The sequence below is a fragment of the Streptomyces sp. EDA2-14 genome, from assembly GCF_054963755.1.
In genome coordinates, this window is the sequence record NZ_JBUEGE010000007.1 from 223,196 (window position 1) to 278,334 (window position 55,139).

At 71.4% G+C, this 55,139-nt stretch carries 54 protein-coding genes (2 of these 54 running past the window's edge); 31 read left to right on the forward strand and 23 right to left on the reverse strand.

Annotated elements, in window-relative coordinates; translation table 11 throughout:
* The 4 genes from ACY34M_RS20325 to ACY34M_RS20340 form a co-directional block, all read left to right on the forward strand.
* A protein-coding gene (locus ACY34M_RS20325; protein ID WP_462722253.1) for a DgaE family pyridoxal phosphate-dependent ammonia lyase crosses the window boundary here: on the forward strand, nucleotides 1-990 show its 3' portion. The gene continues 111 nt to the left of window position 1, outside the view; the window shows 990 of its 1,101 coding nt (coding positions 112-1,101); the start codon falls outside the window, past its left edge; it ends in the stop codon at nucleotides 988-990.
* On the forward strand, nucleotides 987-1,250 hold the full coding sequence (locus ACY34M_RS20330) for an HPr family phosphocarrier protein (RefSeq protein ID WP_356382578.1): 264 nt from the start codon (nucleotides 987-989) through the stop codon (nucleotides 1,248-1,250). Before ACY34M_RS20325 ends, ACY34M_RS20330 begins: the two co-directional genes overlap by 4 nt.
* 29 nt (nucleotides 1,251-1,279) lie before the next feature.
* Nucleotides 1,280-1,876 (forward strand): bifunctional 4-hydroxy-2-oxoglutarate aldolase/2-dehydro-3-deoxy-phosphogluconate aldolase, encoded by a 597-nt coding sequence (locus ACY34M_RS20335; protein WP_462722252.1) that lies wholly within the window; start codon nucleotides 1,280-1,282, stop codon nucleotides 1,874-1,876.
* 94 nt (nucleotides 1,877-1,970) lie between these two features.
* Nucleotides 1,971-3,368 carry an FG-GAP-like repeat-containing protein gene (locus ACY34M_RS20340; protein ID WP_462722251.1) on the forward strand — a complete coding sequence of 466 codons (1,398 nt, stop codon included), beginning with the start codon at nucleotides 1,971-1,973 and terminating at the stop codon, nucleotides 3,366-3,368.
* Here the strand turns inward: ACY34M_RS20340 and ACY34M_RS20345 are convergent.
* Nucleotides 3,365-3,781 (reverse strand): 5-carboxymethyl-2-hydroxymuconate Delta-isomerase, encoded by a 417-nt coding sequence (locus ACY34M_RS20345; RefSeq protein WP_462722250.1) that lies wholly within the window; start codon nucleotides 3,779-3,781, stop codon nucleotides 3,365-3,367. The genes ACY34M_RS20340 and ACY34M_RS20345 overlap by 4 nt on opposite strands.
* Before the next feature lie 151 nt (nucleotides 3,782-3,932).
* Entirely contained in the window at nucleotides 3,933-5,297 is a 1,365-nt protein-coding gene (locus ACY34M_RS20350) for an FAD-dependent oxidoreductase (protein WP_462722249.1), read from the reverse strand.
* A gap of 249 nt (nucleotides 5,298-5,546) precedes the next feature.
* Between ACY34M_RS20350 and msrA the strand changes: the two genes are divergently transcribed.
* The 4 genes from msrA to ACY34M_RS20370 all read left to right on the forward strand — a co-directional run bounded on the left by msrA (nucleotide 5,547) and on the right by ACY34M_RS20370 (nucleotide 8,704).
* The gene (msrA, locus tag ACY34M_RS20355) at nucleotides 5,547-6,056 is read left to right on the forward strand and encodes a peptide-methionine (S)-S-oxide reductase MsrA (protein WP_462722248.1); all 510 of its coding nucleotides are present in this window, start codon (nucleotides 5,547-5,549) and stop codon (nucleotides 6,054-6,056) included.
* Between the two features lie 135 nt (nucleotides 6,057-6,191).
* Nucleotides 6,192-6,656: a MarR family transcriptional regulator gene (locus tag ACY34M_RS20360; RefSeq protein ID WP_462722247.1), complete on the forward strand. Its 465-nt coding sequence runs from the start codon at nucleotides 6,192-6,194 to the stop codon at nucleotides 6,654-6,656.
* 59 nt (nucleotides 6,657-6,715) lie between these two features.
* Nucleotides 6,716-8,443: an MFS transporter gene (locus ACY34M_RS20365; protein ID WP_462722246.1), complete on the forward strand. Its 1,728-nt coding sequence runs from the start codon at nucleotides 6,716-6,718 to the stop codon at nucleotides 8,441-8,443.
* A gap of 78 nt (nucleotides 8,444-8,521) precedes the next feature.
* A complete protein-coding gene (locus tag ACY34M_RS20370; protein ID WP_462722245.1) occupies nucleotides 8,522-8,704 on the forward strand; it encodes a hypothetical protein in 183 nt (60 codons plus the stop codon).
* Nucleotides 8,705-8,712: 8 nt separating this feature from the next.
* On the opposite strand, the gene ACY34M_RS20375 is transcribed toward ACY34M_RS20370, so the two are convergent.
* Nucleotides 8,713-9,879 (reverse strand): MalY/PatB family protein, encoded by a 1,167-nt coding sequence (locus ACY34M_RS20375; RefSeq protein WP_462722244.1) that lies wholly within the window; start codon nucleotides 9,877-9,879, stop codon nucleotides 8,713-8,715.
* Nucleotides 9,880-9,882: 3 nt separating this feature from the next.
* Complete coding sequence (gene malX, locus ACY34M_RS20380; protein WP_462722243.1) at nucleotides 9,883-11,490, reverse strand: maltose/glucose-specific PTS transporter subunit IIBC; 1,608 nt, start codon at nucleotides 11,488-11,490, stop codon at nucleotides 9,883-9,885.
* A 179-nt stretch (nucleotides 11,491-11,669) separates the two neighbouring features.
* Here malX and ACY34M_RS20385 point away from each other — a divergent pair, with 179 nt between their 5' ends.
* From ACY34M_RS20385 to ACY34M_RS20395, 3 genes are all read left to right on the forward strand, one after another.
* Nucleotides 11,670-12,893 carry a styrene monooxygenase/indole monooxygenase family protein gene (locus tag ACY34M_RS20385; protein ID WP_462722242.1) on the forward strand — a complete coding sequence of 408 codons (1,224 nt, stop codon included), beginning with the start codon at nucleotides 11,670-11,672 and terminating at the stop codon, nucleotides 12,891-12,893.
* Between the two features lie 91 nt (nucleotides 12,894-12,984).
* Nucleotides 12,985-13,578 (forward strand): TetR/AcrR family transcriptional regulator, encoded by a 594-nt coding sequence (locus tag ACY34M_RS20390; RefSeq protein ID WP_462722241.1) that lies wholly within the window; start codon nucleotides 12,985-12,987, stop codon nucleotides 13,576-13,578.
* 26 nt (nucleotides 13,579-13,604) lie between these two features.
* Nucleotides 13,605-14,843: an NADH:flavin oxidoreductase gene (locus ACY34M_RS20395; protein WP_462722240.1), complete on the forward strand. Its 1,239-nt coding sequence runs from the start codon at nucleotides 13,605-13,607 to the stop codon at nucleotides 14,841-14,843.
* A 59-nt stretch (nucleotides 14,844-14,902) separates the two neighbouring features.
* On the opposite strand, the gene ACY34M_RS20400 is transcribed toward ACY34M_RS20395, so the two are convergent.
* The 3 genes from ACY34M_RS20400 to ACY34M_RS20410 form a co-directional block, all read right to left on the reverse strand.
* Nucleotides 14,903-15,556: a dihydrofolate reductase family protein gene (locus ACY34M_RS20400; protein ID WP_462722239.1), complete on the reverse strand. Its 654-nt coding sequence runs from the start codon at nucleotides 15,554-15,556 to the stop codon at nucleotides 14,903-14,905.
* 78 nt (nucleotides 15,557-15,634) lie between these two features.
* Nucleotides 15,635-16,351, reverse strand: a complete 717-nt coding sequence (locus ACY34M_RS20405) for a hypothetical protein (RefSeq protein WP_462722238.1) — start codon at nucleotides 16,349-16,351, stop codon at nucleotides 15,635-15,637.
* Between the two features lie 149 nt (nucleotides 16,352-16,500).
* Entirely contained in the window at nucleotides 16,501-17,295 is a 795-nt protein-coding gene (locus ACY34M_RS20410) for an SAM-dependent methyltransferase (protein ID WP_462722237.1), read from the reverse strand.
* Between the two features lie 262 nt (nucleotides 17,296-17,557).
* Here ACY34M_RS20410 and ACY34M_RS20415 point away from each other — a divergent pair, with 262 nt between their 5' ends.
* Both ACY34M_RS20415 and ACY34M_RS20420 read left to right on the forward strand, forming a co-directional pair.
* A complete protein-coding gene (locus ACY34M_RS20415) occupies nucleotides 17,558-18,283 on the forward strand; it encodes a GntR family transcriptional regulator (protein ID WP_462722236.1) in 726 nt (241 codons plus the stop codon).
* Nucleotides 18,284-18,329: 46 nt separating this feature from the next.
* A complete protein-coding gene (locus tag ACY34M_RS20420) occupies nucleotides 18,330-19,091 on the forward strand; it encodes a sulfite exporter TauE/SafE family protein (protein ID WP_462722235.1) in 762 nt (253 codons plus the stop codon).
* 39 nt (nucleotides 19,092-19,130) lie between these two features.
* On the opposite strand, the gene yicI is transcribed toward ACY34M_RS20420, so the two are convergent.
* Nucleotides 19,131-21,353, reverse strand: coding sequence for an alpha-xylosidase (gene yicI / locus ACY34M_RS20425; RefSeq protein WP_462722353.1), 2,223 nt, complete (start codon nucleotides 21,351-21,353; stop codon nucleotides 19,131-19,133).
* A gap of 348 nt (nucleotides 21,354-21,701) precedes the next feature.
* On the opposite strand from yicI, the gene ACY34M_RS20430 reads away from it, so the two are divergent.
* From ACY34M_RS20430 to ACY34M_RS20445, 4 genes are read left to right on the forward strand one after another with little or no spacing between them, the layout of a single operon-like run.
* Nucleotides 21,702-22,967, forward strand: a complete 1,266-nt coding sequence (locus tag ACY34M_RS20430; protein ID WP_462722234.1) for an ABC transporter substrate-binding protein — start codon at nucleotides 21,702-21,704, stop codon at nucleotides 22,965-22,967.
* 16 nt (nucleotides 22,968-22,983) lie between these two features.
* Complete coding sequence (locus tag ACY34M_RS20435; RefSeq protein WP_462722233.1) at nucleotides 22,984-23,934, forward strand: carbohydrate ABC transporter permease; 951 nt, start codon at nucleotides 22,984-22,986, stop codon at nucleotides 23,932-23,934.
* 5 nt (nucleotides 23,935-23,939) lie between these two features.
* Entirely contained in the window at nucleotides 23,940-24,767 is an 828-nt protein-coding gene (locus tag ACY34M_RS20440) for a carbohydrate ABC transporter permease (RefSeq protein ID WP_462722232.1), read from the forward strand.
* Between the two features lie 8 nt (nucleotides 24,768-24,775).
* Nucleotides 24,776-26,173 (forward strand): GH1 family beta-glucosidase, encoded by a 1,398-nt coding sequence (locus ACY34M_RS20445; RefSeq protein WP_462722231.1) that lies wholly within the window; start codon nucleotides 24,776-24,778, stop codon nucleotides 26,171-26,173.
* A 53-nt stretch (nucleotides 26,174-26,226) separates the two neighbouring features.
* On the opposite strand, the gene ACY34M_RS20450 is transcribed toward ACY34M_RS20445, so the two are convergent.
* Nucleotides 26,227-27,747, reverse strand: a complete 1,521-nt coding sequence (locus tag ACY34M_RS20450; RefSeq protein WP_462722230.1) for a glycoside hydrolase family 18 protein — start codon at nucleotides 27,745-27,747, stop codon at nucleotides 26,227-26,229.
* Nucleotides 27,748-28,020: 273 nt separating this feature from the next.
* On the opposite strand from ACY34M_RS20450, the gene ACY34M_RS20455 reads away from it, so the two are divergent.
* Complete coding sequence (locus ACY34M_RS20455) at nucleotides 28,021-28,797, forward strand: GNAT family N-acetyltransferase (RefSeq protein ID WP_462722352.1); 777 nt, start codon at nucleotides 28,021-28,023, stop codon at nucleotides 28,795-28,797.
* A gap of 19 nt (nucleotides 28,798-28,816) precedes the next feature.
* On the opposite strand, the gene ACY34M_RS20460 is transcribed toward ACY34M_RS20455, so the two are convergent.
* Nucleotides 28,817-29,734, reverse strand: a complete 918-nt coding sequence (locus tag ACY34M_RS20460; RefSeq protein ID WP_462722229.1) for a helix-turn-helix domain-containing protein — start codon at nucleotides 29,732-29,734, stop codon at nucleotides 28,817-28,819.
* 100 nt (nucleotides 29,735-29,834) lie between these two features.
* Between ACY34M_RS20460 and ACY34M_RS20465 the strand changes: the two genes are divergently transcribed.
* Nucleotides 29,835-30,680 carry a phytanoyl-CoA dioxygenase family protein gene (locus tag ACY34M_RS20465; protein ID WP_462722228.1) on the forward strand — a complete coding sequence of 282 codons (846 nt, stop codon included), beginning with the start codon at nucleotides 29,835-29,837 and terminating at the stop codon, nucleotides 30,678-30,680.
* A 14-nt stretch (nucleotides 30,681-30,694) separates the two neighbouring features.
* Here the strand turns inward: ACY34M_RS20465 and ACY34M_RS20470 are convergent, their stop codons facing one another.
* From ACY34M_RS20470 to cynR, 3 genes are all read right to left on the reverse strand, one after another.
* Entirely contained in the window at nucleotides 30,695-31,015 is a 321-nt protein-coding gene (locus ACY34M_RS20470; RefSeq protein ID WP_462722227.1) for a hypothetical protein, read from the reverse strand.
* Between the two features lie 176 nt (nucleotides 31,016-31,191).
* Nucleotides 31,192-31,269, reverse strand: coding sequence for a 50S ribosomal protein bL37 (locus tag ACY34M_RS20475; protein WP_370443954.1), 78 nt, complete (start codon nucleotides 31,267-31,269; stop codon nucleotides 31,192-31,194).
* Nucleotides 31,270-31,356: 87 nt separating this feature from the next.
* The gene (gene cynR, locus ACY34M_RS20480) at nucleotides 31,357-32,298 is read right to left on the reverse strand and encodes a transcriptional regulator CynR (protein WP_462722226.1); all 942 of its coding nucleotides are present in this window, start codon (nucleotides 32,296-32,298) and stop codon (nucleotides 31,357-31,359) included.
* A gap of 150 nt (nucleotides 32,299-32,448) precedes the next feature.
* Here cynR and ACY34M_RS20485 point away from each other — a divergent pair, with 150 nt between their 5' ends.
* The 4 genes from ACY34M_RS20485 (at nucleotide 32,449) to ACY34M_RS20500 (ending at nucleotide 36,539) form a co-directional block, all read left to right on the forward strand.
* Entirely contained in the window at nucleotides 32,449-32,958 is a 510-nt protein-coding gene (locus tag ACY34M_RS20485) for a nucleoside deaminase (protein ID WP_462722225.1), read from the forward strand.
* A gap of 67 nt (nucleotides 32,959-33,025) precedes the next feature.
* Complete coding sequence (locus ACY34M_RS20490) at nucleotides 33,026-34,465, forward strand: MFS transporter (protein ID WP_462722224.1); 1,440 nt, start codon at nucleotides 33,026-33,028, stop codon at nucleotides 34,463-34,465.
* Nucleotides 34,466-34,565: 100 nt separating this feature from the next.
* Nucleotides 34,566-35,411: a PP2C family protein-serine/threonine phosphatase gene (locus ACY34M_RS20495; RefSeq protein WP_462722223.1), complete on the forward strand. Its 846-nt coding sequence runs from the start codon at nucleotides 34,566-34,568 to the stop codon at nucleotides 35,409-35,411.
* A 120-nt stretch (nucleotides 35,412-35,531) separates the two neighbouring features.
* The gene (locus tag ACY34M_RS20500) at nucleotides 35,532-36,539 is read left to right on the forward strand and encodes an MASE1 domain-containing protein (RefSeq protein WP_462722222.1); all 1,008 of its coding nucleotides are present in this window, start codon (nucleotides 35,532-35,534) and stop codon (nucleotides 36,537-36,539) included.
* On the opposite strand, the gene ACY34M_RS20505 is transcribed toward ACY34M_RS20500, so the two are convergent.
* From ACY34M_RS20505 to ACY34M_RS20520, 4 genes are all read right to left on the reverse strand, one after another.
* Complete coding sequence (locus tag ACY34M_RS20505) at nucleotides 36,520-37,278, reverse strand: class I SAM-dependent methyltransferase (RefSeq protein ID WP_462722221.1); 759 nt, start codon at nucleotides 37,276-37,278, stop codon at nucleotides 36,520-36,522. The genes ACY34M_RS20500 and ACY34M_RS20505 overlap by 20 nt on opposite strands.
* Nucleotides 37,279-37,416: 138 nt before the next feature.
* Nucleotides 37,417-37,866 (reverse strand): Fur family transcriptional regulator, encoded by a 450-nt coding sequence (locus tag ACY34M_RS20510; protein WP_462722220.1) that lies wholly within the window; start codon nucleotides 37,864-37,866, stop codon nucleotides 37,417-37,419.
* Nucleotides 37,866-38,072 carry a DUF2180 family protein gene (locus tag ACY34M_RS20515; protein ID WP_462722219.1) on the reverse strand — a complete coding sequence of 69 codons (207 nt, stop codon included), beginning with the start codon at nucleotides 38,070-38,072 and terminating at the stop codon, nucleotides 37,866-37,868. Before ACY34M_RS20515 ends, ACY34M_RS20510 begins: the two co-directional genes overlap by 1 nt.
* A gap of 136 nt (nucleotides 38,073-38,208) precedes the next feature.
* Complete coding sequence (locus tag ACY34M_RS20520; protein WP_462722218.1) at nucleotides 38,209-39,537, reverse strand: family 43 glycosylhydrolase; 1,329 nt, start codon at nucleotides 39,535-39,537, stop codon at nucleotides 38,209-38,211.
* A gap of 328 nt (nucleotides 39,538-39,865) precedes the next feature.
* On the opposite strand from ACY34M_RS20520, the gene ACY34M_RS20525 reads away from it, so the two are divergent.
* The 5 genes from ACY34M_RS20525 to ACY34M_RS20545 all read left to right on the forward strand — a co-directional run bounded on the left by ACY34M_RS20525 (nucleotide 39,866) and on the right by ACY34M_RS20545 (nucleotide 44,646).
* Complete coding sequence (locus tag ACY34M_RS20525) at nucleotides 39,866-41,113, forward strand: ROK family transcriptional regulator (RefSeq protein WP_462722351.1); 1,248 nt, start codon at nucleotides 39,866-39,868, stop codon at nucleotides 41,111-41,113.
* Between the two features lie 19 nt (nucleotides 41,114-41,132).
* Nucleotides 41,133-41,945: an ABC transporter permease gene (locus ACY34M_RS20530; protein WP_462722217.1), complete on the forward strand. Its 813-nt coding sequence runs from the start codon at nucleotides 41,133-41,135 to the stop codon at nucleotides 41,943-41,945.
* Complete coding sequence (locus ACY34M_RS20535) at nucleotides 41,942-42,751, forward strand: ABC transporter ATP-binding protein (RefSeq protein ID WP_462722216.1); 810 nt, start codon at nucleotides 41,942-41,944, stop codon at nucleotides 42,749-42,751. The genes ACY34M_RS20530 and ACY34M_RS20535 overlap by 4 nt, the downstream gene beginning before the upstream one ends.
* A gap of 73 nt (nucleotides 42,752-42,824) precedes the next feature.
* The gene (locus ACY34M_RS20540) at nucleotides 42,825-43,811 is read left to right on the forward strand and encodes an aliphatic sulfonate ABC transporter substrate-binding protein (RefSeq protein WP_462722215.1); all 987 of its coding nucleotides are present in this window, start codon (nucleotides 42,825-42,827) and stop codon (nucleotides 43,809-43,811) included.
* Nucleotides 43,812-43,833: 22 nt separating this feature from the next.
* On the forward strand, nucleotides 43,834-44,646 hold the full coding sequence (locus ACY34M_RS20545; protein WP_462722214.1) for an MOSC domain-containing protein: 813 nt from the start codon (nucleotides 43,834-43,836) through the stop codon (nucleotides 44,644-44,646).
* A gap of 25 nt (nucleotides 44,647-44,671) precedes the next feature.
* Here ACY34M_RS20545 and ACY34M_RS20550 read toward each other — a convergent pair whose 3' ends face one another.
* Nucleotides 44,672-45,649, reverse strand: coding sequence for a LacI family DNA-binding transcriptional regulator (locus tag ACY34M_RS20550; RefSeq protein WP_462722213.1), 978 nt, complete (start codon nucleotides 45,647-45,649; stop codon nucleotides 44,672-44,674).
* 239 nt (nucleotides 45,650-45,888) lie between these two features.
* On the opposite strand from ACY34M_RS20550, the gene ACY34M_RS20555 reads away from it, so the two are divergent.
* The 3 genes from ACY34M_RS20555 (at nucleotide 45,889) to ACY34M_RS20565 (ending at nucleotide 49,615) form a co-directional block, all read left to right on the forward strand.
* Nucleotides 45,889-47,262 carry an NCS2 family permease gene (locus ACY34M_RS20555; protein ID WP_462722212.1) on the forward strand — a complete coding sequence of 458 codons (1,374 nt, stop codon included), beginning with the start codon at nucleotides 45,889-45,891 and terminating at the stop codon, nucleotides 47,260-47,262.
* A gap of 74 nt (nucleotides 47,263-47,336) precedes the next feature.
* Nucleotides 47,337-49,058: an adenine deaminase C-terminal domain-containing protein gene (locus ACY34M_RS20560; protein WP_462722211.1), complete on the forward strand. Its 1,722-nt coding sequence runs from the start codon at nucleotides 47,337-47,339 to the stop codon at nucleotides 49,056-49,058.
* Nucleotides 49,059-49,303: 245 nt separating this feature from the next.
* A complete protein-coding gene (locus ACY34M_RS20565) occupies nucleotides 49,304-49,615 on the forward strand; it encodes a WhiB family transcriptional regulator (protein ID WP_462722210.1) in 312 nt (103 codons plus the stop codon).
* Nucleotides 49,616-49,624: 9 nt separating this feature from the next.
* Here the strand turns inward: ACY34M_RS20565 and ACY34M_RS20570 are convergent, their stop codons facing one another.
* The 5 genes from ACY34M_RS20570 to ACY34M_RS20590 all read right to left on the reverse strand — a co-directional run.
* On the reverse strand, nucleotides 49,625-50,980 hold the full coding sequence (locus ACY34M_RS20570; protein ID WP_462722209.1) for a DUF3100 domain-containing protein: 1,356 nt from the start codon (nucleotides 50,978-50,980) through the stop codon (nucleotides 49,625-49,627).
* A 4-nt stretch (nucleotides 50,981-50,984) separates the two neighbouring features.
* Nucleotides 50,985-52,202, reverse strand: a complete 1,218-nt coding sequence (locus ACY34M_RS20575; protein WP_462722208.1) for a M20 family metallopeptidase — start codon at nucleotides 52,200-52,202, stop codon at nucleotides 50,985-50,987.
* Between the two features lie 10 nt (nucleotides 52,203-52,212).
* Nucleotides 52,213-53,772 (reverse strand): aldehyde dehydrogenase family protein, encoded by a 1,560-nt coding sequence (locus tag ACY34M_RS20580; protein WP_462722207.1) that lies wholly within the window; start codon nucleotides 53,770-53,772, stop codon nucleotides 52,213-52,215.
* 13 nt (nucleotides 53,773-53,785) lie between these two features.
* Nucleotides 53,786-54,655, reverse strand: coding sequence for an NAD(P)-dependent oxidoreductase (locus tag ACY34M_RS20585; RefSeq protein ID WP_462722206.1), 870 nt, complete (start codon nucleotides 54,653-54,655; stop codon nucleotides 53,786-53,788).
* A 66-nt stretch (nucleotides 54,656-54,721) separates the two neighbouring features.
* On the reverse strand, nucleotides 54,722-55,139 hold the 3' end of the coding sequence (locus ACY34M_RS20590; RefSeq protein ID WP_462722205.1) for a MurR/RpiR family transcriptional regulator. 458 nt of this gene lie beyond the right edge of the window; the window shows 418 of its 876 coding nt (coding positions 459-876); the start codon falls outside the window, past its right edge; it ends in the stop codon at nucleotides 54,722-54,724.

The following is a 55,139-nucleotide window of genomic DNA, read 5'->3' on the forward strand; positions in this document are numbered from 1 at the left end:
GAGGCCGCCCGGCATCACGTCGTCATGGACGACCTGATGGCCGCCGTCGGCCGCGAGATCGGCCGCGCCACCGGCACCGAGGACGGCTGCCCCACGACGGGCGCCGCATCCGGCGTCGCCATCGCGGTCGCCGCCGTGATCGCGGGCACCGACCTGTCCCGCATCGAAGCCCTGCCCGACGCGGGCGACGCGCCCTGCGAGGTGATCCTGCCGCGCGGCCACTCCGTCCACTTCGGGGCGCCCGTACGGCAGATGGTCGCGCTCGGCGGCGGCCGGCCCGTCGAGGTCGGCTCCGCGAACAAGGTGGCCGCCGACCACCTCGCGGGCGCGATCGGCCCCCGCACCGCGGCCCTCCTGTACGTCCAGTCCCACCACGCCGTGCAGAAGGGCATGGTCTCGCTGGAGGAGACCGTCGAGGTGGCCCGCGCCCACGACCTGCCGGTGATCGTCGACGCCGCGGCCGAGGGCGAACTGCGCCGCTGGCCGGCCCTCGGCGCCGACCTCGTCGTCTACAGCGGCGGCAAGGCCGTCGGCGGACCCACCTCCGGCATGATCTGCGGCAGCGCCGCGCACATGGCCGCGTGCCGGGCCCAGTACGGCGGCATCGCCCGCCCGATGAAGGTCGGCAAGGAAACCCTCTTCGGTCTGGTCCAGGCACTGCGCGAGTACGGCAGCGCCCAGAGCGGCGGCCACCGGCCCCGCATGGAGAAGCTCGCCGCCCGCCTCGCCCACCTGCCGGGCCTCACCACCCGCGTCGTCAGCGACGAGGCGGGCCGCGACATCCACCGCACCGAACTCACCGTCGACCCCGGGGCCGCGGGCCGCGACGCCACCCGCCTCGCCGCCGAACTCGCCGCCGACGGTGTGTACCTGAGGGACCACCACGCCGTCACGGGACGCCTCGCGATCGACCCCCGCCCCATGAACCCCGACGAAGAGGAACAGCTGGTGGACCGGCTGACCGCACTGCTGGACGGAGCCAACCGATGACCGTCGTCGAACGCCGCCTCGTGGTCACCGAGGAAGCGGGCCTGCACGCCCGCCCCGCCACCGCCTTCGCCCAGATCGCCGCCCGCGCCGCGGCCGATGTCACCGTCGCACGGGACGACGGCCACGAGGTCCCCGCCCGCAGCGTCCTGTCGCTCATGACGCTCAACATCCGCTGCGGCGACGCCATCGTGCTGCGCGCCCGCGGCGCCGACGCCGAGTCGACCCTGGACGCCCTCGCCGAGATCGCGGCCCCGGCATGACAGCCGCACACACCCGACCGGAGCCCACCATGCACGCCGATGTCATCGACGCGCTGCGCACCGCGCGCGCCACCCCGACCGTGCGCGAGGCCGACGCGGACGCCGCCGACGCGATGGCCCGCACCCTCGTCCAATGCGGCCTCACGGCCTTCGAGTTCACCGCCACCACGCCCGGCTGGGAGGGCCTGGTGGGCGCGTGGTCGAAGGAGTTCCCGGAGGTGACACTCGGCCTCGGCACCGTCACCTCGTCCGACATCGCCGAACGCGCGCTGGCGGCCGGGGCGGACTTCCTGGTGAGCCCGTTCCAGGTGCCGGAGGTACGCCCCGTGGCGGACGCCGCCGGGCGGCTCCTGGTCGAGGGCGGCCTCACCCCGAGTGAACTGCGGGTCGCGGCGGACCGGGGCGTCGCCAAGCTGTTCCCCGCGCACGTCGGGGGCATCGGCTACCTGAAGTCGGTGCTGTCCGTGCTGCCGGGCGCCCGGATCATGGCGACAGGCGGGGTGAGCGTGGACGACGCCGACACATGGCTCGCCGCGGGCGCCTTCACGGTGAGCATCGGCAGCGACCTCACACGGGGCGACGTACCGGCCAACGTGGCGCGGCTGAAGGAACGCATCGCGCACTGACGGACGCGCAGAAGTGCGACGCCGATGTCGCATGGGCGTAACAGAGCGATCTCCGCACTGGATACCGGGCGAGTACATCCGTTCTAGTGGCCCCATGACACACGAGCCGGACACGCCGTCCCGAGGCGGACCGCGGTGGCGACGGGGCATCTGCCTGCTCGCCACCGCGCTGCTCCTGGGCACCGCCACGGGCGCCCGTCACCAGGAGGGCTACCTGCCGGTCCCGGACAGCGCCTGCGAGGCGTCGCCGGCGACCGCGAAGCACTCGGGCAGGCCCGCCCCCGACGTCGACGGCGACGGCCACCCGGACCTGGCGCTCGGTGTACCGGCGAGCAACGGGGACGTCTACCAGACCGGCCGGATCGCCCTCCTGCACGGTTCGCCGCAGGGCCCGCGGGCAGACCGCCGCACGGTGTTCACGCCCACGGACCTCGACCTGCCCGAACACGACGCGATGACCGACGGCGAGTCACCGCCGGTCCTCGCCGACCTGGACGGCGACGGCCACCTCGACCTCGTGGCGGGCGGCAGCGCCCATGTGCAGTGGGGCGGACCGCACGGCCCGAAACCTGAGCGGGCGCCCGCGCGCATCGCGCTGCCACACAGGGACAAGAGTCGTCCGGTGGAGATCAGCAAGGGCAACTACAGCTACCTGGACACCCCGGTGGCAGGCGACTTCGACGGCGACGGCCACACCGACCTGGCCACCTACCGCACCGGCCTGCACAAGCGTCACCTCGTGGTCCTGAACGGCCCGTTCACCCGCAGCGGCAAGCCCGCGCGGATCAGCGACCGCACCGACCCGTACACCGACGCCCACGACGCCGTGGTCGGCCTGCGGCTTCTCGCGGCGGACCTGACCGGGGACCGGATCACCGATCTGCTGATCTACAAGCCGGGAGAGGCCAGGCACCTTCGGCTGCTGGCCGGCGGGGCCGGCACCGCGAACGGCCTCGCCGCGCGTCCCGAGGCGCTGCCGAGCGGCGAGAACGTGGCCGTCGGCGACTTCGACGGCGACGGCCGGCCCGACATCGCGCTGGGGGACAGCGGCGTCCCGATGGACGACGAGTTCGCGCCCCGCGACCGCAAGGGCAAGGTGACGGTCCGTTACGGCAAGGCCCCCGAGGCCCCGGTCGTCTTCGACGGCGGGGTCCGCAAGGGCGGCTTCGGCATCGACCTGATGGCCGCCGACGTCAACGGCGACGGCTGCGACGACCTCGCCGTGCGCAGCGACGACGACCGGGTGGGCGGGCACGACCGCGTCGACGTACTGCGCGGCGGATCGGCGGGCCTCGGCACCCGGCCGTGGCACCGCTTGCCGGGGGCGGGCCGCCTGAAGACCGCCGCCGACATCGACGGCGACGGGCGCGACGAACTGGTTCTTGCGCAGGGCCACGCCTGGCGGGTGGTCGACGGCTCGGGCAGACGGCTGGAGTCGTTCGATGTCAGGAAGGCGGCACAGCGCCCGGCGGAGCCGCCACACGAGCCCTAGGCGGCCGGCCTGCACCCGTTCCGCTCGGGGCGGGTGCCGGTCCTGGCGCTGAACTCGCGGCGGGTCGGATAGAGGCTGTACGCCGCGAGGGGACGCACCTCGACCGAGCACACCACGTCGTCGCCCGCGTCCGCGCCGACGTGCTCCAGGAGCAGCGCCAGGATCCGCTGCGACAGGCGCGTCATGGTCCGCTCGCTGCGCCCCGGAAGCAGCGCCACCTCCACGTGCACGACCGGCACGTCGTCGTGCTCGCTGCCGACGACGTACGTCTCGGTGGCGGCGCGGAAAAACGTCTTGCAGGTGCCGCGCGAACCGGACCCCTCCACGACGAGGGCGTGCAGCTCCTTGGCGAGGGCGGCCCTGTCGAGGGTGTCGGTGAGTCGGGGCGAGTAGTCGACGGTGATCTGAGGCACGGCGCCTCCGCGGCGGACAAGGTGGGTGGGCTTTACATCTATCCGTGCACCACTTTAGCCCGTCACCTGTGGTGCCTCGAACGCGCGGGTACGGGTGAGGGCCCGGCCGAACGCGGCCGGGCCCTCACCCGTCAGGTCGTGCGTCAGCGGGTCACGCCTCGCTGGCGTCCAGCATTTCCGCACGCTCCACGATCTTCACGCGCTCGCGGCCGTGCGGCTCTCCGAGCGCCTTCTCGGCGGCGTCCAGCTTGTACCAGCCGTCCCAGGTCGTGTACCGGATGCCGCGCTCGCCGAGGAACTCGTCGACGGCCTCCGGAGTGGGGGAGACCGGCGTCTGCAGGCGGCCCTCCGAGTGGTCGGCGAGCAGGTTCGCGATCGCCTCGTTGGCGTCGCCCTTGGTGTGCCCGATGAGGCCCACGGGACCGCGCCGGATCCAGCCGGTCACGTACGTCGACTGCAGGTGCTCGCCGTTCTCCTGGATGACGCGGCCGCCCTCGTCCGGGACGGTGCCGGACTTGATGTCCCAGGGGAGCTTGGGCAGTTCGTCGGAGAGGTAGCCCACCGCGCGGTAGACGGCGCCGAGGTCCCAGTCCGTGAAGTTTCCGGTGCCCTTGACGTTGCCGGTGCCGTCCAGTTCGGTGCGCTCGGTGCGCAGACCGACGACGCGGCCGTCCTCACCGAGGATCTCGGTCGGCGACTCGAAGAAGTGCAGGAACAGCTTGTGCGGGCGGTCGCCCTCGTCGCGGATCGCCCAGTTCTCCAGCGTCTTGGCGACCATGTCGGTCTGCTTCTCGCTGCGGCGGGCGGCGATGGAGCCCTCGTCGTAGTCGATGTCCTCGGGATTGACGATGACCTCGATGGACGGCGAGTGGTCCAGCTCGCGCAGCTCCATGGGGCTGAACTTCGCCTGCGCGGGGCCACGACGGCCGAAGACGTGGACCTCCAGGGCCTTGTTCGCCTTCAGGCCCTCGTAGACGTTGGCCGGGATCTCCGTGGGCAGCAGCTCGTCCGCGGTCTTCGCGAGCACGCGCGCGACGTCGAGCGCGACGTTGCCGACGCCGAGGACGGCGACCTTCTCGGCCTCCAGCGGCCAGGTGCGCGGGACGTCGGGGTGGCCGTCGTACCAGGAGACGAAGTCCGCGGCGCCGTAGGAGCCCTCGAGCTCGATGCCGGGGATGTCGAGCGCCCGGTCGGCCGTGGCACCCGTGGAGAAGACGATCGCGTCGTAGAAGGCACGCAGGTCGTCGAGGTCGATGTCCCGCGGGTAGTCGACGTTGCCGAACAGGCGGATCTGCGGCTTGTCGAGCACCTGGTGCAGGGCCTTCACGATGCCCTTGATGCGCGGGTGGTCCGGCGCGACGCCGTAGCGGATCAGGCCGAACGGGGCCGGCATGCGCTCGAAGAGGTCGATGGACACCCCCGGCTCGGAGGCCGCTTCGGACTTGAGCAGGGCGTCGGCGGCGTAGATGCCGGCGGGGCCGGCTCCGACGATGGCGACCCTCAGGGGGCGAGGCATGTTTCAGGTTCCCTTCGAGTGGTTCCCATGGTCCGTGCGTGCTGGTCGGGCCACGAGTGCTTGTAGGGAAGCCTAAAGTAAGGCAAGCCTTAGAAAGTAGGCGGGTCCGGTCTATGGGCACATAAGCTTGCCTTATGGGGTCCGATAGCTTCGCTTGAGGGTATCGGCTTAAGCTGGAAGATCTGCGGGTCGCCGTCTGTTGGACTGGTTGGATCTGTTCGTCGTGTCAGGTAGTGCAGGGAGTGGCGTATGTCGGAGTCGACCGAGAGGGCAGTGCTGGCGGGGGGCTGCTTCTGGGGAATGCAGGACCTGATCCGCAAGCGGCCCGGCGTGGAGTCCACGCGCGTGGGGTACTCCGGCGGTGACACGCCGAACGCCACGTACCGCAACCACGGCGACCACGCCGAGGCCATCGAGATCGTCTATGACCCCTCCGTGGTCACCTACCGCGATCTGCTCGAGTTCTTCTTCCAGGTCCACGACCCGACGACGAAGGACCGTCAGGGCAACGACCTGGGCCGCAGCTACCGGTCCGCGATCTACTACACGGACGAGGCGCAGCGCCGGGTCGCTCTCGACACCATCGCGGACGTCGACGCGAGCGGTCTGTGGCCCGGCAAGGTCGTGACCGAGGTGGAGCCGGTCGGCGACTTCTGGGAGGCCGAGCCGGAGCACCAGGACTACCTGGAGCGCTACCCGGACGGGTACACCTGCCACTTCCCGCGGCCGAACTGGAAGCTGCCGAAGCGGGCCGCCTGATCGTCCGGATCGCGGGCGTCGCTCCCTGAGGGGGAGCGGCGCCCGTTTTCCTTGTCCGGGGCTTGGCATGTTCGCTGCGAAAAAGAAGCCTCGCGGCATCTTGTTTCTGCGTACACGTAAATGCATGATGCCTACATGCATAAGCGGGTTATGGACCTCGGCGACGGCTCCGCCGCTGCCGAGGAGGAGAGCCTCATCGCCTCCGTGGAGCTGCTGGTCCGCCACGTGCGCAGGAGCGCCGTCACCGGTGGCCTGAGCACCGCGGCGTCCGCCGCCCTCGCCCGGCTCGGCCGCGAAGGGCCGCAGCGCCTTACCGACCTGGCGCGTGCGGAAGCCGTCTCCCAGCCGAACATGACGCAGCTGGTGACCCGCATGGAACGCGCGGGCCTCGTCCGGCGCACCGCCGACACCAGCGACGGCCGGGGCGTCCTCGTCGACGTCACCGACCACGGCATGGACGTCTTCCGGCAGCGCAGGCGCGAACGGGAGCTGGCCCTCCAGGAACTGGTGGGAGAGCTGACGGAGGCCGAGCAGGCCGCCGTGCGCCTCGCCCTGCCCGCCCTCGCGCACGCGATCCAGGAGCAGCACCGGCGCCCCTGACCGCGTCGTGCACACCCGCGTCGTCCCACTCGTCCACACGTCGCGAAAGAGAAGCACACATGAGTGCACCCACCGCGAAGACCGCGAGCCCCTTCAAGCAGCCCAAGGCCGTCTGGGCCGTCGCGTTCGCCTGCGTCATCTCCTTCATGGGCATCGGTCTCGTGGACCCGATCCTGCCCGCCCTCGCCGAGAGCCTGCACGCCACGCCCAGCCAGGTGTCCCTGCTGTTCAGCAGCTATCTCATCGTGACCGCGGTCGCGATGCTCGTCGTCGGCTGGTTCTCCAGCCGCTTCGGCGCCAAACGCACCCTCGTCATAGGCCTGAGCGTCATCGTCGTGTTCTCGGCGCTCGCCGGCGCCACCGGCTCCATCAACGGCATCGTCGGCTTCCGGGCCGGCTGGGGCCTCGGCAACGCCCTGTTCATCGCCACCTCCCTGGCCGTCATCGTCGCCTCCGCGAGCGGCGGATTCGCCGGCGCGATCATCCTCTACGAGACCGCGCTCGGCCTCGGCATCGCCGTCGGGCCGCTGCTCGGCGGCGAGTTGGGGGCGATCAGCTGGCGCGGACCGTTCTTCGGCGTCGCCGTCCTGATGGCCATTGCGCTCGTCGCCACCATCGCCTTCGTCCCCGACCTGCCACGCCCCAAGAAGATCACCTCACCGCTCGCCCCGCTCAAGGCGCTGCGCCACCGCGGCCTGCTCACCATGGGCATCATGGCGCTGCTCTACAACTGGGGCTTCTTCACGATGCTCGGGTACGCCCCGTACCCGATGGAGCTCGACGCCCACGAACTCGGCCTCGTCTTCACCGGCTGGGGCCTGCTTGTCGCCCTGTTCAGCGTGTTCTTCGCGCCGCGCCTCCAGGCGCGCTACGGCACCGCGGCCGTCCTGTACGCGAACCTGTTCTGCCTCGGCGTCGTCATGGCCGTCATCGCCGCCGGGGTCTCGACGCCGACCGTGGTGATCGTCGCGGTCATCGTCAGCGGCGCCTTCATCGGCATCAACAACACGCTCACCACGCAGGCCGTCATGCTGGTCTCCCCGGTGGAGCGGCCCGTCGCCTCGTCCGCGTACGGCTTCCTGCGGTTCATCGGCGGCGGCCTCGCCCCGTACGTCGCGGGCAAGCTCGCCGACGCCATGGACCTGAGCGTGCCCTTCTACCTCGCAGCACTCACCTTCCTGCTCGCCATCCCGGTCCTCGCCAGCGGACACCGGCTGCTGCGCCGGGCCGAGGCCAACCTGGGCGAGGGTGAGCCGGTGCAGCCTTCGCTGACGCCCGTGGGAGCCGCGTCCCGCAGCGCCGATCCGCGCGTCGTCGTCGCCGTCGGCGACCACGACCGGGCGCCCGCCATCGTCGACGCCGCGGCGCGTCTCGCCCGTGACACCGGCAGCCCGCTGGAGGTCGTGCACGTCCAGCAGACCGCCGTGGTCGACGATCAGGCCGCCGACACCGAGGGGCTGGCGCAGGCCCGCGCCGCCGTCACCGCCCACCTCGACCGGCTGGCAGGACAGGGCGTGGCCGCCACCGGGCAGGTGCTGAGCAGCGTCGGCGACCACGCCGCCGCGGGGCGTGTGCTGGCCCGGCACGCGGCGGACGTCGGCGCCCGCGTCGTGGCCGTCGGGCACTCGCCGCGCGGGCCGCTGACGCAGTTCGCCGACGGGAGCTTCACCACGGCGCTCACCCACGCCTGCGCGTGCACGGTCGTCCTCGTCGGCACCGGCGCGGACGCGGCGCCGCGCCCGCTCACCGCGGCGGCGCTCGCCGAACTGCGCGGCGCCGGGACCTGACCCGCCCGTACGCCGCACGTTTGATCCGGGCTGATTCGGTTAGGCGCAAGATCAGTCAAAACGGGGAGGTGCACCGCGATGTTCGGTGGCATGAACGGGCAGTGGGTGCGCACGCGCACGGACGAAGACACCAAGGCGTTCATCAAGGAGAAGAAGCTCGACCAGGAACGCTCGATGGAGACGGGGACAGGCACCGCGATCCTGACCACAATCGTGGTGCTGTTCCTCGTCGGCTGGGTCGTGTACGCACTCGTGCGCTGACCGCCGCCTCAGCCGACGGCGCGCACTCCGTCGATCAGGGCCGTGACCCCGCGCTCCACCTTGGAGCGCGGGCAGCCCACGTTCAGCCGCACATGCCCGGCCGCTCCGTACGCCGTGCCCGGCATGATCGCCACCCGCTGCCGCTCGACCAGCTCGCGCTGGAGCGCGTCCTCGTCGACGCCGAGGGGCCGCAGATCGATCCAGGCGAGATAGCCCGCCTCGGGCGGCGTCCAGCCCAGCTCGGGGAACTCCTGCGCCAGGCGCTCCGCCACGTACGACAGATTCCCGCGCAGGTATGTGCCGAGCGCGTCCAGCCAGGCACCGCCCTCCCGGTAGGCCGCGATGTGGCCGACCAGCGACAGCACCGCGGGGGACGAGAGGCCGTCGGCCTCCTTGAGCTGCCGCAGGTAGGCGTCGCGTGACCCCGGATCCCCGACGATTCCGTAACTGCCGGTCAGCGCCGGGATGTTGAAGGACTTCGACGCGGACGTGACCACCGCCCACCGCGCGCCCGGGCCGCCGTGCAGCGCCCACGGCCGGTGGACGGACGGCGGGTGCGCGAGGTCCGAGTGGATCTCGTCGCTGATGACCGCGACGTCGTGACGCGCGCACAGCCCGGCCATGCGGTCGAGTTCATCGGCGGTCCACACATGGCCGGTGGGGTTGTGCGGGGAGCACAGCAGCAGCACCGACGTGTCCGGCAGCGACAGCAGCCGCTCCAGCTCGGCCCAGTCGTCCAACGCGCAGGTGAGCAGCCGCCGTTCGTGCGCGGCGACCGTCTTGGGGAAGGCGTCGTAGGCCGGGGTGTGCGTCACGACGCCGTCGCCGGGGCGCGACCACAGCCGCAGTAGCTGCCCGACCTGGTAGATGACGGACGGGCCGTAGACGATCGCGTCCGGATCCACGGGGGTGCCGTGCCGGGTGTCGTACCAGTCGACGATCGCGGACAGGAAGTCGTCGTGGCGCCAGCGGGAGTAGCCGAGCACGCCGTGGTCGAGCCGGCCGCGCAGCGCCGCCAGCACCTCGGGCGCCGTCTCGAAGTCCATGTCGGAGATCGTGAACGGCAGCAGGTCCGGCACGCCGAAGCGGTCCTCGACGTAGTCCCACTGCGTGCACCAGGTGCCGTGCCGGTCGACGACGGTGTCGAAGTCGTAGGCGGGGGAGGGGTCTCGCACGGCTCAGCCCACCGGGACCATCGTCGCGATGGCGTCCTTCACGGACTGCACCTGCGGGCCTATGACGACCTGGACGGTGTGCGCGTCGAGCTTTACGACACCGACGGCGCCCAGCTTCTTCAGACGCGGCTCGTCCACCCGCTCCGCGTCCTCGACCGTCAGGCGCAGGCGCGTGATGCAGTTGTCGAGCGACGTGATGTTGTCCGCGCCGCCGATCGCGTCGAGGATCGCCACGGCGTCGTACTTCCCGGCGACCAGCTCACGCGGCTTCCCGTCCTCGTCCGTCGCCTTCCCGGACTCCTCGTCCTCGGTTTCCTCGGCGGTCTCCTCCTCCCGCCCCGGCGTCTTGAGGTCGAAGCGCTTGATGGCCCAGCGGAACAGGAAGTAGTACACGGCGAACCACACCGCGGCGATCACCGGCACCAGATACCACTTGGTGGTGGTGCCCTGGAGGACACCGAAGACGAGCCAGTCGATGACATTGCCGTCCGTGTTGCCGATGAACACCCCGAGGACGGCGGCGGCGAGGAAGCCGAGACCGACGAGGACGGCGTGCAGGAAGTACAGCCACGGCGCGATGAACAGGAACAGGAACTCCAGCGGCTCCGTGATGCCGCCGACGACACAGGCCACGACACCGGAGACCAGGAGCGCCTTGATCTCGGGGCGCATGCTCCTGCGGGCGCAGTGGTACATGGCGAGCGCGGCGCCCGGCAGACCGCCGAGGTACGCCGCCATCTTGCCCTGCGAGAGGAAGTGCGTGGCGTCGGTGACGGCGCCCGTGGGCGGCTTGGAGCAGTTGAGCTGGGCGTAGAACATGTTCAGCGCGCCGGAGACCTGGTCCCCGCACACCGCGCCCGCACCGCCGACGTCGGTGAAGCGGAACATGGCGACGAGGATATGGTGCAGGCCCACCGGGCGCAGCAGCACCTCGCCCATGCCGAAGAAGAACGGCCCGAAGACACCCGCGTGCCCGATCGCCCGGCCCAGATCGGTGATCCAGCCGTTGAACGTCGGCCACACCAGCGGAATCAGCAGACCGAGCACGCTCAGCGTGAGCGCCGAGACGATCGGCACGAAGCGCAGGCCACCGAAGAAGGCCAGCGCATCGGGCATCCGCTGCGTACGGAACCGCTGGTGAAGCAGGCTGACAACGATGCCAACGGCGACCGCTCCGAGGAGTCCCGTATCGATGGACTGGATGCCGATGACATCGGCGATGCCGTAGTGGGCGATCGCCTTCGAGTCGTCGAAGTCCACGCCCTTGGCCGTGAGGTAGAAGTTCACCGCCAGGTTCATCGCCGCGTAGCCGACGAAACCGGAGAAGGCGGCGACGCCCTTGTCCTCGCGGGCGAGACCGAGCGGGATGGCCATCGCGAACATCACGGGCAGGAACTGGAAGGCGACCTGACCGGTGTTGGCCATCCACGTGAAGACCAGATGGAAGCCCTGGCCCTGCAGGAAGGTCAGATTGCCGGTGACGGCGTCGCTGGAGAGCGAGGAGCCGATGCCCAGCATGATGCCGCAGAAGGCGAGCAGGGCCACGGGCAGCATGAACGTCTTGCCGAGGCTCTGGAGGAACTCCCAGAGCGCGGCCTTGGTCTTCTTCATGGGGGGTGTGTCGTCTTTCGGACCTGAGGGGGGAGTCGGCTGAACCGGATGAGATCACAGCAGGTCGCGCCGTGTCCATGGGGCTTGTCGCATGCGTGCCCCCGGCCTCGGGTAGGTGCCCCTGCGCCGGAACGGTTGTAGCTGTCACCGAGTCGAACTCGTCGTGGGGGAGAGCGCGCATGCCGGACATCGGGATCGTGGGAACCGGAGTGGCGGGCCTGCACCTGGGCCTGCTGTTACGCGAACAGGGCGTCGACGTCACCCTCTACACCGACCGGCCGCCCGAGACCGCCGCGTCGGGTCGGCTTCCGGCCACCGTCGCCCACCACGCGCCGACCCTGCTGCGCGAGGCCGCGCTCGGCGTGCAGCGCTGGCCGGGGGACGAGTACGGCTACGGCTGCCACCACCACTACGTGGGCGGGCCCACGCCGCTGATCTTCCGCGGTGACTTCGCCGCACCCTCGCGGGCCGTCGACCACCGGCTCTACCTGCCCGCGCTCGCCGCCGACTTCCAGGAGCGGGGCGGCGAGGTGACGGTGCGGCAGGTGCTGCCCGCCGACCTGGAGCACGTCGCGGCCCGCCACGACCTGCTGGTCGTGGCATCGGGACGGGGCCCGCTGGCGGAGCTCTTCCCCGCGGTGGCCGACCCCGCCACCGTGGACGCGCCCCGCCGCCTGCTGTGCGCGGGCCTCTACCACGGAGTGGCGCCGACCGAACCCAAGGGCGTCACGCTGTCGATCGCGCCCGGCCGCGGCGAGGTCATCGAGATCCCGCTCTACTCCGCCGCGGGCCACGTCACCGCGCTGCTCTTCGAATGCGTACCGGGCGGCGGGGCCGACGGACTGTGCGCGGCGGACGCCGAGGAGGACACCAGGCGCTTCCTGCGCGCGACGCTCGACGAACTCGCGCGCCACCACCCGACGATCTTCGAGCGCATCATCCCCGCCGACTTCGGCCTGACCGGCCCCCTCGACGTGGTGCGGACCGCGATCGTGCCGACCGTGCGCGCCGACTTCACACCGCTGCCCGGAGGGCGCTGCGCGCTGGCCCTCGGGGACGCGCACACCACCGTCGACCCGATCGTCGGCCAGGGCGCCAACTCGGCCTCGCACTCCGCGCAGGTCGTCGCCGACGCCATCGCCGAGGACCTGGCCTTCGACGAACTGTTCTGCCGGCGCGTCGCCCGGCGCCGGGCCGACGTCGTCCTCGGAGCCGCCCGCTGGTCCGAACTCATGACCCGACCGCCCGCCGAGCACATCCTGCACCTGCTCGGCGCGATGAGCACGCACAAGAGCGCCGCCGACGAGTTCACCGACAACTTCGGCTACCCGGACCGGCAGTGGCGCGCCGTGGCGACCCCGGAGCGCACCAGGGCGTTCCTGCGGCGACACGGCGCCGCGTAGCGGACCGGACCGACGCACCGGCCGGTGACGGGAGTTCACCGGTTTTCCATCACTGATTGAAAAGTGTGCCGCGCCGTGCTGTCCTGTGCCCATGCCCACCGACACCACGCGGGCGGCACTGCTCGACGCCGCGGAACGGCTCTTCCTCGCCAAGGGGTACGAGCAGGTGTCGGTCCGCGCGGTCAACGCGGCGGCGGGCAGGAACCCGGCCGCCGTGCACTACCACTTCGGCACCAAGGAAGACCTGGTCGCGGCGTTGCTGCAGAGCAGACTCGGACCGCTGTGGGCCGCGCCGCTCGCGGACGTGGAACGACGGGCGGCCGAGGGGAGGGCGCCGCGCGTCGAGGAGTTCGTCGACGTGCTCGTACGACCGCTCGACGAGCTGACCCGGACCCCGCACGGCCGGATGCTGCTGCACCTGCTCGCCCGCGTCGTGCTGCGCCGCCGCGAACTCCCCTTCGACGAGAGGTGGTTCGGGCACCGCCCGTGGCGCGAGCTGCTGTGCGCCGCACGCCCCGACCTCTCCCGGGCGGCGGCCGGACACCGGCTGCGCATGACGTTCGACCTGCTGCTCCAGCTCTACGGGGAGCCACAGCTGGCCACCGCCGAACTGGGCGCGACGCCCCGACCGCCGGTGGGCACAGTCATCGCCTTCGTCACGGCGGGCCTGAACGCCCCACCGTGATCCGACAGTTGAGGAGTTGCCCAGCCATGAGCACAGCCGACTCCACCCGCGCCACCACCCCGCCCGCCCCCGACCTGCTCGCCCCGGCACGGCTCGGCCCCCTGACCCTCCGCAACCGGGTGATCAAGGCGGCCACCTTCGAAGGTGTCACGCGTGACGCCCTGGTCAGCGACCGACTCGTCGAGTACCACCGGCGCCCCGCGGCCGGGGGCGTCGGCATGACGACCGTCGCGTACTGCGCCGTCGCCCCCGAGGGACGTACCGAACGCGACCAGATCCACATGCGGCCCGAAGCCGTGCCGGGACTGCGCCGACTCACCGACGCCGTGCACGCGGAGGGCGCCGCGATCTCGGCGCAGATCGGCCACGCCGGACCCGTCGCCGACCCCGTCTCCAACGGGCTGCCCCCGCTCGCGCCCAGCCGCTTTTTGAACCTGCAGTCCTTCCGCTTCGCCCGCCCCGCCACCCGCGACGACATCGCGCGCGTCACCCGCGCCCACGCCCGCGCGGCCCGCACCGCCGTCGAGGCCGGATTCGACGCGGTGGAGATCCACCTCGGGCACAACTACTTCGCCAGCGCCTTCCTCAGTCCGAAACTCAACAAGCGCAAGGACGAGTACGGCGGCACCCTCGCCAACCGCGCCAAGGTCGCCCGCGGCGTGGCCCGCGCGGTGCGCGACGAGGTCGGCGACGAGATCGCGATCACCGCCAAGCTCAACATGGACGACGGCGTGTCGGGCGGCATCTGGCTCGACGAGAGCCTGCGCACCGCCGCCTGGCTCGAGGCCGACGGCAGCGTCGACGCCCTCGAACTCACCGCGGGAAGCTCCCTGCTCAACCCCATGTACCTGTTCCGCGGCGGCGCGCCCGTGCGGCAGTTCGCCGCGACGTTCCCGCAGCCCCAGCGCTTCGGCATCGAGCGCGTCGGCAAGAAGTTCATCCGCGCCTACCCCTACGAGGAGGCGTTCCTGCTGCCCTCGGCGCGGCAGTTCCGGGCCGCACTGAAACTGCCGCTGATCCTGCTCGGCGGCATCGCCGACCGGCACACCGCCGAATCAGCCATGGCGGAGGGCTTCGAGTTCGTGGCGATGGGCCGCGCGCTGCTGCGTGAACCCGACCTGATCAACCGGTTCGCCGAGGACCGCGCGGCGGACCGGCCCAGCCACTCCCTGTGCATCCACTGCAACCGCTGCATGCCCACCATCTACACGGGGACGCGGTGCGTCCTCATCGAGCCGGAGCCCTTCCACGCCCGCGGCCACTGAAGCCCTGGCGCGGCCCCCGCACACCTCGCCGCACCGGTGTGCCGCGCCGTTGCCTCAGGTCACTTCCGCCAGAACAGATGGTGGCGCACCCCGCCCGTCGGGCTCGGCACGACATCGAGGTGGAAGCGGTCGAGGAGCTCGTCGGGGGAGTCCCAGAGCTTCACACCCGTGCCGAGCGTGATGCCGTCCGCGACCGCGACGTGCAGGGTGTCGACGAGGTCGGCCTCCAGGAACTCGCGGATGGTGGTGGCGCCACCGCCGAGCCGGATGTCCTTGCCCTGCGCCGCCACCCTGGCCTGCTTGAGGACGGTGCCGGGGTCGGCGTCGACGAAGTGGAACGTGGTGTCGGAGAGGGTGAAGGACGGGCGCGTGTGGTGGGTCATGACGAACACCGGGGTGTGGAACGGCGGCTCCTCGCCCCACCACCCGCGCCACTCGTGGTCCGGCCAGGGCCCGCGCTGGGGCGCGAACTTTCCGCGCCCCATGATCTCCGCGCCGATGTTGTGGTCGAAGTCCCGCGTCAGATAGTCGTCGATGCCGCGGGAGCCGCCCGGATCCGTGCGATTGGGCCAGCTCGCCGTGGCCCCGGCCCAGGCGAACATCTGGCCGGGGTCGGCGTGGCCGAACGGCCGCTCCAGGCTCTGGTCCCGACCGGCACCGAAGCCGTCCGCGGACACGGTGAAGTTCTGGACCTTCAGCAGTTGCTGTTTCACAAGGATCCTCCTACGTGATCGACAACTGTGAGACTGCCACGGCGATCGAAACTCATCGCGCAGGCGCCGGGCGGGGTGTCACGCGGCGCCGTCCTTCTCCCCGGCCTTGCCGTCCGCCGCCGTGCCCGCGCCGGCCTTGGCGGACGCGGTCTCCTTCGCGGGCGCGCCGGAGCCGGGCGAGGCGACGTAGAAGACCGAGCGCTTCTGCCGGGTGCGCTCGGCGCGGGCCTTGGCGACCAGGGCCTCCAGCGTGTTGCGGACGACCTTGGTGCTGAACTCCCGCTTCGGGTGCGACTTCTGCAGCGTCGAGGTGATCTCGGCGGCCGAGCGCGGGCTGGTCTCGGCGCCCAGCTGGGACACGATCAGCTCGACCAGCGTGCCACCGCCCTGCGGCTCGGACTTCTTGGCGGCGGGAGCGGCGGCAGTGGTGGCCGCGGCGGACTTGGCGGTCTTCGACGCCTTGCCGGTGGTACCGGGCGTCGCACGCGCCTTCTTGGCCCGGGCGGGCTTCGCGGACGCCGTGTCCCGCTGCTTCTGCTGCGGCACCTTGGCGGTCGGCTTTCCGGCCGCCTTCTGGGGAGCGGGCGCCGGAAGCGGCGGCACCTCGCCCCTGCCCAGGGAGGTCAACATGCTTTCCAGCAGGGCGCGGTTCTCTTCGAGCGTACTCAATTCGGCCTGCAACGAAGCGATTTCCCCGCTGATCCGTTTCAACTCGCTCTCGTTGTGCGCGAGATCCTGCGAGATGCGGTCGGCGTAGTGGGTCTTGAGTTCGCTCTGGGGCGTGGTCTCCGGCATGGTGACTCGCTTTCGTGACAAGGAGGAATCTGTCGGTGTGCACGTGTGTGCTGTAGGGCCGGATGGTACTCACCCTGGTACCCGACATGTGGCACGTCAGCTCAGATCGGTCACCTTTTACGGTACGGGAGTTGGCCGGTTGACGCCCACTAGGCCTTGCGGCCGATGCCACCGAAACTGCTCACCGGCTCCGGGAGTTCGCCCTCCAGGGCCTCGGGGCGCCACTGGGAGACGGAGGTCAGACCCGGTTCGACCAGGTCCAGGCCGTCGAAGAAGCGGCCGATCTGCTCGGGTGTGCGGTTGGTCCGAGGGTTGTCACTGGTGCTGTTCCACTGCTCGACCATCGCACGCGTGGCCTCCGGGTGGTACACCTCGGTGCTGTCGCACAGCACCAGGTGACTGCCGCCGGGCAGCGCGCTCTTGAGCTCCTCGACGATCGTGTACGCGCGCTCGTCGGTGACATGGGCGACGACACCGAGCAGCATCAGGGCCACGGGACGGCTGAAGTCGAGGGTGTGCGCGGCCTGCCGCAGGATGTCGGCCGGATCGGTCAGATCTGCCTCGATGTAGTCGGTGGCTCCCTGCGGAGTGCTGGTCAGTAGGGCCTCCGCGTGCCGCAGCACGACCGGGTCGTGGTCCACGTAGACGATGCGCGCCGCCGGATTCAGGCGCTGTGCCACGTCGTGGGTGTTGTCGATGGTGGGCAGCCCGGTGCCGATGTCGAGGAACTGGTCGATGCCCGCGTCCCGTACGAGGTGGGAGACCGTGCGGGCGAGGAATGCGCGCTGGGCCCGAGCCACGTGCACGATCTCCGCGTTGACCTCCTGGATCGCGTCGCCGACCGTGCGGTCGACCTCGTAGCAGTCCTTGCCGCCGAGCCAGTAGTTCCAGATGCGGGCCGAGTGCGGTGCGTCACTGTCGATCAGTGGACGGTCCTGGGGCACGAGTCGCTCCGAAGGGTCGATGGGTCGCCGTGATTCACGTGTCAACCAGGTTATGCCATCCGGGAGTTGATACGACCGGCGCGGTGGTGGGTCGGCGGAGGGCGAGGTGGCGCCCGTGCGGCGTCGACCGGCGTTGCCGCCGCGGCGCGCCGCTCCCTCGCAGGTCAGACGTTTGTGCAGGTCGGAAGGGGTGGCGTAACACCCGCGAAACATAAGAGGGCGTACGGTCTGCCGTCACATGGAACGTGGCGAAGGGACGGGCATGGAACACCGTGACGGAACGCGCGCCGACCGGGCACGCCGGGTGGCGGACGTGCTGCGGCAGCGGATCGTCGACGGCGCGTACGACGGTGTGCTGCCCGACGAGCGCGCCCTGGGCCGGTCCCTCGGCGCCGGGCGCAATGCGGTGCGCGAAGCGCTGAACATGCTGCGCGACGAGGGCGTCGTCACCCGGCGGCGGGGCATCGGCACCCTGGTCACCGGCCGGAAGGCCGGGCACGGGCTCGGCCGTCTGGTCGGCCTCGCCGAGGAGCTGACCGGATACGGAACCGTCACCAACGAGGTGCGCGAGGCACGTGTCGTGCCCCACGCCCCGCCCGCGATCACCCAGCGGCTCGACCTCCCGGAGCGTTCCGAAGCGGTGTACATCGAGCGCCTGAGATGTCTCGACGCGGCCCCGCTCTCCCTGGACTCGACCTGGCTCGCCCCCGACATCGGCCGCCCGCTGCTCGACCGTCACCTCGCGGGCCGTGATCTGTTCGCGCTCATCGAGGAGACCAGCGGCACGCGGCTGGGCAGCGCCGAGGTGACGGTGCACGCCGTCACCGCGGACCCGGACACCGCGCGACTGCTGCACGTCGCGGCGGGCGACGCCCTCTTCACCATCGACCGCCTGACCCGGCTCGCGGACGGCCGCCCGGTCGACGCCGAGTCCCTGCGGGTGCGGGCGGACCGGTTCGCCCTGCGCGCCGTCCTGCCGAGGGACTGAGGGAGCCGTACGTGCGAGAACAACGGCAAGGACGGCGGGAGCGGACATGACCCTGGACACCACACACCTCGTACTCCTGGCGGTGGCCGGGCTGCTCGGCGGCATCGGGATCACCGCCATCGGCCCCGGCGGGGTGCTGCCCACCATCGGCCTGTTCCTCTTCTCCGGCCTCACCCCCTCGGGCGTCGCGGGCACCGCGATCGTCACGCACGTCGCCACGGGCCTGCTCGGCACGGCGGCCTATGCCCGGTCGGGACAGCTCCGCGACCCCGGCACCCGGCGCTGTGCCGCCGCACTCGCCTGCGCGGCCGTCGTGGGCGCGCCCCTGGGCGTGCTGTGCAACACCCTCGTCGCGGGACGCGGCTTCGGGATCCTGCTGGCCTGCGCGGTCGCCGTCACCGCGATCCTGGTGTGGGTGCGCGACCGCCGGTCCACCGGCACGGCCGAGCGCGCCGAGCTGCCTTTGATCCGCACCGTCCTCATCGGCGGCCTCGTCGCGGTCGTGGCGGGCCTGTTCGGGCTCGGCGGCCCCATGCTGAGCGTCCCGCTGCTCGTGGTCGCGGGCCTCCCGGTCCTCTCCTCACTGGCCGCCGCGCAGGCCCAGTCGATCGTGATCGCGAGCGTGGGCACGGTGGCGTACGTGCTCCACGGCGACGTCGACTGGTCCCTCGCCGCGCTGGTGGGAATCCCGGAGCTGGCCGGCGTCCTCATCGGCTGGCGCATCGCCCACGCCCTCCCGGCCCGCCGCCTGAAGTACGCGATGGTGGCGTTCCTCCTGGCGTCGGCACCGTTCCTGGCGCTGCATTGACGCGCCGCATTGACGGGGACCCGGCACGGTGACGGTGGGTCAGAGCTCCCTGACCGTCACCCCTTCGTGTCCCTCCTCGACCGCCGCCGCCCCGTCGGCGCCGTCCCGCACCACCCGGTACGTCGCGGCCACGCCCCCGTGCAGGTCCGGCACCGTCACCGTCACGTCCCGCGCGTCCGCCGTGGCGAGCAGGGTGAGGCCGTCGAGCCAGTCGCCGTCGGGGCGTGAGGCGTCCGCGCCCATCGGGAGGACCGCGCCCGGTCGTACGTACAGCGGCAGGCTGTCGAAGCCGTGGCGTTCGCGGCGCCAGGCCGGGCCCTGGACGCGCTCGCCGGTCAGGAGGTGGGTCCAGGTGCCCTCCGGCAGGTAGAACTCGACGTCGCCGTCGGCCGTGAACACCGGGGCCACCAGGAGGTCGGGGCCGAGCATGTACTGGCGGTCGAGGGCGCGGCACGTCGGGTCGTCGGGGAAGTCGAGCAGCATCGGGCGCATCAGCGGCACCCCCGTCGTGTGGGCCTCGGCCGCCGCGCCGTACAGGTACGGCATCAGGCGGTGCTTGAGCCGCGTGAACTCCCGTGCCACGTCGACCGCTTCGTCGCCGAACTCCCACGGGACGCGGTACGACGACGAGCCGTGCAGGCGGCTGTGGGACGACAGCAGGCCGAACGCCAGCCAGCGCTTGAAGACCGCCGGGTCGGGCGTGCCCTCGAAACCGCCGATGTCGTGGGACCAGAAACCGAAGCCGGACAGCGACAGGGACAGGCCGCCGCGCAGGGACTCCGCCATGGCGCCGAACGAGGACCAGCAGTCGCCGCCCCAGTGCACGGGGAACTGCTGGCCGCCCGCCGCGGCCGAGCGCGCGAACAGCACCGACTCGCCGCGGCCCCGCTCCTTCTCTAGGAGATCGAAGACGACCTGGTTGTACAGGTGCGTGTAGTAGTTGTGCATGCGCTCCGGGTCGGAGCCGTCGTGCCAGACGACATCGGTGGGGATGCGCTCGCCGAAGTCCGTCTTGAAGCAGTCGACGCCCTGGTCGAGGAGCACCTTGAGCTTCGCGCGGAACCAGGCGCAGGCCTCCGGGTTCGTGAAGTCCACGAGGCCCATGCCCGCCTGCCACAGGTCCCACTGCCAGATGTCGCCGTTCGGCCGCTTCACCAGGTAGCCGTGTGCCGCGGCCTCCTCGAACAGGGACGACTTCTGGGCGATGTACGGGTTGATCCACACGGAGATGCGCAGTCCGCGTTCCTTGAGGCGGGCCAGCATGCCCTCCGGGTCGGGGAAGACCGCGGGGTCCCACTCGAAGTCCGACCACTGGTACTCGCGCATCCAGAAGCAGTCGAAGTGGAAGACGCTGAGCGGGATGTCCCGCTCGGCCATGCCGTCGACGAACGACGTCACGGTCTCCTCGTCGTACCGCGTCGTGAACGACGTCGTCAGCCACAGGCCGAAGGACCACGCGGGGGGCAGCGCCGGGCGGCCGGTGAGCGCGGTGTAGCGGCGCAGCACGTCCTTTGGGGTGGGGCCCGCGACGACGTAGTACTCGATCGACTGGTCCTCGACGCTGAACTGCATCGCGCCGACCGACTCCGAGCCGATCTCGTAGCTCACCCGGCCGGGGTGCGCGACGAACACGCCGTACGCGCCCGCGGGGGAGACGTGCAGGCTGAACGGGACGTTCTTGTACGCCTGCTCGCTGCTCGTGCCGCCGTCGGCCTGCCACATGTCGACGACCTGGCCGTTCTTGACGAACGGCGTGAAGCGTTCGCCGAGACCGTAGACCTGCTCGCCGACGCCGAGGGACAGCTGTCCGGCCATGTGGTGCGCGCCGTCGGGTGTCCGGAAGAAGGCGGTGCCCTTGCCGCCGGAGGACGTGACCTCGCGGCCGTCGGCGGTGCGGAACGAGAGGTGCCACGGCGTGGCCTCGTCGAGACGCACGGAGAGCGGGCCGCTCGACAGCTCCACCAGCGTGCCGTCGCGGCGCGCGGCGCCCGCCCCGCTGTCCGCTCCGGGGAGTTCGAAGTCGGGGCCGCTGTGCCGCTTTCCGGCGAGGTGGGTGACGCGGACACCGATGACGCCCTCGGCCGGCGTGAAGCAGTCGACGGTCAGCAGGGGGGAGTTGAGGGTGTCGCCCCGGCGTTCGATCCGCTTGACCGCCGCGTACGCGGTGAAGCGGTCGGCGTCGACGCGGAGGTCACGGACCTCGGTCGCGTACGAGGCCTCCACCCCGTCGCGCATCAGCCAGAAACCGTCGGTGAACTTCATCATCTTCCTCAGGGTGGGCAATGAGCGTGGGCGCTGTGCCGGTGGATGCGGTGTGCCTGTAGACGGCATTTGAGCTCATGGGCATCGAAAGATCAAGAGGTCGGGACGCCGGATCGTCGAAGCGCTTCGATTCCGGTTGTCACGACGGGTTGCAGGTCATGTACGAGCAATGAAGTTGATCGCAGGGTCTGGTGTCGAAGCGCTTGATGACGTATTAGTCATGGCGGAAAACAAACGCGCTCCGCGTGTGCGGCACAGGCCGGAACCGCACCGCGCCAGGCGACCACCCCGTCGGGACACGGGAGTTCCGCCGGAGCCGGCCACCCCTTCAAGGCTTGGGCATCCACCGTGACAGCAGCACTTCCACCGGACGGACCGCGCCACCGGCGCGGCCGCCGCGGCCGAAGCACCACCGCGGCACTCACCGCCTGCTCCGCACTCGTCGCCGGCGCGGCGCTCACCGGCTGCGCCTCCGGGAGCGATCCCAGTGTGTTCACCGTCCTGAACTCCTCGACCGACGCCTCGTACCACGGCTGGGACGCCGCCACGCTCGCCCGCTGCGGCAAGAAGCTGGACCTCACCATCGAGCAGCAGAGCGTCCCCGCCGCGCAGGTCATGCAGAAGTCGCTGCGCATGGCGTCCTCGAAGTCGCTGCCGGACGTCATCCAGTTCGACGCCTCCGAGATGCCGACGTTCGCGCAGGCGGGCGGCCTGGTCGATCTGCGCTCCCTGGGACTGTCCACGAAGGACATACCGAAGGGCATCGTCGACTTCGGCTCGTACAAGGGGACGTACTACGGAGCCGCCCGCACGGTGAACACCCTCGCCCTGTTCTACAACAAGGACATCCTCAAGAAGGCCGGCCTCGAAGTCCCCACCACGTGGGACGAGATGCGGGAGAGCGCGAAGAAGCTCACGCGGGGCGGCCAGTACGGCATCGCGCTGAGCGCGGGCGGCGCGGAGGACGGTGTCTTCCAGTTCGCGCCGTTCATGTGGTCCAACGGCGGCGACGAGACCGACCTCGCGGGCCCGAAGGTCGCGGGCGCCCTCGACTACTGGAAGGGCCTCATCGGCGACGGCTCGCTGTCCAAGTCGACCGTCAACTGGACCCAGGCCGACGTCAACGACCAGTTCATGGCCGGCAACGCGGCGATGATGATCAACGGTCCGTGGCAGGTGGAGACGCTGAACACCAAGAAGAACCTGCACTGGGGCATCGCGCAGATCCCGGTCCCCAGCAGCGGCGACGAGTCGGTCGGCCCGCTCGGCGGCGCCGTCCTCACCGTCCCGAAGATCGAGGACACGGGCCGCCAGAAGACCGCCGCGCGGATCATCCGCTGCATGTCGTCCGAGCAGGAGCAGATCACCTACGCCCGCAACAGCTGGATGGTCCCCGCCAACGAGAAGGCCGCCGCGACCTGGCGCAAGGAGGTGCCCGAACTCGACGCGCTCGCCGACCAGGTGGCCACCGCCCGCTCCCGCACCGCGAAGGTCGGCGCGCGCTGGTCGTCCGTGTCGCTCGCCCTGCAGAGCGCCTTCCAGTCCGCGCTCACCGGCCAGTCCAGCGAAGCCGCGCTGAAGAAGGCGCAGGCCCGCGCCACGAGCGGGAACTGAGGGGGGACCCATCACCATGTCGACCACCACAGCCACCGCACCCGCCGCCCGGCGCCCCGCGGCCGAGCCGCGAACCGACCCGGCCCGCGCGCGGCGCCGCCGCAGGATCGGCCAGTGGGGGTTCATCGCCCCCGCCGTCGTCTTCATGCTGCTGTTCTTCGGCTACCCGCTCGTCCGCAACGTCGTGATGAGCTTCCAGGACTTCTCGCCGTCCACGTTCTTCGACGGCAAGTCACCCTTCAACGGCACCGACAACTGGGGCAAGGTCTTCCACGACGACCTGTTCGGCAAGGCGCTCTGGCACACGATCGTCTTCACCGTCGGCTCGCTGATCGGACAGTTCGGCATCGGGCTCGCGCTCGCCGTCTTCTTCACGAAGAAGTTCCCGCTGAACGGCTTCCTGCGCTCGCTGATCCTGCTGCCCTGGCTCGTCCCCATGGTCGTCTCCGGCATCGTGTGGCGCCGGATCCTCGACCAGGACACCGGCGTCCTCAACTCCTTCGCCGAAACCCTCGGTCTCGGCGGCCACACCCCATGGCTGACCAGCCCCGGCATGGCCCTGTTCTCCGTGGTCATGGTCAACATCTGGATCGGCATCCCGTTCAACATGGTGATCCTCTACGGCGGCCTCCAGGAGATCCCCAAGGAGCTGTACGAGGCCTCGTCGCTCGACGGCGCGTCCGCCTGGCGCACCTTCCGGTCGATCACCCTGCCGCTGCTCAAGCCGGTGATCACCGTCGTGCTGGTCCTGGGCTTCATGTCGACGGTCAAGATCCTCGACCTGATCCTCGCCCTCACCGACGGCGGCCCCGCCGACTCCACGCAGACGCTGGGCACCCTCACGTACCAGAACTCGTTCGTCGAGCTCGACTTCGGCGCGGGCGCCGTCGTCGGCAACGTCCTCATCCTGATCTCCGCCGTCTTCGCGGTGTTCTACCTGCGGGCCAACCGCTCCGAGGGGAAGTGACCGCAATGGCGACAGCCACCACCACCAGGACCGGACGCCGCTGGGGCGCCACCGTCGCCGGGGTGCTCATCCTCGGCGTGATGCTGTTCCCGCTGTACTGGATGGTCAACACGGCGCTGCAGCCCGCGTCCGGACTCCTCGACGTCTCCGCCGTACCGCACTCGCCGGACCTCTCCGGCTTCACGTCCGCCGTCCGCGAGCAGGGCGGCCACCTGCTCACCTCGCTCGCCGTCGCCCTCGGCGCCGTCGCGATCTGCCTGGCGATCGCCGCGCCCGCCGCGTACGGGCTCGCGCAGTTCCGGCTGCCCGGCACGAAGAGCATCGTCTTCGGCACGCTGATCACGCAGATGGTGCCGGGCATCGTCATCGCCAACGCCCTCTACAGCGCGTACGTCGATCTCGGCCTGGTCAACTCCTACTTCGGCCTGATGCTCGCCGACGCCTCGCTCGGCATCCCCTTCGCCATCGTCCTCATGCGTTCCTTCATGGTGGCGATCCCGAAGGAGGTCATCGAGGCGGCCGAGGCCGACGGCGCGAGCAGGCTGCGCACGTTCGTCCAGGTCGTCCTGCCGATGAGCCGCAACTCCCTGATCACGGCGGGGCTGTTCTCCTTCCTGTACGCGTGGAGCGACTTCATGTTCGCGCTCACGCTCAACACCACGGACGACGTCAAGCCCGTCACGCTCGGCATCTACCAGTACATCGGCGCGCACGTCGGCGACTGGGGCTCCGTCATGGCCGCCTCGGTCCTGTCGGCGATCCCGGCGGCCGTGCTCCTCGTCCTCGCCCAGAAGTACATCGCCGCCGGGATCACCGGCGGATCCGTCAAGTAAGGCCACACATGAACGACTTCACCGCGTTCCCCCAGTTCCCGCCCGGCTTCGTCTTCGGCGCGGCCACCGCCTCGTACCAGATCGAGGGCGCCGCGAAGGAGGACGGCCGCGGCCCCTCCATCTGGGACACCTACAGCCACACCCCCGGCCGCACACACGACGGCGACACCGGCGACGTGGCCTGCGACCACTACCACCGCTACCCCGAGGACGTGGCGCTCCTGCGCGACCTCGGCGTCGACTCGTACCGCTTCTCGATCGCCTGGCCCCGCATCCAGCCGACGGGCGAGGGACCCGCGAACCACAAGGGCCTCGACTTCTACTCGCGGCTCGTCGACGAACTCCTCGAGGCGGGCGTCGAACCGGCGGCCACGCTCTACCACTGGGACCTGCCGCAGGCCCTGGAGGACAAGGGCGGCTGGCGGGTGCGCGAGACCGCCGAACGGTTCGGCGAGTACGCGGCGCTCGTCGCCGAACACCTCGGCGACCGCGTCCCGCGCTGGATCACCCTCAACGAACCCTGGTGCAGCGCCTTCCTCGGCTACTCGGTGGGCCGCCACGCGCCCGGAGCGCAGGAGGGCACCGGCGCGCTGGCCGCCGCGCACCATCTGCTCGTCGGCCACGGCCTGGCGATGAAGGCGCTGCGGGCGGCGGGTGTCCGCGAGGCGGGCATCACCCTGAACCTCGACCGGAACGTGCCCGCCACCGACAGCGCCGCCGACCGCGCGGCCGTCGTCCGCGCCGACACCCAGCACAACCTCGTCTGGACGGAACCGATCCTCGCGGGCCGCTACCCGACGACGGAGGAGGACACCTGGGGCGAACTGATCACGCGCCAGGACTTCCGCCGCGAGGGCGACCTCGACCTCATCGGCCAGCCGCTCGACTTCCTCGGCGTCAACTACTACCGGCCGATCGTCGTCACCGACGCCCCGCACCGCGAACCCGACCCCGCGCTGCGCGTCGCCACCGACAACCGGTACGCGGAGACCGGCTACCCCGACGTACGGCGCACCGCGATGGGCTGGCCCGTCGTCCCCGAGTCCTTCACCGACCTGCTGACCACGCTGAAGGAACGGTACGGCGACGCCCTGCCACCGATCCACATCACCGAGAACGGCACGGCCGAGCACGACGAGGTCGCCGCAGACGGCGCCGTCCACGACACCGACCGCGTCGACTACCTCCAGACCCACCTGACGGCGCTGCGCGCGGCCATGGACGCCGGCGTCGACGTCCGCGGCTACTACGTCTGGTCGCTGCTCGACAACTTCGAATGGGCCCTCGGCTACGCGAAGCGGTTCGGCGTCGTCCGCGTCGACTACGACACCCTGGAGCGCACGCCCAAGGACAGCTACCACTGGTACCGCAAGCTGATCGCGGCGCACCGGGGGCCGAGCAGCTAGGCGGTGATGCCTTCCAGGCCTGCCCGGGCGGGGGAACGCGCGGTGCGGTGTCGTCAGCGGGTGTGTGCGAGGAACGCCTTCATGAACGCGTCGGCGGACTGGCCCACGCCGCTGCACGTCGCCGCCGCCGGTCCGCCCGAGCCGTCCGGGCAGGCGCGGTCGCGGGTGGCCGACCACAGGGAGATCCAGGCCATGCCCCTGGACTTCGCGAACGCGCCGAGCCGTGCGGCGTCGGAGAGGCCGAAGACCTCGCCTTCGACGTCGTTGACCCCGATCATCGGGGTGACCGCGACCCGGTTCCAGACCGCACGGTCCGAGCCGCCGATGATGCCCTTGAGCTGGTCGTGCGTGGCCTCGGCCGCGTCGATGGCGTACTCGCCCATCCGGCCGCGCGGGTGCGGCGCGGGGGAGGAGCCGAAGTTCATGGCCATGGCGTTGACGGCGCCGATGTCGACGCCGTGCTTCTTGGCGTTACGCAGCAGTGAGAGCCCGTCCGCGGTGAGCCCGCGGGGGAGCGCGGGCAGCGTGAACGACACGTCCAGACCGGGGTGTTGGCGCTGCAGCGCCGCGACGACCCGATTGCGCCGCTCCACGCTCGCCCGGTCGGTCAGCGCGTCGCCCTCGATGTCGAAGTCGACCTTGGTCAGCTTGTAGTGGTCGATGACCTCTTCGTACGCGGAGGTGAGCCGCGACGGCGAGGTGCAGGTGCGGGCGAGTTCGTTGCCGCTCTGGCCGCCGAAGGAGACACGGACGTCGCCGCCCGCGGCGCGCAGCGCGCCGACCTTGGCGGCCACGCGGTTGCCGTCGAGCGTCGACTTGCCCCACTGCGGGGTGCAGTCGCCCTTGGGCTTCACGAAGGCGAGGGTGTACGTCTTCACGCCCGTACTGCGGGCCGAGCGCGGCAGGTCGAAGGCGGGGGAGAGGGAGGTGTCCACGTACGGGGCGAACCGAACCGGCTCGGGCGGGACGGTGGAGCGGGTCGGCTTGGGCCTTGGCGTGTGCTTCTCCGGCGCGGAGCGCGAGGGCTTCGGCGACGGCGAGGCGCTCGCGGGTATCGCGCCGATCGAGCAGGGGGTGCCGTCGACCGAGCAGTCCGTGGGCCGCGCGCCGGACAAGGAGCGTGCCTTGAGGGTGAGCGTGACGGATTTCCCCACAGCGAGCGGGGCGTCATCGCGGCTCGGCTCGGCCGTCACGTGCCTGCCCCGCACCGTGTAGTGCGCGTGCGACAGGGCGGAGAGGCTGGCGCCCTTCGGCAGGGTGAAGGACAGCGTCCAGTCGGAGGTCGCGGACCCGCCACCGTTGTGGATCACGTACCGCCCGGTGAAGGCGTCGTTCGACGTCGCCGTGCCCTGGTAGCGCGCGGTGAGCGCCGCTGGTTCGTCGCCGCCCGTGGCCAGCAGGGTGCCGCCGACCGTGGCCGCGACCAGCACGGCGCCGCCGGCGACGAACGCGCCCGAGCGGCGGCCGGACAGCGCCCGACCCGTGCCGGTGATCCGGCGCGCGGCCGGCCACAGCGACCCTGAGGGGCGCGGCCTGCGGCGCTTTCCGGCGGGGCGGTGGGACGGGGGCGCCATGCGGGTCCTTCACGTTCGGGTGCGGGGCACGGCGGAACATCGTAGGCCCTGTGTTCGACTCGTGTCCGCTCGGTGGGGGTCGGGCACAACTCGTCGCGGCCTACCGAGGGTTATGCGGTCGAGGTGTGTGATGTGTCAGGACACAAACGGACACTGCGCCCCATAACCGCGTGCGGCGCACCCCTGATAATCGCGTGCGGCCCACCCCTGCCCATGCTGGAATCGATCCCCATGCACGCCCACGCACACGAAGAAGCCGACCTGCTGGACCGGATGGAGCGGAACCTGGCGGAACACGCCTGTCATCTGCACCGGAGCACACCAGATGCGACCGTCACGGAGACGGACGACCTGCTGATCGCCGACAGCGGTCTGGACGACGACACCTTCAACATCGTCGCCACTGCCCGCTTCACCGCCGCCTCCGCCCCGGCGCGCATCGCCGGGACCGCGCGCGCCCTGGCCGGCACGGGACGCCCGTTCTCCTGGTGGGTGGGGCCCGCCTCGACGCCGAAGGACCTCGCAGCGCGCCTCGTCGACGCGGGGCTGCCGGAGGCCGAGCGTGAGACGGCGATGTGGGCGGAGCTGGACGACACGCTTCCAGCGCCCGCCGCGGAAGGCCTGGAGATTCGGTCGGTGACCACCCCCGGGCAACTCGCCGACTACGCCACGATGCTCGCCGCGAACTGGTCCCCGCCCGCCGACACCGTCCGCCGGTTCTTCACCCGCGCCGCCCCGCAGGCACTGGCCGCGGGGTGCCCCGCCCACTACCTCGTCGGCTACGTGGCAGGGCAACCGGTCTGCTCCGCCGAGGTGTTCCAGCACGCGGGCGTCGCCGGGATCTACAACATCGCCACCCTGGCCGCGCACCGCCGACGCGGCTACGGCGGTGCCATCACGCTCGCCGCACTGCGCGCGGCCCGCGACGGCGGCCCGGGCGGTGGCCGGGACCTCGCGGTCCTGCAGGCGTCCGCCGAGGGGGAGCCCGTGTACCGGCGCCTGGGATTCCGTGCCTGCGGCGAGTTCACCGAACACGCGATCAGCCCTTGAACGGTGTGGCGTCCGTGCTTCATTCCTCGGCATGGTCCGACCCCGTCCGATAGATCGTCGGCGGCACCCCGAAGCGTTCGCGGAAGGCCCGACTGAAGTGGAACGGACTCGCGAAGCCCGAGGCCCGGGCCACCTGCCCGATGTCCAGGTCGGTGGCGTCCAGGAGTTGCCGCGCGTGCCCGAGCCGGGCGGCACGCACCGCCTGCATCGGAGTACGGCCGGTCTGCTCGGCGTAGAGGTGCGCGAACCGCGAGGGCGACAGGGCGACATGGCGCGCGAGTGAGCGGACCGTGTGCGGGCCTCCGGGGTCCGCGGCGATCACCGCGTCGGCCCGCGCCATGCGCGGATCACGCAGCGCGGCAGCGGCGCGCCCCGCCGCGGCCGTGGACCCGATGGCCAGCAACAGCACCTCCTCGATGGCGCCGAGTGCCAGCTCACGGCCGGGCCCGGCGGAGGCGACCGCGATGCCCGCGGGGTCCTCGGCGGGCGGCGCCTCCCCGTCGGCCCACCGCGCGTCGGCGTGCAGCCGCCGGAACGCCGCGTCGACCCGGTCGTGCACCGCGCCGGGTACCCCGGCGACGCAGTACACCCCACCGTCCCGGACGTGCTCGCGCAGCCAGGCAGGCCAGGCCGCGCGCGGCTGGAAGTGCACCCACCAGCCGCCCCAGGAACGTACGGACGGATCGGTGCGGTAGGTGTGTTGGTGACGGGCGGGGAGCACGGCGAGGTCACCGGGCCGTTGGCCGATCCAGGGGCCGCTGCCGCGCACCTGGCCACGCCCCTCGGCGGTCCACATGAGCAGCCAGTTGGCGGCGCCCGCGGCGCGGGTCACCCGGTAGTCGGCGGGCTGCGAGAACCGCGCGGCGACGAGCGACTGCGGCGGCGGGGACGGTGTGTCGGCAGCAGTTTCCGGCATGTCCGCGCTGGTGCCCGTCATTCGGTGTCCACTGCCTCCGGCCGTAGTTTCGGATCAGTCCGCTTCCGCGTGGATCACGAGTCCGCAGCAGTCCAGCACACGGTCCGCGCGTGCTCAAGACATGTCCGACGGCCGAGAGGAACACCCCGTGCAGACCGACGAGTTCGCCGTCCCGGACCTGGCCGCGTTCCAGGAACAGTTCCGCACGCGCGGCTACGCCGTCGCCCCCGCCCTCTTCGACGCCGCCGAAACCCGCGAACTCACCGACGAGTTCATGGGCGTGCAGGCCGCGGGCCCCGTGCCCGGCCACTTCGAGCCCAAGCCCGAACCGGCCGACGGCGACCCGGACCCGCTCCTCGCGTACCCCCGCGTGATGCAGCCGCACCGCTTCAACGACCTGGCGCGGCGCCGTCTCCTCGACCCGCGCCTCGCCGGCATCCTGACGGGCCTGTTCGGTGAGGAGCCGCTGGCCGCGCAGAGCATGTTCTACTTCAAGCCGCCTGGCGCCCGCGGTCAGGCCCTGCACCAGGACAACTTCTACCTGCGCGTCGAACCGGGCACCTGCGTCGCGGCCTGGGTCGCCCTCGACCACATCGACCGGGACAACGGCGGCCTCGAAGTCGTCCCCGGCACGCACCTCATGGACCTGTTCTGTCCCGAGGAGGCGGACGAAAGTCTCTCCTTCGCGCGGGAGTACGTGCCACCGCCCGAGGGGCTCGTCGCCGAACCCGTCGACATGGCGCCCGGCGACGTCCTGTTCTTCAACGGCACCCTGGTCCACGGCTCCGGACCGAACCGCACACCGGACCGCTTCCGGCGCTCGTTCATCTGCCACTACGTCGGCCGGTCCGCCGAACGCATCGCCCGCTACTACGACCTCCAGACGATGGACGGGCAGGCGGTGCAGGCGGCGGAGAGCACCGGCGGCGGCCCGTGCGGCAACGAGTTCGCCCCGGCCCCGCACTAGCCGACGGCCACGCGTCACCCCGATTCCTGGCCGCCCCTCCCGCTCGTCTTGTCGAGAGCCTGGCGGGCCTGGTCCGCCGAGGAGCGGCCGTTCGGGACCGGGGCCGGCAGCGCCGCCGCCCCGGACTGCGGCTTCGAGGAAGCGGTGGAGGGACGCGAGCGCAGCCGGTGGCTGATGGCCTCGTCCAGCGTCACGCTTCGCTGTACCCGCGCGGCCAACCTGCTCGCCTCCTGCCCGATCGCCGCGAGGTCCTCCCACGTGAGCCGCAGCTTCACGGCGATCTCGGCCTCACCGTCCGGCAGCGCGTACAACAGTGGTTCGCCGGATTCCGACATCTCTACGGTCCTCCTCCACGCCTCGCAGCGCGTAGTGAGCAGTACGTCCCACAGGGATACGCACGCCCCCACAGGCCCGTTCAGTCTCGGCGGGCAGATCCGGGACGCGGCCCGACACACGGAAGCGGGGCGGCAGACTGCTCTGCCGCCCCGCTCCGTATCGCTGCCGTCAGTCCTCAGGACTGGGGACGGCTGCCGTGGTTGGCGCCGTTCTTGCGGCGGGCCTTCTTCTTACGGCGTCGCTTCGAGGACATCGATACCTCCCAGGGTGTGGTGTTTCTTGTGGTTCTCCCTGGATCTGTCCAGGCAGCGTGCGTGCTCATACCCGTGATCATGCATGGCTAATGTGTGTCCTGCGTCACATGCGATGAAGGCTCCGGCGGTCGGAACGGCTGGGCCTCGATGTACTCGCGGACGAGCCCGGCGAAGGCGTCGGTCGCCGCGCTCCGGTAGCCGTCCGCGCGGCTGAGAAGGGCGGCCGTGCGCGTGGGCAGGGGAGGGTCGACCGGAAGCGGGGTCAGGTGCGGATGTTCGTGGGTGACCGGGTCGGGGAGCACGGTGGTCAGGCCGGTGCGCTGCACGACGTCTATCAAGGTCTGCAGCGAGTTGGCCTCGACCGCGATCAGGGGCCGCACCCGGTGCTCGGCGAAGTACGCGTCGATCCGGCCGCGCGTGGCGAAGTCCTGGCTGAGCAGCGCGAGATGCAGCCGGTCCAGCTCGGCGGCCGTCCGCGGCGCGTCGCTCGCGCGGGCGGAATCGGCCCCGCCGCCCGTGACCAGGCTCAGGTGCTCCGTGAACAGCGGCTCCACCGCGATCCCCGGCAGTTCACCGCCCTGGAAGGCGATCCCCAGATCGCACTCGTCCGCGAGCAGCTCGGCCTCCAGGAGGTCCTGCGTCAGCTCCCGCACCGCGACCGTGATGCCCGGATGCCGCTCCCGCAGCGCCGCGATGAGCGGCCCCACCAAGTACGCGGTGAACGTCGGCGTCACCCCCAGGCGCACATGCCCGCGCGACAGATCCCGTACGTCGTGGATCGCACGCTCCCCGGCGGCCAGGTCCCGCAGCGCGCGCCGCGCGTGCTCCAGATACGCGCGCCCCGCGTCGGTCGGCCGCACCGTGCGCCCGCTGCGGTCGAGGAGCTGCACGCCCAGGTTCCGCTCCAACTGTCTGACCTGCTGCGACAGAGTCGGCTGCGAGATGCGCAGCACCTCGGCGGCACGCGTGAACCCCGCGTGCTCGACCACGGCCATGAAGTAGCGCACCTGGCGCAGCTCGACGGACATGTCCCCAGCGTAGAAGCAGGTATAGAGAACGCCAATAGAAGGGATGCCCAGCGAGTCTTTGACGCTATAGGCGCAGTTGATGCACGGTGAATCCATCGGCGCGCTCCCTTGGGAGCGACCGGTTCGGAACAGCAAGAGAAGGAGCTCGCCATGGACGTCAAGGACTTCGCCCAGCGCACCATCGACATCGCCCGCGCCAACGTCGCCGACGGAGGCCGTCCGTTCGCGACCGTCATCGTCCAGAACGGCGAGATCATCGCGGAGAGCCCCAACCAGGTCGCCCAGACCAACGACCCCACCGCCCACGCGGAGATCCTCGCCATCCGCGAGGCCTGCACCAAGCTGGGCACCGAGCACCTCACCGACGCCACGATCTACGTCCTCGCCCACCCGTGCCCGATGTGCCTGGCCGCGCTCTACTACTGCAGCCCCGCCGAGGTCGTCTTCGTCACGACCCGCGACGCCTACGCCCCGCACTACGTCGACGACCGCAAGTACTTCGAGCTCGACACGTTCTACGGCGAGTTCGCCAAGAACTGGGACGAGCGCCGGCTGCCGATGACCTACGAGCCGCACGCCGACGCCGTCGAGGTCTACCGAGAGTGGCAGCAGCGCAACGGCGGCGACCGCCGCGTCCCCGGCGCCCCCACCAGCGCCTGAGCCCTTCACGAGGTGCGAAGATCACCCCGCCTCCTCCGGAACCGGACCCCACGGACAACCACACTCGATGACACAGGACTGCGCCGCCGCCGCGGCCACCGCCGCAGCAGCACCGCCGGCCCCACCACGCCGCTGGTGGGGCCTCGCCGTGCTCGGGCTCGCCCAGCTGATGATCCTGCTGGACGCGACCATCGTGAACGTCGCACTGCCCTCCATGCAGCGCGACCTCGGCATGAGCGACGCGGCCCGCCCCTGGGCCATCACCTCGTACACCCTCGCCTTCGGTGGACTGCTGCTGCTCGCGGGCCGGATCGCCGACCTCGTCGGCCGCAAACGCGTCTTCCTGACCGGCCTCGCCGGCTTCGCGGTCGCCTCCGCCGCGGGCGGCGCGGCCCCGGCGGCCGGCACGCTGTTCGCGGCCCGCGCCCTGCAAGGGGTGTTCGCCGCACTGCTGGCCGCGAGCGCCCTCGCCCTCATCACGACGACCTTCCCGGACCTGCGCGAACGCCGCCGCGCCATCGCCGTGTTCGGCGCTCTCGGCGGTGCGGGCGGCGCCCTGGGCGTCACCCTCGGCGGCGTGCTGACCCAGACCGCTGGCTGGCGCTGGTGCCTCTACGTCAATGTCGTCTTCGCCGCGGCGGCCCTCGCGGGCAGCGCGCTCATGCCCGCCGACACGGCGCCCCGCACCCGCGGCCGCCTCGACGTGCCCGGCGCGCTGCTCGCCTGCGGCGGACTGACCCTGCTCGTCTACGGGTTCAGCGCGGCGGAGCAGAGCGGCTGGACGGGCCGACCGGTGGTCACGGCGCTGACGGCGGGACTGGTGCTGCTCGTCCTCTTCGCCTTCTGGCTGCGCAGGGCCCGCACCCCGCTGCTGCCGCCGCGTCTGCTGCGCGACCCCGCGCGCGTGGCGGCGCTCGTCGCGGGCGCCTGCCTGATGGCGGCGCAGCTGTCCCTCTCGCTCTTCCTCACCTTCCACCTGCAGAGCGTCCTCGGCTGGTCGGCGGCCCGCACCGGCCTCGGCTTCCTGCCGCTGAGCCTGATCACCACCCTGACCGCGACACAGCTCGGCACCCGGCTGCTGCCCCGGCTCGGCGCCCGCGTCATGATGGCGAGCGGTCTCGTCATCGCCGCCTCGGGCCTGTGGTGGCTGAGCCGGCTGACGGTGGACGCCGACTACGCGACCGGGATCCTGCCGGGACTCGCACTGTTCGGCATCGGCATGGGCGGCACCTTCCTGGCCCTGATGACCACGGCGACGGCCAACCTCCCGCCGGAGGACTCCGGTATCGCGTCGGCGTCCCTCAACTCGGCGCAGCAGGTCGGCGGCTCCATCGGCTCGGCCGTCTTCAACACGGTGGCTGCCGGAGCCGCCGCCGGTTTCGCGGCCCCGCACCGCACCGCGCTGCTGCACGGCTTCACCACGGCGGTGCGCTGGCCGCTGATCGGCCTGCTCGTGGCCGCGCTCGGCACGGCCGTGCTGGCGAGGACGCGGCGCACCGGAAAGTAGCCCCGCGGCCAGGCTCCGTACCGCTCGCGCCGCCGTCCGCGTGCGACCGGCGCGGTCGGCGGGCACAGTGGGGAGAAATCTCCCGCGAACGGGGCGAACAATGTTCCGCAGCGAGTCCGCCGAGGACGGCCAGGAGTTGCTGACCAAGCTCGGCGCGCTCACCGCCCGTGCGCGCGAGCTGGCACAGATGCAGCGCTCACGGGTCGAACTGGCCGTCGCGCTGCAAAGAGGCATGCTGCCCAGGGACCTCCCCAGCCCCGACGGGGTCCGCCTCGCCGTCGGTTACATGCCCGCCAACCACGGGCTCAACGTCGGCGGCGACTGGTACGACGCCTTCACCATGGCCGACGGCTGCATCGGCCTGTCCATCGGCGACGTCCAGGGGCACAACATCCAGGCGGCCGCCTACATGGGCCAGGTCCGGGTCGTGCTGCGCGCGCTGGCCTCGGTCACCGGGGATCCCGGGGAGCTGCTCGGCCGCACCAACGACCTCCTGCTCTCTCTCGACACGGAGCTCTTCGCCACCTGCACGTTCCTGCGGCTCGACCCGGCCAGCGGCACCCTGGAGTGCGCGCGGGCCGGTCACATCCCGCACATCTGGGCGACCGCCGACGGCCGGTCGGGCATCGACGACGACGAGGGCGGGCCGCCGCTCGGCGTGCTGGAGGGCGCCACCTTCCCCGTCGCCTGCCACCGGCTCACCACCGGCGGTGTGTTCGTCCTGCCCACCGACGGCGTCGTCGAGGGGCCGTCCCTCGACCTCGACGCCGGGCTGAGCCGGGTGCAGCGGCTCGCCGAGGTCACCGCCGCGGCCGGGCTCGGTGTCGACACACTCGCCAGCGGAGTGATGAAGCTGGCGGATTCGGTGGGCCATGAGGACGACGCCGCCGTGCTCGTCGTCGGCCACGACGTCGGCGGCGTGGGGCGGCGCCCGGCGGCCGACTGAAACAGGCTGCCGCAGGGCACGGAAGCGACCCGAGCGGGCCGTTTCGCGTGGCCGAGGAGCCCCGCTCGTAGTGTGATGGCTGCTGTGGTGATTTCTCGGCGGTTCCGGCCGGCCATGGAGATGGCCCTGAAGTCACTCGCCGTGGCCGCCTGCTACTACATGGCGGGACGTCTCGGTCTGCTGGGGCAGGTCGGCGTCGAAGGTGTCGTGGTCACGCCCATCTGGCCGCCGACCGGCGTCGCCGTCGCCGCCCTGCTCGTGTTCGGCGTGGGGGTGTGGCCCGGTATCGCCCTCGGCGCCTTCCTCACGATCACCTCGCTCACCGTCCCCCAGCTCACCTCCCTGGTCACCGTCGCGGGCAACACCGCGGCGCCGCTCGGCGCCTACCTGGCCCTGCGCTGGGTCGGCTTCAGACCCGACGTGTCCCGGCTGCGCGACGGGACCAGCCTGGTCTTCCTCGGCGGCTTCGGCTCCATGCTCATCAGCGCGACGGCCGGCGTCGCGCCACAGGTGTGGACGGGCTCACTGGACACGGGCGACTTCTGGCCCGTGTGGCTGGCCTGGTGGGTGGGCGACGCCATGGGCGTGCTGCTCGTGACGCCGCTGCTGCTGGTCCTCGTCCGGGGCTTCCTCGCCTGCTGGCGGGGGACGGCGCGCCGCATGTCGGTCGGGCGGTGGGTGGAGGCCGCGTGTCTGGCGGCCGCGGTCCTGCTGCTCGCGCCGTTGGCCGTGTTCAGCTCGCCCAGCATGCTCTTCCTCGTCTTCCCCCTGCTGATCTGGGCCGCGCTCCGCTTCGAGCTGGCCGGAAGCATGCTGTGCGCGCTGTTCGCCTCCGTGCTCACCACCTACGCGGCGCACGAGGGGCGGGGCTCGTTCGTCAACCTCTCCGACATCGAGGTCATGTCCAAGCTCCAGGCGTTCAACGGAGCCGCCGCGCTGACGGCTCTGCTGCTGTCCGCGCTCGTCGCCGAGCAGCGCAACACCCGCCGCTCGGTCCAGCAGGCCTGCAACGAACTCGCCGAGCTGCTGGAACACCTCGCCGCGGGCGAGCACACACCGGACCCCTCCGACAGGCACCCGCCCGAGCCCCCGGAGGGGCGGCCGAGGATCAGGGGCGGCGGGCTGTGAGCAGCTCGAAGGGCGGATTGGCCGCGTAGTCGTCCCAGAACCCGTCGGGGAAGGCCGCCCGGCCCTCCGCCGAGACCGACAGCGGGGACCACGCGACATCCGTGAATCCGGCGCGCGTCAGCGCCTCGGCGTAGACCTCACGGCGCGGGAGGCTCGCGACGAACGAGACGGGCTCGGGGTCGAGGAACGCGGTGACCCGCACCCGTGGGCCGACCTCGACACTGCTGCCCTCGAGCTCGCAGTGGAAGCCGTACGGGCGGGGGCTCGGGCCCTCGAAGTCGTAGTCGGGGCTCTGATTCAGGGCGTAGAAGGTGCCGCCGGGGCGCAGCGCGGCGTGGACGGTCCGGCACATGGCCGTCATCGCGTCGACGGTCTCCGCGTAGTTGAGCAGGTTGACGGCGGTGGCGATGTCGTAGCGGCCCCCGCCGGGAGCGCCGGTGGTCGCGACGTCGCCGACGGCATAGCGCACGCCGAGCGGGTCGGCCTTCTCGATGCGGCGGGCGACGTCCACCATCTCGCCGGAGATGTCGATGCCGCACACGTCGTCGGCGCCGCGCCGCTTGAACAGACGGCTGTAGAAACCGGTGCCGCAGGCGAGGTCCAGGACGGACTTGCCGCGCACGTCGCCGACCAGCGACAAGAAGCTGGGAACCTCGACATGGCGGGCCAGAAGGAGGGCCTTGAAGCCCTCGAACGCCTCGCCGATCCGGTCGTACTGCTGCTCCGCGCTCGTACTCACACTGCCTCCAGGGACGGGCTCGGTGATGTCTGCGAGCAGTCTTCTCGCGGAGCGCCGCCGGGCCGACTGGCAGGAGCCACAAAGTTCGCGGCGCAGGGTCGGGCGCGTGCACAAGGCCCGCGTCCGGGGCCCCGTGCCTCAGTCGGGCCGCTGCTCCGCGTCGCGGCAGTCGGCGCACTGCCCCCACCAGGTGACCTCGGCCTCGTCGACGGTGAAGCCGCGGTCCTCGATCGGGTCCAGGCAGGGCGCCGCGCCGACGGCGCAGTCCACGTCCTCGATCCGGCCGCAGGAGCGGCAGACCAGGTGATGGTGGTTGTCCCCGACGCGCAGCTCGTACCGGGCGGGGGAGCCCGCCGGCTCGACGCAGCGCACGAGATGGACCCGCGTCAGGTCCTCCAGGACGTTGTAGAGGCCCTGACGCGACAGGCCCCCGCGGGAGCCGTCGGACGTGGACGCTCCGATCCGCTCCTCCAGGTCGGCCGCGGACGCGTGCGGCCGACCCTGGAGCGCCGCCAGCACGGCGCGCCGCTGGGCCGTGCTGCGCAGGCCCTTGCGCCGCAGCAGCTCGTCCGCGTCCTGGCCCGTCATTACGCGGCCTCGGCGGCCAGGCAAGTGCGGCAGACGACGCGCCGCCCGGCGCGCCTGCTGGTGGTGCGGCTCATGCCGTTGGCCCGCTGGATGTGGGTCGCGAGCACGCGCGAGTGGTCGTGGCAGGTGGCCAGTCCGCAGCGGGTGCAGATGCCGATGCCGGTGGTGTCGGGACGGTTTTCCTGGATGCAGTCGTAGCAAGCCATGGGGTGCCTCCGTGGGGGATTGTCACCGGAGGTGGCAGGCGTCACTGGCTGCGCTGATTTGTACCTCGGTTCCCTTTACGGTACGTCCCTCTTTGGATTGAGTCCAATCTAGGTTCCCGTCTCTTCTGGGTCGGAGTCACGACTTGGCCCGCTTCACGTACAGGCGATTGCCCTTCGGTCCGGTCCACTCCAGGCGTACGACACCGGCCACCGCTGCCTCCCCGGAACGGGAGGGGTCGGCCCAGTAGCCGAAGGCCGGGTTGCGGAAGAACGTGCCCCACAGGCCTCCGTGGTGGTCCTTGAAGAAGTTGTTGTGCCCGGCGCCGACACCCGCCGTCCAGCGCTTCGAGTACGGGCCCTCCAGGCGGTCGGCGACGGCGACCACCGCGTCGTACTGGTACTGCGTGCGGCCGGTGCCCGCCGGGTCGTACGCGTAGCGGGTGCTGCCGTCGGCATTGGCCGAGGCGCGGTCCCACGCCGCGTGCACCAGGAAGTACTTGCCGCCGTGCTTGAACACGTAGGCGCCCTCCAGATACGGCTCGGGGGAGTACGGGGTCTGCCGGAACGCCGGGAGGTTCGTCGTCGGGACGATGTCCTCCATGTCGTCACGGAACTTCGCGTACACGTGGTTGTGCAGCACCAGCCACGCGTCGTCGCCCTCGGTGAAGAGACCCCCGTCGATGTGGTGGTACGCGCCGGGCTTGATGAACGCGGGCCCGCCGGGCACCACGTCGCCGAACGGCTTGTCGAGATTGCCGTCGACGAGCCGGTAGGGGCCCTCGACCCCGCCGTCGCTCACCAGCATGAAGGAGCCGACCAGCTTGGAGTGGTCGCCCATGCACGCGACGATGTACCACTTGTCGCGGAAGCGGTGCAGCTCGGGCGCCCAGGCGTTGGCCCGCTTGCCGAACTGGTCGTCGTACCAGTACTCCTGCCACGGCGCGACGACCGTGCGGCCCGGCCGGTTCTCGTCCACGAACTCCGGCGACCACACCTTGCCGCGCTCGGCGCCCGGCCGGATGCCGGTCGTGTCGGCGAGGCGCCACGGGCCGTGCAGCGACGGCGCGGTCCACACGAAGATGCCGTCGTTCCACGGCCCGGCCGCCGAGAGGCCCGGCACGCGCGTCGTGCCGGTGGCCACGTAGAGCGGGCGGCCGTCGACGACGAAGCAGTTGACGTACGTGTCACGCATCCAGACGCGCCCCAATTCCTCGTCGCGGGGGCGCAGTTCGAGCGGCAGGACGAAGGAGTTGTCCTCGCGCGGCCACAGGTCCTTGCGGGTGTCCGCGAGCCCGTACGGTTCGAGCGTCGGCCAGTTGGGCGGATACGGCCGCCGCGCGCCGACATCGGCGGGCCGGGCGTGCGCCGCGGTCGAGGGCAGCGCCACCGCCCCCATGGAACCGGCGATGCCGGCCAGCACACCCCGTCGGCCGATGTGCGTTCCGTTGTGCTCTTCCCTGGTCATCAGACGTGGCTCCTTGGCTCGTCGCCGGTGATGGCGGGCAGCGTGGTGTCGTGGTGTCGTGGTGCGAGCATGCTTCAGCCCGGCCGAGATTTAAGTCAAGAGCGCCTACATAAATGAGCGCGTGAACGGCGGTACGAGGGTCAAGAGGGCGCTGGTCAGCGGCGAATGTTGCAGTCGTATGGCGTTCCCCGAGCGTGCCGGAAACCGGTGCTGGAGGGCGATAAAGCGCATCGTCCCAGGCCAAGCCGTATGCGGGGGAGTGTTGTTGGGGCGGAATCCGTCGCACGGATTTCGTTCCGACTCATTGACGAAAATGGTCGGCCCTCACATGCTGTGCGGCATGCACGAACACGACGGCCCGCTGACGCGGCTCCGGCGCGGCCACGAGCAGTCCGTTCTCGAGCTGCTCCGCAAACAAGGCCCGCTGAGCCGCGCCGAGTTGAGCACCCGCAGCGGACTGAGCCGCACCACGCTCTACGACATCGTCGCCGCCCTCCTCGGCAGCGGCGCCGTGGTCGCCAGCACCCCGCAGGCCGAGACACGCAAGCGCGGCCGCCCCGTGGAGAAGCTCAGCCTGAACCCGGCCGCGGGCGAAGCGGTCGGCATCGACTTCGCGCGGCGCGCGGTGCACGTCGCCGCCGTCAACTTCGCCCATGAGGTCGTCGGTTCGGCGAGCGAACGACACGCCCCCGACCTCTCCTGGCCCGAACGGGTCGACGTGGCGGAACGCCTCCTCGCCTCCCTGGCCACCGGCCCGGCCGATGCCGATGCGGCCGAGTCCGGTGGTCAGGGCCGGTCCTCCGGGGTCCACCTCGACGCCCTCACCGCCATCGGCGTCGGCGTCGTCGGACCGATCGCCGACCCCGGCAGCGAACACGCCCACGCCCAGGGCATCGACGGCCTCCCCGACCTGCTGCGCAAACGGTTCGGGGCACCGGTGCTGCTCGACAACAACACCCGGCTCGCCGCACTCGCCGAAGCGGTCTGGGGCGCGGCTGCCGACAGCAGCGACGTGCTCTATCTGCGGCTTTCGCACGGCGTCGGCGGCGGCCTCGTCGTCGGCGGCGCCCTGCACCGCGGCCGGTACGGCCTGTCCGGCGAGTTCGGACACGTCACCGTCGACCCGATGGGCCGCACCTGCGAGTGCGGCGGGACCGGCTGCCTGGAGACCCGCGCCTCGCTCGACGCGGTGCTGTACCGCTACCGCGAATCGGGCGGCCGGGCCCGGGACCTCACCGGATTCCTCGAAGCGGTCGCCGCCGCCGAACCGGCCGCCCTCGACGTGCTGGAGCACGTCGGCGCCGACGTCGGCACCGTACTCGCCTCCGTCTGCCACGTCGTCGGCGCCGGTGTCATCGTCGTCGGCGGCGAACTCGCCGAGGCAGGGCCCGCACTCCTCGACCCCGTCGAACGCACCCTGCGCCGGCATCTGATGCCGCTGGCCCACCACCACCTGGACCTGCGCCGCGCCACGCTCGGCGAGGCCGGCAGCGCGCTCGGCGGCATCGCCCTCGTCCTCCACGAATCCCCCCTGCTGACCCACTACCCGCAGCCCGCCCCCGAGGAGCACGCGTGAAGCCACCAGCGAGGAACCCATGGCTGTGATCACCCCCGCCCGGAAGACAGCCGCCGAGACACAAGCGCGGCCACCACGCCGCCGCCGGGGCCGGCCCCTGATCCTGAACGTCGTCGCCGTGGTGGCCGGGGTCGCCGTGTGGGGCGTCGTGGCCGCCCTCGGCTGGGTCGAGAACCTGCCCACCCCCGCGGCCGTCGCCGAGAAGGCCGGCGACATGATCTCCGACGGCACCCTGGCCGACGACACCCTCGCCAGCCTGCGCCGCGTCCTGTTCGGCTACGCCCTCGGCGTGCTCGCCGCCGTGCCGATCGGCTTCCTCATGGGCTGGTACCCGACGGTGCGCGCCCTGGTCGAGCCGTACATCCAGTTCTTCCGCACCATCCCGCCGCTCGCCCTGATTCCGCTGGCGGTGGTGCTGCTCGGCATCGGCGAGGTGCCGAAGATCGCCGTGATCTTCCTGGCGTCCTTCATGGCCTGCGTCGTCTCCTCCTTCCAGGGAGTCGTCGACGTCGACAAGACGCTGATCAACGCGGCGCGGGTGCTCGGCGCCTCCGACCGGACCATCTTCGCCAAGGTGGTCGTCCCCGCCTCCACCCCCTTCATCCTCGTCGGCATGCGCATCGGCCTCGGCGCGTCCTGGGCCACCGTGGTCGCCGCCGAACTCATCGGCGCCCAGGAGGGCTTGGGCTATCGGATGCAGAAGGCGTCCACCTGGTTCGAAATGGACACGATCTTCGTGTCCCTGATCACTATCGGTGTGCTCGGGCTCGTCATGGACCGGCTTCTGCTGCTGGCCGAACGACGCCTCACCGGCTGGCAGGAGCGGCGATGAACGGCAAGGCAGTGCAGGACAGGACACCGGACAGCAAGATCAGCTTTCGGGACGTGGTGAAGACCTTCCCGCTCAAGGGGACCACCTTCACCGCGCTGGACGGGATCAGCCTGGACATCGCGGACCAGGAGTTCGTCACCGTCGTCGGCCCCTCGGGCTGCGGCAAGTCCACCCTGATGAGCATGGCCGCCGGACTCCAGGAACCCGACTCGGGCAGCGTCCTCGTCGACGGCACCCCGGTGTCGGGCCCCGGCCCCGACCGCGGCGTGATCTTCCAGCAGTACGCGCTCTTCCCCTGGCTGACGGTCCGCCAGAACGTCGAGTTCGGGCTCAAGCTGGCCTCCGTACCCACCGCGGAGCGGCGTCGCCGCGCCGAAGCGGCCATCGCCCTCGTCGGCCTCGACGAGTTCGCCGACGCGCTGCCCAAGACCCTGTCCGGCGGCATGAAGCAGCGCTGCGCCATCGCCCGTGCCTACGCGGTCGACCCCCAAGTCCTGCTGATGGACGAGCCGTTCGGCGCGCTCGACGCCCTGACCCGGGTGCAGCTGCAGGACCAGCTGCTCGCGACCTGGAGCCAGGAGAAGCGCACGGTCCTCTTCATCACCCACGACGTCGACGAGGCGGTCTACCTCGCCAGCCGCGTCGTCGTCATGGCCGCAAGGCCCGGCCGCGTCCACCGCGTCATCGACGTCGACCTGCCGTACCCGCGCACCGAGGAGATCCGGCTCTCACCCGAATTCCGGCGCATCCGCAACGACGTGTGGACTTCCGTCTACCACCAGGAAGCACCGGCCGGCGCCGCCTGACACACCATCACCCGCGCCCGCACACACCGCATTCAGCCAAGCCCCCCCCGCACCACCCGAGAGGACGTCCAGCATGCCCAGAAGCAGGATCAGGCGCACCACCCTCACGGCGCTGCCCGCCGCCCTGATGCTCTCGCTCTCCGTCACCGCCTGCTCCGGCAGCGGCTCCGAGGACGACAACACGGTCCGCTTCGGCTACATCGCCGACTACAACGGCGCCAGCCTGCTCGCCATCGCCGAGAAGCAGGGCCTGTGGAAGAAGGCCGACCTCACCGCGAAGGTGAAGGCGTTCAACAACGGCCCGGTCCAGATCCAGGCCCTCAGCGCCGACAGCCTCGACTACGGCTACATCGGCCCCGGCGCCATGTGGCTGCCCGCCTCCGGCAAGGCCAAGGTCATCGCCGTCGACACCCTCACCTACGCCGACCGTGTCATCGGACAACCCGGCATGAAGTCCATGAAGGACCTCAAGGGCAAGCGGGTCGGCGTCCCCGAGGGCACCTCCGGGGACATGATCCTCAACATCGCCCTGGCGAAGGCCGGGATGACGACGAAGGACATCACCAAGGTCAACATGGACCCGTCCACCATCGTCTCCGCCTTCTCCTCGGGGAAGATCGACGGGGCCGGCTTCTTCTACCCCGCCATCGACACCATCAAGAAGAAGGTGCCGGGCCTGCACGAGATAGCCAGCACCAAGGACACCAAGGACTCCTTCCCGACGGCGTTCGTCGCGGGCAACAAGGTGCCCGAGGAGAAGAACAAGAAGGTCGTCAAGGTGCTCCAGCAGGCCAACGACTGGCGCCAGGAACACCCCGAGGAGACCATCGCGCTCACCGCCAAGATGCTCCAGGTCACCGAGGCCCAGGCCAAGGCCGACGCCTCCCACGTCCAGACCCTCTCCACCAAGGACCTCGTCGCCAAGACCAAGAGCGGCGAGGTGGACACCTGGCTCAAGAAGCTCGGCGACTTCTTCGTCCGCAACAAGCAACTGGACGACAACACCGATCCGGGAAAGTATTACGTGGCCGATCTGTACTCGGAGACGTACGCCAAGTAGCCACGCAGGGGAGCGCAGGCCCGTGACACCCTTTCCAGGACTCCAGGTCACCTCACTCACGACCACGGCCGTCAAGGGGTTCGGGGTCGTACCACGGGACGAGGTGGAGCTGACCAGAACGGGGGTGGCGGGCGACCGCGCCTTCCTCCTGGTCGACGCGGAGGGCAACCTGCTGTCCATGACCCGCACGGGCGCCTGGGCCGGACACACCGCCCACTACGCCGCCGACAGCGGTGTGCTGACCGTGACCTGCCCGGACGGCACGGTCGTCAGCGACGAGGTGCGGCTCGGGGAGGCGGTGGAGGTCGACTTCTTCCGGCACCACAAGGTGCCCGGCAGGTTCGTCGAGGGCCCATGGGTGAAGGCCCTCTCGGAGAGCGTGGGCCAACCGGTCCGCCTGGTGCGCCCCGACGCCGACAACGGCGGCGTGGACCTGCGGCCCGTCACCCTCCTCGGCGACGCCTCCGTGGCCGAACTGGCCCACCACTCCGGCCTCGACGCGGTCGACGCCCGGCGCTTTCGCATGACACTCGGCTTCGGTGGCGCCGAACCCCACACGGAGGACACCTGGGAGGGTCGGACGCTGCGCATCGGCGAGGCGGTGCTGCGCGTCGAGGGCCCGGTGAAGCGCTGCGGCGCCGTCAACCGCGACCCGGTCGACGGCTCCGGCGGTGTGCGCGCGCTCTCCCTGATCAAGCGCTACCGGGGCCTCGGCCAGAGCACCCTGGGCCGCGGCGTCCTGTTCGGGGTGTACGCGGACGTACTGACACCCGGCCGGATCAGGGTCGGCGACGCACTGGAGCTGGACGCGGCCCCGGCGGCGTTGAGCCACTGAACCTGCCGGCCACCGGGCGCTGTATTCAGGAGACCCGCGGCGGCGCCGTCGACGCGCGGAGCACCGGCGCCGCCGGCAGCCGGGACGTCACCGTGCGCCGCTGCCCGTCGACCAGTTCGTGGAGCCGGGTCACCGCGAGCGTGCCGACCTGCCGCAGCGGCACATCGAGCGCGGTCACCGGCGGCGTGGTCGCACCGAGCGTGCTCAGGTCGTCGGCCGCCGCCAGGCTGATGTCCTCCGGGACCCGCCGCCCGGTCGTGCCGAGCCCGTGCAGCAGGCCCAGCGCGAGATAGCTGTTGTACGCGAGGACGGCCGTCGCCGCGCCGGGCAGCGTGCGCGAGGCCTCGATCCCGGCGTCGAACGTGGGCGGCAGCGGGCCCAGCACATGGATGCGCGCGTCCGCCCGAGCGGCCTGCGCGGTGAGCGCCGCGCGCCGCTGCTCGTCCGCCCAGGAAGCCGCGGGACCGGACACGTAGGCGATGTCGCGGTGGCCGAGCTCCAGCAGATGCCCGAGGAGCTCGGCGAGACCCGCCGCGGTGTCGGCCACGACGGCGGGAAGCCGGCCCACCTGGCGGTCGACCAGCACCAGGGGTTGGCGCCTGAACCGCTCGCGCAGCGCCGCGTCCGTGCCCACCGGAGTCACCATGATCAGCCCGTCGGCCTGCTCCGACAGCCGGTCGGCCAGCGCGGCCTCGCGCTCCGCGTCGTACTCGGACACCGCGATCAGCAGATGGCTCTCGGTGTCCTCCGCCGCCTGCTGCGCGCCGATGACCAGGGGAGCGAAGAAGGGGTTCGAGAGCGTCGGCACGATGAGGCCGACCAGTCCCGTGCGGCCCGTGGTCAGGGCGCGGGCCGCCGCGTTGGGCTGGAAGCCGAGCCGGTCCGCCGCCTCCCGCACCCGCAGCCGGGTGGCCTCCGCGACCATGTCCGGGCGCTGCAGGGCCCGCGACGCGGTCGCCTTCGACACCCCCGCCGCCTGTGCCACGTCCATGAGCGTCGCCACTGCTGCCCCCTGCTCGCCGTCCCGACCGCGCGTCCCGGCCCGCCGCCCTGAGGTTCTGCCGAGCCGCTGTTCACTTTCTCTTTATGCCGTGTCATGATACCTGCAACCGGTCTCTGCAACCGGTTGCAGAGACCGGTTGCAGAGACCGTACCCAGTCGGGTGCCCCGCACGCCCCGCGCCCTCTCGCGCCGACGACGCCGCGGACCGACCTGCCCACCCCTCATCCCGCCGAGGTCCCCATGTCCACCACCGCTCCGCCCTCCGGCGAGCAGGCCGACGCCGCCCCCGAGCCCGAGCCCACATCCGAGTCGCTCGTCGAACGGCTCTTCCGCGTCCGCGGGCGCGGCAGCAACCACCGCACCGAACTCGTCGCCGGCGCCTCGATGTTCATGGCCGCGGCCTACGCGGTCGTCGTGGTCCCCGGCCAGCTGGCGGGCGCGGGAGTGCCGCACGGCGCCGCGACCACCGCCGTCATCATCGCCATCGCCCTCGCGACGCTGGCCATGGGCCTCGTCGCCAACCTGCCGTTCGTCGTCGCGCCGGGCCTCGGCGGTGTCGCACTCGTCGCCTTCACCATCGTCGGCCAGGACCACGTTCCGTGGGACACCGCGCTCGGCATGGTGTTCTGGTCCGGTGTCGCCTTCCTTGTGCTGACCCTGCTCGGCATCCGTGACCTCGTCACGCGCCTGATGCCGATGAACCTCAAGTACGCCATCAGCGGCGGCCTCGGCCTCTACATCGCCCTCATCGGCTTCCGCGACGCCGACCTCGTCGTCGGCAACGCCGACAAGGCCGCCCTCGCCGTCGGCGACCTGTCGAAGCCCGCGGGGCTGCTCGCCCTCGGCGGACTGCTGCTGCTCACCGCGCTCGCCTCGCGCAAGGTGCCCGGCGCGTTCCTCATCACCATCGCGGCCGTCACGATCGTCGGTGTGCCGCTCGGCGTGACCGACGTCCCCGACAGCCTCTTCTCCGCCCCGGACTCGCCAGGGCCGCTGTTCTTCGACATCGACATCATCGGGGCGCTCAAGCCCGAGTACTTCCCGTACATCTTCGCCTTCTTCGTGTCCGAGTTCTTCTCCATGACCGGCACCCTCCTCGCCGTCTCGGGACGCGCCGGGCTGCTCGACAAGGACGGCAACATCCCCGGCTCCCGCCGCCCCTTCCTCGTCGACTCGGTCTCCGTGATGGGCGGTTCCGCCGTCGGCGCCCCGTCGATGACGGCCTACCTGGAGTCCTCGGCCGCCGCCGACGCGGGCGGCAAGACCGGCCTCGCGTCCGTGTGGGCCGCGTGCGGGTTCGGGCTGCTGCTCCTCGTCACGCCGTTCGCGACGCTGATCCCCTCCGCGGCGACCGCGCCCGTGCTGATCTACATCGGTCTGAACATGCTCGGCGCCCTGAAGAACGTCGACTTCAAGGACCCGACCAACGCGATCCCGGCCGCCCTCACCGTCGCGACCACCCTCTTCTTCGGCAACTTCGGCACCGGCATCGCGGTCGGACTCGCCGCCCACGTCCTGGTCAAGACCGTCAGCGGCCGCGTCCGCGAGGTGCCCTGGCCGCTGTGGATCGTCATGGTCCCGCTGGGCTACTACTTCTACACACTCGTCCCGTGACGACGTCCACGCCCTCGGCCCGTGACGACATCCCGCCGCGCGTGACGACACCCCTTCCGAAGGAGCACGACCCCATGAGTGAGCAGCACGACCTCCGGATCAGCGGCGGGCGCGTGGTGTCCACCTTCACCGGCGAGGAGTTCGCCGCCGACGTCCTCGTACGGGGCGAGACGATCAGCGCGGTGCTGCCGCCGGGCACCCCGGCCGACGCCCGCGAGGAGATCGACGCGACGGGCATGCTGGTCGTCCCCGGCTTCCTGGACGCCCACATGCACATCGAGAGCGCGTTCCTGACACCGCAGGAGTTCGCCGCGGTGACGCTCGCGCGGGGCACGACGACCGTCCTCGCCGACCCGCACGAGATCGTCAACGTCGCCGGGCGCGACGCCATGCGCTGGATGATCGACGCCGGCCGGGAGACCGCCCAGACCCAGCTGTGGGGCGTCCCGTCCTGCGTGCCCGCCCTGGAGGGCCTGGAGCACGCGGGGGCGGCGCTGTCCGCCGACGACATCGCGGAGATGCTGCGCTGGCCCGGTGTCGTCGCGCTCGGCGAGGTGATGGACTACCGGGCCGTGGTCGCGGGCGACCGCAGGATGCACGAGATCACCGCCGCGGCCCGCGCACAGGACGTGATCCTCGACGGTCACTGCCCGAACCTGACCGGCGTCGAGCTCAGCGCCTACCTGGCCACCGGCGTCGACTCCGACCACACCAAGAACCGCACCGAAGTGGTCCTGGAGAAGGCCCGCCTCGGCATGACGATGATGCTGCAGGAGAAGTGTCTGAACGAGGAGGTGGCGCAGGCGCTGCTCGCCCTGCCGCAGCTCCCGCCGCTGTGCCTGGTCACCGACGACCTCGCCGCCGACCACATCGTCGACAAGGGACACCTCGACCACATCGCACGGGTCGCCGTGGCCGCCGGATTTCCGCCGCACGTCGTCCTGAAGGCCCTGACGTGGACGCCGGCCCAGCGCCTTCGCCTCCACGACCGCGGCGTCGTGTCACCGGGCAAGCGCGCCGACCTGGTGCTGCTGCGCGGCGAACTCGCCTCGTTCGACCCGGCGATGGTGTTCGCCGGCGGCCGACGGGTGGGGGAGAACGGCGCCCCCGCACAGCCCGAGGCCGCGGCCTCCGACGCCCCGGCCGTCGCACCGCTCGGCAGCCGCATCGACGTCGAACCGCAGGATGCGGACACCTTCCGCTGGACCGTCGACCTGCCCGACGGCGAACACACATTCCGCGCCATGCGGGTCAACGAACGCGACACCTACACCGAAGCGGCCGAGATCCAACTCCCGGTCCACGGTGGCGAGGTGCAGTGGGAGGGCCGCACCACCCTCGTCCGCGTCCGCAACCGCTACGGACGTGACGGCGCGGTCTTCGCACCCCTCCTCGGCCGCGAACTCGCCGACGGCGCCGTGGCATCGACGTACGCCCACGACAGCCACAACCTGCTGACCATCGGCACGTCCCGCGCCGCGATGGCGTCCGCGGCGGCGGCCGTCGTCGCCGACGGGGGAGGCGTCGCCGTGGTCCGCGGACCCGAGGGCGAGTCGATCGCCGCGCGCATGCCGCTGCCCGTGGGCGGTGTGCTGTCCGCACGCCCGGCCGGTGACGTCGCCGATCAGGCGGCCGCGGTACGGGGGGCGTTGGAGGGCTGGGGCTGGCGCCATCTCAACCCGTTCATGAGCGTGTCCACGCTGACCCTCGCCGTCTCACCCGCCCTGAAGATCACCGACCGTTCCCTGGTGGACGTCGTCCGCCGAGAGGCCGTGGGGGCGACAACGACCCGCTGACCGCGCCGTTCCACCGCGCCCCGTCCGGCTCAGGCCGGGCGGGGCGCGATCGTTTTCTCCTGTCCGGCCAGTCACGCACAGTGCCTCTCACCTCGCGCAACTGCCCGTAATCCTGCGCCTTTTGTCCTTTTCTCAACGCCAATTGACCATGTGTTCAGCAAGGGTGGGGTGCGCGAGCTGCACGTATGGCCTAAAGTGACGACGCGACTACGCTGAGAGGCGATACGGAGAAGGGGGCGGAAGAGTTGCGTCACGATCAGGTTTCCGGGTGGGACCGGGCCGCATGCCGCACGACGGATCCCGACGAGTTGTTCGTCGAGGGTGCCGCGCAGAGCAGCGCCAAGCGGATCTGTGCCGGATGCGTCATCAAGACCGAATGCCTGGCCCACGCGCTGGACCAGCGGATCCAGCACGGGGTGTGGGGCGGCATGACCGAGCGTGAGCGCCGCGCGCTGCTGCGCCGGCGGCCGACCGTCACCTCGTGGCGGCGACTGCTCGAGGCCGCCCGCGCCGAGCACGAGCGGCCTCTTCGGGCAGAGCCCGCACGGGTGTCGTAAGGGACGTCCTCAGCCCCACGCCCCGAGCGTGAACTCGGCGATGACCACCGAGAGCAGGAATGACGCGGTGATGGCCACGAGCCCGACCGGGACGATCTTCCAGCCGATGCGGCGCAGCAGCGGCAGATCCTTCCCGAGAGACAGCCCCGCGAGCGTCAGCATGATCGTCGCGATGGACAGAAAGTCCACCGACGAGACAAGGCGGTTCAGCGTGTCCGAGGCGAAGAACCACGGACTGGACACATACGCGCCGACCGTGGTGATCCACACGATCGCCGAGATCTTCCGGCTGACCTTGGCCAGCACGAGCCCGACCAGGACCAGGCCCAGCAGCACGGCGTAACCACCGACGATGTCCCAGCCGATGTGGCCGGCCGCGACCGAGGCCGTGCCGATACCGAGCACCGTCAGCACGCCGAGCGACAGCCACAGCGGCAGCTTGATCTCGCCCGCGGCCGACGCCACCTGCTCGCGGAACGCCCGGTTCTCCGCCGCGCTCTCCTCCGCCGCCTGCGGCGTTTCCGACCCGGCCGACGAGGAGTCCGGCGCGTCCGCACGCCAACGCCGCGTCAGGAAGCGGTAGAAGCGGTCGGCCAGCGGCAGCGCGAGATAGATGCCGACGTACACACCGAGGATCGTCGTGATCAGGTTGGACACCGCGGCCATGCCCAGGATGGCCTGCTCGTCGCCGGGGTAGGCGGCCACGATGCTGGCCGAGGACGCGGCCATCATCGACCCGGAGCCGACACCCGCGCCCATCGCCAGGGCCAGCGGATCGAAGATGTTCCAGTTCGACACCAGCGAGGTCAGCAGCGTGATGAAGACCGCGCCGAACATCGTGCCGAACACGTACATGGCGAGGACACCGCGGTACTGATCGGAGTCGGGACCGTACTTCTCCGACACCATCGCGAAGGACGGCTCCCGGTCCAGCGAGAACGTGGCACCGACCGTGGCCTTGCCCATGCGCAGCAGCACGGCGAGCGGCAGCGCGATCGCGACCGTGCCGAGCAGGTGCCCGATCTCCTGGAGCAGCAGCGCGGGACCGGCATCGGCGAGCGTCGGCAGACTGGGCCCGATGTTGAAGGCCAGCCGCGCCACCAGGATCATCACGGCGACCCCGACGAGCGCGGACGCCACCTTCTGCAGATCGATGCCGAGCGGCCGGAACTTCTGCACCGACACCAGCAGGCCCAGCAGCAGGCCCCACACCATCGGGAAGACGATGACCGAGCCGATGCCCAGGTCGATGTCGAGTTCCCCGATGAACTGCACGACCAGCGCGATCACCAGGGCGAGCCCGGCGATGGGCAGTGTCTGCCGGGTACGGGTGCCGCGGTCGTCCGGCTTGAGGAGGGTGGTCATGTCGTCACCCGGCCCTTCTGATGTCACGGCGGTAGGCGGCCTCGACGAACCGGGCACGCTGCCCGGGATCGCCCGCCGCGTCGACGACGGTCCAGGCGAGCGCCCGGGCCGCCTCCAGCATCAGCTCGTACGCCGCGTCGCTGTCCGCGACGGCCGCGAAGCCGTGCGAGTGGATGGGTACGTCGGCGCCGGGGATGCTCAGCCACGGATGCAGACTCGGGATCACCTGGCTGACATTGCCCATGTCGGTGGAACCGCCGCCGAGCCGACCACCGGTTGTGGTGTCACGGCCGAACGACTCCATCGCGGCCGTCCAGTACCCGGCCAGCGCGTCGTCCTGCACCAGCGGCTCGTACAGCGGCTCGGTCGCCTCGATCACGACCTCGGTGCCGCTCGCGAGGGCCGCGCCCTCGAAGCAGCGCCGCACACGGCCGAGCAGCTCCTCGTACTCGGGCAGCGTGAACGCCCGGCACTCGAAGTCGACGACCGCCCGCTCCGGAATGATGTTGGTGGCCACGCCGGCCTCGGAGACGAACAGGGCCACCCGGTGGTCGCCGGGGATCTGCTGGCGCAGCAGGCCGATGGCGACCTGGGCGAGCGTGGCACCGTCGGCGGCGTTGACCCCCTGGTGCGGCGCGGCGGCGGCGTGCGCCGCGCGGCCGGTGAACACGGCACGGTAGCGGCCGACCGCCTGCGCGGTGGTCCCCGCCGGGTTGTACGAGACGCCGTCCTGCACGGGGTGCACCATCAGGGCGAGGCCCACCCCGTCGAACGCGCCCGCTTCGAGCAGCAGCGACTTGCCGCCGCCGTGTTCCTCGGCCGGCGTGCCGATCGCCTTGAGCGTGATGCCCAACTCGTCGGCGTGCGGGGCGAGGGCGAGCGCCGCCGCCACCGACGCACCGGCGATGAGGTTGTGGCCGCAGGCATGGCCCACGTCGGGCAGCGCGTCGTACTCGACACACAGCGCCACCGTCAGCTCGCCGCTGCCCGCGGTCGCCGTGAACGCGGTCGGCAGCCCGCCCGTGCCGTGCTCGACCGTGAACCCGCCCTCGGCGAGCAGCGCGGTGATCGCCGCGGCGGACTCGGTCTCCGCGAAGGAGAGCTCGGGACGGGCGTGCAGCGCGCGGGCCAGGGACAGCACCCGCCCCTCCCATGTGCCGACACCGGCCGAGGTGTCCTTCTTGAGTCGGTCGCCTTCGGCGACGGTCTGTGTCTGGCTCATCGAGGACTCCTCAGTAGCTGAGCGACGGGAACGGGGAACCGGCGGCACGCGTGGGAGTCCACACGGCCTTGGTCTGGGTGTACTCGTCCAGTACGCCGGGGCCGGAGGACCGGCCGTGCCCGGAGTCGCCGAAGCCACCGAAGGGCACGGCCACGTGGATCGTCTTGTACGAGTTGATCCAGAAGGTACCTGCCTTCACCGCACGAGCCACGTGGTGGGCCCGCGAGACATCCTGCGTCCACACCGCACCGGCGAGCCCGAAGACGGTGGCGTTGGCGCGCTCGACGGCCTCCGCCTCCGTGAAGAAGGTGTCGACGCCGACGACCGGTCCGAACACCTCGGTGGTCTCCAGCACATTGGCCGGGCTGACCCCGTCCAGCACCGTGGGCAGCACCCAACGGCCGTCCGCCAGTGACGAGCCCGCCACCTGCCCCGGCAGGTCCGTGCCCGTCGCCCGGTGCGCGCCGCCCGCGATGCCCGCCTCGACGAGCGAGGTGACCGTCGCGAACTGCGACTCCGTGATGATGGGGCCGACCTCCGTGGCCGGGTCGAGGGGATCGCCGACCCGCAGCCTGGCCGCCCGCTCCACCACACGGGACACGAAATCCGCGTGCACCGACCGCTCCACCAGCAGCCGCGAACCCGCCACACACGACTGCCCGGCCCCGGAGAAGATCGCCGACACCGCGCCGTCCGCCGCCCGGTCCAGATCCGCGTCGGCGAACACGATGTTGGCACTCTTGCCGCCGAGCTCCAGGACCGTCGGAATGCCCGCGCCCGCCGCCGCGACCGCCACCCGCCGGCCGGTCGCCACCGAGCCGATGAACGACACCTTCCCGACCCGCGGGTCGGTGGTGAGCGTGGCACCGACGGTGGAGCCCAGACCTGTGGCGACGTTGAACACACCGTCCGGCAGCCCCGCCCGGTGCGCCAGCTGCGCCAGCCGCACCGTGGAGGCGGGGGTGAACTCGCTGGGCTTGAGGACGACCGCGTTGCCGGCGGCGAGTGGCGCCGCCGCGTTCCAACCGCCGGTGAACAGCGGCGCGTTCCACGGCGTGACCGCCACCACGACACCCCACGGCACCCGCTCGGTGTACGTGTGCCAGTTGCCCGGCACCGGAATGGTGTGCCCGAGCAGCTTGTCCGCCCAGCCCGCGTAGTAGCCGAACATCTCGGCGACCTTCGCCGCCTCGACCCTGGTGTCACGGATCGGCTTGCCCGTGGTGGCGGACTCGAGCGCCGCCAGTTCCTCGCCGTGCTCGGCGACGGTGCGGGCCACCTCGCGCAGGATCGCCGCCCGCTCGAACGGGTCGGTGGCGGCCCATGTCGCGGCCCCGCGGACCGCGCTGGCGAGGACGGCGTCGGCGCCCTCCGAACCGGCGTCGGCGTAGTCGACCACCCACTCGGAGGTGGCGGCGGACGTGAGGCGGACGGCGTGGCCGCGGCCGGGCACGACGAGCCCGTCCACGAACGAGCCGAGTCCCTGCGGGAAGTGGGCGTCCAGGGCCGCGCGGGCCGTGGCGGCACCGGACGTGGCCGAGTCGATGGAGAAGGCGGTGGTGGTGGTCATGGTGCGTCGGTCCTTAACGCGTGAGGGTCGGTGCGACGGTACGGGCTATCTCGGAGAAGTCGGCGGCCGGGCCGAGCTCGGCCAGCGCCTCCTGCCACCGCTCGCTCACGGCGGCCAGCAGCTGAGGTGTCTCGCCGCGCCGCTTCGCGGTCTCGACGGCCAGGGCGGCGTCGCGCGCCATCAGCCCGAGCGAGAACCCGGAGTCGTAACTGCCGTTGAGCACCCAGTCCGGGTACATCGCGGCGGAGGCCCTGCTGGCGCCGGACGCGCCACTGATGCCTTCGGCCGAGGCAGCCGGGTCGACGCCGTACGCCTTGGCGACCGCGAGGGCCTCGCCGACGGCGACCAGGTTGACCGCGGCCAGCATGTTGTTGAGCAGCTTGACGACATTGCCCGAGCCGGGGCCGCCCAGATGCCGGAACTGCCCGCCGGTGAGCGCGTCGAGCACGGGCCGCGCCGCCTCGACGGCATCCGCCGTGCCACCGACGAACGCGCTCAGCCGACCGGCCGCCGCGCCGGTACGGCCACCGGAGACGGGAGCGTCGACGAAGGACACACCCTGCTGCGCCGCGCTCGCCGCGCAGGCGACCGATGTGTCGGGCTGCGACGTCGTCGTGTCGACGACGGCGACCGTGCCGGGCCGTGCCAGCAGCACGGGCAGGCTCTCCTCGACGACCGCGGCGGACGGCAGGGACAGCACCACGTACGGGGCTCCCGCGAGCTGATCGAGACCGTCGACGGCGTCCACACCGGCCTCACGGGCGGTGGCCCGCGCGGCGGGGGAGGGGTCGAACCCGCGGACCTGCCAACCGGCCCCGACCAGGGCGGTGGCCATGGCGCCGCCCATCGACCCGAGGCCGACGACGGCGATGTGCTTACTCATCAGTGTTCCTTGCGAGACGGGGAGACGGGGAGATGCGAGGGACGGGGGAGACGGGGGCCGGCGACGTCAGTCGAGGTAGATGTCCAGGTCCCGCCACAGCTGCTGGGTGCGGCGGATCGCGGCGCGGCTGCGCTCCGGCTGCGCCTCCTGCATCCCGGCGAGCAGCCCGTAGACGACCGAGGTGGCGGCGGTGACGGACTGGAAGAAGGAGATGCCCTCGGAGGGCACGACGAGGAGGTGGTCGGCGATCTCGGTGGCGAGTCGCCCCCGGCGCATGTCACTGATCGCGACGACGGTGGCACCGGCGTCGTGGGCTGCCTCCGCGGCGGCGATGACCTGCTTCGTGGAGCGCCACATGTTGACGACCACGAGAACGTCGCCCGGTCCGACACTGTTCACGGCCGAGGCCAGGTGCACACCGGCCCGGTTCTCCAGCGTGATCGGATAGCCCATGGTGGAACCGAGGTGTGCCATCACCCCGGCC

Excerpts from the sequence above, each read along its gene's own strand:
- ACY34M_RS20575 (WP_462722208.1), bottom strand. The coding sequence starts at position 52,202 with ATGAGCCAGACACAGACCGTCGCCGAAGGCGACCGACTCAAGAAGGAC.
- ACY34M_RS20555 (WP_462722212.1), top strand. The coding sequence starts at position 45,889 with ATGTCCACCACCGCTCCGCCCTCCGGCGAGCAGGCCGACGCCGCCCCC.
- malX (WP_462722243.1), bottom strand. The coding sequence starts at position 11,490 with ATGAAGAAGACCAAGGCCGCGCTCTGGGAGTTCCTCCAGAGCCTCGGC.
- ACY34M_RS20360 (WP_462722247.1), top strand. The coding sequence starts at position 6,192 with ATGCATAAGCGGGTTATGGACCTCGGCGACGGCTCCGCCGCTGCCGAG.
- yicI (WP_462722353.1), bottom strand. The coding sequence starts at position 21,353 with ATGAAGTTCACCGACGGTTTCTGGCTGATGCGCGACGGGGTGGAGGCC.
- ACY34M_RS20490 (WP_462722224.1), top strand. The coding sequence starts at position 33,026 with ATGACACAGGACTGCGCCGCCGCCGCGGCCACCGCCGCAGCAGCACCG.
- ACY34M_RS20435 (WP_462722233.1), top strand. The coding sequence starts at position 22,984 with ATGTCGACCACCACAGCCACCGCACCCGCCGCCCGGCGCCCCGCGGCC.
- ACY34M_RS20370 (WP_462722245.1), top strand. The coding sequence starts at position 8,522 with ATGTTCGGTGGCATGAACGGGCAGTGGGTGCGCACGCGCACGGACGAA.
- ACY34M_RS20455 (WP_462722352.1), top strand. The coding sequence starts at position 28,021 with ATGGAGCGGAACCTGGCGGAACACGCCTGTCATCTGCACCGGAGCACA.
- ACY34M_RS20500 (WP_462722222.1), top strand. The coding sequence starts at position 35,532 with ATGGCCCTGAAGTCACTCGCCGTGGCCGCCTGCTACTACATGGCGGGA.
- ACY34M_RS20530 (WP_462722217.1), top strand. The coding sequence starts at position 41,133 with ATGGCTGTGATCACCCCCGCCCGGAAGACAGCCGCCGAGACACAAGCG.
- ACY34M_RS20420 (WP_462722235.1), top strand. The coding sequence starts at position 18,330 with ATGACCCTGGACACCACACACCTCGTACTCCTGGCGGTGGCCGGGCTG.
- ACY34M_RS20525 (WP_462722351.1), top strand. The coding sequence starts at position 39,866 with ATGCTGTGCGGCATGCACGAACACGACGGCCCGCTGACGCGGCTCCGG.
- msrA (WP_462722248.1), top strand. The coding sequence starts at position 5,547 with ATGTCGGAGTCGACCGAGAGGGCAGTGCTGGCGGGGGGCTGCTTCTGG.
- ACY34M_RS20395 (WP_462722240.1), top strand. The coding sequence starts at position 13,605 with ATGAGCACAGCCGACTCCACCCGCGCCACCACCCCGCCCGCCCCCGAC.
- ACY34M_RS20365 (WP_462722246.1), top strand. The coding sequence starts at position 6,716 with ATGAGTGCACCCACCGCGAAGACCGCGAGCCCCTTCAAGCAGCCCAAG.
- ACY34M_RS20390 (WP_462722241.1), top strand. The coding sequence starts at position 12,985 with ATGCCCACCGACACCACGCGGGCGGCACTGCTCGACGCCGCGGAACGG.
- ACY34M_RS20440 (WP_462722232.1), top strand. The coding sequence starts at position 23,940 with ATGGCGACAGCCACCACCACCAGGACCGGACGCCGCTGGGGCGCCACC.
- ACY34M_RS20460 (WP_462722229.1), bottom strand. The coding sequence starts at position 29,734 with ATGACGGGCACCAGCGCGGACATGCCGGAAACTGCTGCCGACACACCG.
- ACY34M_RS20335 (WP_462722252.1), top strand. The coding sequence starts at position 1,280 with ATGCACGCCGATGTCATCGACGCGCTGCGCACCGCGCGCGCCACCCCG.
- ACY34M_RS20540 (WP_462722215.1), top strand. The coding sequence starts at position 42,825 with ATGCCCAGAAGCAGGATCAGGCGCACCACCCTCACGGCGCTGCCCGCC.
- ACY34M_RS20450 (WP_462722230.1), bottom strand. The coding sequence starts at position 27,747 with ATGGCGCCCCCGTCCCACCGCCCCGCCGGAAAGCGCCGCAGGCCGCGC.
- ACY34M_RS20580 (WP_462722207.1), bottom strand. The coding sequence starts at position 53,772 with ATGACCACCACCACCGCCTTCTCCATCGACTCGGCCACGTCCGGTGCC.
- ACY34M_RS20515 (WP_462722219.1), bottom strand. The coding sequence starts at position 38,072 with ATGGCTTGCTACGACTGCATCCAGGAAAACCGTCCCGACACCACCGGC.
- ACY34M_RS20520 (WP_462722218.1), bottom strand. The coding sequence starts at position 39,537 with ATGACCAGGGAAGAGCACAACGGAACGCACATCGGCCGACGGGGTGTG.
- ACY34M_RS20415 (WP_462722236.1), top strand. The coding sequence starts at position 17,558 with ATGGAACACCGTGACGGAACGCGCGCCGACCGGGCACGCCGGGTGGCG.
- ACY34M_RS20465 (WP_462722228.1), top strand. The coding sequence starts at position 29,835 with ATGTCCGACGGCCGAGAGGAACACCCCGTGCAGACCGACGAGTTCGCC.
- ACY34M_RS20405 (WP_462722238.1), bottom strand. The coding sequence starts at position 16,351 with ATGCCGGAGACCACGCCCCAGAGCGAACTCAAGACCCACTACGCCGAC.
- ACY34M_RS20495 (WP_462722223.1), top strand. The coding sequence starts at position 34,566 with ATGTTCCGCAGCGAGTCCGCCGAGGACGGCCAGGAGTTGCTGACCAAG.
- cynR (WP_462722226.1), bottom strand. The coding sequence starts at position 32,298 with ATGTCCGTCGAGCTGCGCCAGGTGCGCTACTTCATGGCCGTGGTCGAG.
- ACY34M_RS20560 (WP_462722211.1), top strand. The coding sequence starts at position 47,337 with ATGAGTGAGCAGCACGACCTCCGGATCAGCGGCGGGCGCGTGGTGTCC.
- ACY34M_RS20385 (WP_462722242.1), top strand. The coding sequence starts at position 11,670 with ATGCCGGACATCGGGATCGTGGGAACCGGAGTGGCGGGCCTGCACCTG.
- ACY34M_RS20350 (WP_462722249.1), bottom strand. The coding sequence starts at position 5,297 with ATGCCTCGCCCCCTGAGGGTCGCCATCGTCGGAGCCGGCCCCGCCGGC.
- ACY34M_RS20570 (WP_462722209.1), bottom strand. The coding sequence starts at position 50,980 with ATGACCACCCTCCTCAAGCCGGACGACCGCGGCACCCGTACCCGGCAG.
- ACY34M_RS20510 (WP_462722220.1), bottom strand. The coding sequence starts at position 37,866 with ATGACGGGCCAGGACGCGGACGAGCTGCTGCGGCGCAAGGGCCTGCGC.
- ACY34M_RS20485 (WP_462722225.1), top strand. The coding sequence starts at position 32,449 with ATGGACGTCAAGGACTTCGCCCAGCGCACCATCGACATCGCCCGCGCC.
- ACY34M_RS20535 (WP_462722216.1), top strand. The coding sequence starts at position 41,942 with ATGAACGGCAAGGCAGTGCAGGACAGGACACCGGACAGCAAGATCAGC.
- ACY34M_RS20330 (WP_356382578.1), top strand. The coding sequence starts at position 987 with ATGACCGTCGTCGAACGCCGCCTCGTGGTCACCGAGGAAGCGGGCCTG.
- ACY34M_RS20470 (WP_462722227.1), bottom strand. The coding sequence starts at position 31,015 with ATGTCGGAATCCGGCGAACCACTGTTGTACGCGCTGCCGGACGGTGAG.
- ACY34M_RS20585 (WP_462722206.1), bottom strand. The coding sequence starts at position 54,655 with ATGAGTAAGCACATCGCCGTCGTCGGCCTCGGGTCGATGGGCGGCGCC.
- ACY34M_RS20340 (WP_462722251.1), top strand. The coding sequence starts at position 1,971 with ATGACACACGAGCCGGACACGCCGTCCCGAGGCGGACCGCGGTGGCGA.
- ACY34M_RS20445 (WP_462722231.1), top strand. The coding sequence starts at position 24,776 with ATGAACGACTTCACCGCGTTCCCCCAGTTCCCGCCCGGCTTCGTCTTC.
- ACY34M_RS20475 (WP_370443954.1), bottom strand. The coding sequence starts at position 31,269 with ATGTCCTCGAAGCGACGCCGTAAGAAGAAGGCCCGCCGCAAGAACGGC.